This is a genomic window from Lentibacillus kapialis, from assembly GCF_014646635.1.
GTDB classification, from domain to species: domain Bacteria; phylum Bacillota; class Bacilli; order Bacillales; family Amphibacillaceae; genus Lentibacillus; species Lentibacillus kapialis.
On the sequence record NZ_BMNQ01000025.1, the window covers coordinates 1 to 44,405 of the forward strand.

Annotated in this window: 34 protein-coding genes and 1 pseudogene; 27 read left to right on the plus strand and 8 right to left on the minus strand. The window is 44.2% G+C overall.

Translation table 11 applies throughout. The annotated features are described in order from the left end of the window. A partial coding sequence (locus tag IEW67_RS09820; RefSeq protein ID WP_188632894.1) for a transposase occupies positions 1-306 on the plus strand: 306 nt, incomplete at its 5' end. Positions 307-593: 287 nt separating this feature from the next. On the opposite strand, the gene IEW67_RS09825 is transcribed toward IEW67_RS09820, so the two are convergent. The 3 genes from IEW67_RS09825 to IEW67_RS09835 all read right to left on the minus strand — a co-directional run bounded on the left by IEW67_RS09825 (position 594) and on the right by IEW67_RS09835 (position 4,180). Beyond that, positions 594-863, minus strand: a complete 270-nt coding sequence (locus tag IEW67_RS09825; RefSeq protein ID WP_188632895.1) for a hypothetical protein — start codon at positions 861-863, stop codon at positions 594-596. Between the two features lie 326 nt (positions 864-1,189). Beyond that, on the minus strand, positions 1,190-2,143 hold the full coding sequence (locus IEW67_RS09830; RefSeq protein ID WP_188632896.1) for a hypothetical protein: 954 nt from the start codon (positions 2,141-2,143) through the stop codon (positions 1,190-1,192). A gap of 18 nt (positions 2,144-2,161) precedes the next feature. Then, the gene (locus tag IEW67_RS09835) at positions 2,162-4,180 is read right to left on the minus strand and encodes a DEAD/DEAH box helicase (RefSeq protein ID WP_188632897.1); all 2,019 of its coding nucleotides are present in this window, start codon (positions 4,178-4,180) and stop codon (positions 2,162-2,164) included. Positions 4,181-4,937: 757 nt separating this feature from the next. Here IEW67_RS09835 and IEW67_RS09840 point away from each other — a divergent pair. From IEW67_RS09840 to IEW67_RS09875, 8 genes are all read left to right on the plus strand, one after another. Beyond that, positions 4,938-5,804, plus strand: coding sequence for a MurR/RpiR family transcriptional regulator (locus IEW67_RS09840; protein WP_188632898.1), 867 nt, complete (start codon positions 4,938-4,940; stop codon positions 5,802-5,804). Between the two features lie 80 nt (positions 5,805-5,884). Beyond that, positions 5,885-7,024, plus strand: coding sequence for an amidohydrolase (locus IEW67_RS09845; protein WP_188632899.1), 1,140 nt, complete (start codon positions 5,885-5,887; stop codon positions 7,022-7,024). Beyond that, a complete protein-coding gene (locus tag IEW67_RS09850) occupies positions 7,021-7,809 on the plus strand; it encodes a GNAT family N-acetyltransferase (RefSeq protein WP_188632900.1) in 789 nt (262 codons plus the stop codon). Before IEW67_RS09845 ends, IEW67_RS09850 begins: the two co-directional genes overlap by 4 nt. A 21-nt stretch (positions 7,810-7,830) precedes the next feature. After that, complete coding sequence (gene menC / locus IEW67_RS09855; RefSeq protein ID WP_188632901.1) at positions 7,831-8,943, plus strand: o-succinylbenzoate synthase; 1,113 nt, start codon at positions 7,831-7,833, stop codon at positions 8,941-8,943. Positions 8,944-9,323: 380 nt separating this feature from the next. Further along, on the plus strand, positions 9,324-10,403 hold the full coding sequence (locus IEW67_RS09860; RefSeq protein ID WP_188632902.1) for a YkvI family membrane protein: 1,080 nt from the start codon (positions 9,324-9,326) through the stop codon (positions 10,401-10,403). Positions 10,404-11,122: 719 nt separating this feature from the next. Beyond that, complete coding sequence (locus IEW67_RS09865; protein WP_188632903.1) at positions 11,123-11,521, plus strand: MerR family transcriptional regulator; 399 nt, start codon at positions 11,123-11,125, stop codon at positions 11,519-11,521. Then, a complete protein-coding gene (locus tag IEW67_RS09870; RefSeq protein ID WP_188632904.1) occupies positions 11,518-13,038 on the plus strand; it encodes a class I adenylate-forming enzyme family protein in 1,521 nt (506 codons plus the stop codon). Before IEW67_RS09865 ends, IEW67_RS09870 begins: the two co-directional genes overlap by 4 nt. A 14-nt stretch (positions 13,039-13,052) precedes the next feature. Then, positions 13,053-14,735 (plus strand): acyl-CoA dehydrogenase family protein, encoded by a 1,683-nt coding sequence (locus IEW67_RS09875; protein WP_444543266.1) that lies wholly within the window; start codon positions 13,053-13,055, stop codon positions 14,733-14,735. A 366-nt stretch (positions 14,736-15,101) separates the two neighbouring features. Here IEW67_RS09875 and IEW67_RS09880 read toward each other — a convergent pair whose 3' ends face one another. Then, positions 15,102-16,553, minus strand: a complete 1,452-nt coding sequence (locus tag IEW67_RS09880; RefSeq protein WP_188632906.1) for an NADP-dependent glyceraldehyde-3-phosphate dehydrogenase — start codon at positions 16,551-16,553, stop codon at positions 15,102-15,104. 589 nt (positions 16,554-17,142) lie between these two features. On the opposite strand from IEW67_RS09880, the gene IEW67_RS09885 reads away from it, so the two are divergent. From IEW67_RS09885 to IEW67_RS09905, 5 genes and pseudogenes are all read left to right on the plus strand, one after another. Beyond that, positions 17,143-17,778, plus strand: coding sequence for a sigma-70 family RNA polymerase sigma factor (locus tag IEW67_RS09885; RefSeq protein ID WP_188632907.1), 636 nt, complete (start codon positions 17,143-17,145; stop codon positions 17,776-17,778). Further along, the gene (locus tag IEW67_RS09890; protein WP_188632908.1) at positions 17,765-17,914 is read left to right on the plus strand and encodes a YvrJ family protein; all 150 of its coding nucleotides are present in this window, start codon (positions 17,765-17,767) and stop codon (positions 17,912-17,914) included. The genes IEW67_RS09885 and IEW67_RS09890 overlap by 14 nt, the downstream gene beginning before the upstream one ends. 5 nt (positions 17,915-17,919) lie before the next feature. After that, complete coding sequence (locus IEW67_RS09895; RefSeq protein ID WP_188632909.1) at positions 17,920-18,168, plus strand: helix-turn-helix domain-containing protein; 249 nt, start codon at positions 17,920-17,922, stop codon at positions 18,166-18,168. A gap of 744 nt (positions 18,169-18,912) precedes the next feature. Next, a pseudogene (locus IEW67_RS18465) lies at positions 18,913-20,703 on the plus strand (M28 family peptidase). Between the two features lie 542 nt (positions 20,704-21,245). Then, positions 21,246-22,220: a P1 family peptidase gene (locus IEW67_RS09905; protein ID WP_188632910.1), complete on the plus strand. Its 975-nt coding sequence runs from the start codon at positions 21,246-21,248 to the stop codon at positions 22,218-22,220. 302 nt (positions 22,221-22,522) lie between these two features. Here the strand turns inward: IEW67_RS09905 and IEW67_RS09910 are convergent, their stop codons facing one another. After that, positions 22,523-23,272, minus strand: a complete 750-nt coding sequence (locus IEW67_RS09910; RefSeq protein ID WP_188632911.1) for a hypothetical protein — start codon at positions 23,270-23,272, stop codon at positions 22,523-22,525. 353 nt (positions 23,273-23,625) lie between these two features. Between IEW67_RS09910 and IEW67_RS09915 the strand changes: the two genes are divergently transcribed. From IEW67_RS09915 to IEW67_RS09935, 5 genes are all read left to right on the plus strand, one after another. Beyond that, the gene (locus tag IEW67_RS09915) at positions 23,626-25,200 is read left to right on the plus strand and encodes an L-lactate permease (protein WP_188632912.1); all 1,575 of its coding nucleotides are present in this window, start codon (positions 23,626-23,628) and stop codon (positions 25,198-25,200) included. A gap of 172 nt (positions 25,201-25,372) precedes the next feature. Next, on the plus strand, positions 25,373-26,092 hold the full coding sequence (locus IEW67_RS09920; protein ID WP_188632913.1) for a FadR/GntR family transcriptional regulator: 720 nt from the start codon (positions 25,373-25,375) through the stop codon (positions 26,090-26,092). 31 nt (positions 26,093-26,123) lie between these two features. Beyond that, complete coding sequence (locus IEW67_RS09925; RefSeq protein WP_188632914.1) at positions 26,124-26,840, plus strand: (Fe-S)-binding protein; 717 nt, start codon at positions 26,124-26,126, stop codon at positions 26,838-26,840. A gap of 17 nt (positions 26,841-26,857) precedes the next feature. Then, positions 26,858-28,297: a LutB/LldF family L-lactate oxidation iron-sulfur protein gene (locus IEW67_RS09930; protein WP_188632915.1), complete on the plus strand. Its 1,440-nt coding sequence runs from the start codon at positions 26,858-26,860 to the stop codon at positions 28,295-28,297. Continuing rightward, positions 28,290-28,991 carry a LutC/YkgG family protein gene (locus IEW67_RS09935; RefSeq protein ID WP_188632916.1) on the plus strand — a complete coding sequence of 234 codons (702 nt, stop codon included), beginning with the start codon at positions 28,290-28,292 and terminating at the stop codon, positions 28,989-28,991. The genes IEW67_RS09930 and IEW67_RS09935 overlap by 8 nt, the downstream gene beginning before the upstream one ends. Positions 28,992-29,596: 605 nt before the next feature. Here the strand turns inward: IEW67_RS09935 and IEW67_RS09940 are convergent. The 3 genes from IEW67_RS09940 to IEW67_RS09950 all read right to left on the minus strand — a co-directional run bounded on the left by IEW67_RS09940 (position 29,597) and on the right by IEW67_RS09950 (position 33,025). Further along, positions 29,597-31,198 carry a M20/M25/M40 family metallo-hydrolase gene (locus IEW67_RS09940; protein ID WP_188632917.1) on the minus strand — a complete coding sequence of 534 codons (1,602 nt, stop codon included), beginning with the start codon at positions 31,196-31,198 and terminating at the stop codon, positions 29,597-29,599. A 97-nt stretch (positions 31,199-31,295) separates the two neighbouring features. Next, complete coding sequence (locus tag IEW67_RS09945; RefSeq protein WP_188632918.1) at positions 31,296-32,066, minus strand: dimethylarginine dimethylaminohydrolase family protein; 771 nt, start codon at positions 32,064-32,066, stop codon at positions 31,296-31,298. Positions 32,067-32,170: 104 nt separating this feature from the next. Then, positions 32,171-33,025 (minus strand): dimethylarginine dimethylaminohydrolase family protein, encoded by an 855-nt coding sequence (locus tag IEW67_RS09950; protein ID WP_188632919.1) that lies wholly within the window; start codon positions 33,023-33,025, stop codon positions 32,171-32,173. Between the two features lie 145 nt (positions 33,026-33,170). Between IEW67_RS09950 and IEW67_RS09955 the strand changes: the two genes are divergently transcribed. The 8 genes from IEW67_RS09955 to gmuD all read left to right on the plus strand — a co-directional run bounded on the left by IEW67_RS09955 (position 33,171) and on the right by gmuD (position 44,026). Further along, a complete protein-coding gene (locus IEW67_RS09955; RefSeq protein WP_188632920.1) occupies positions 33,171-33,914 on the plus strand; it encodes an IclR family transcriptional regulator in 744 nt (247 codons plus the stop codon). A 306-nt stretch (positions 33,915-34,220) separates the two neighbouring features. Continuing rightward, on the plus strand, positions 34,221-35,693 hold the full coding sequence (locus tag IEW67_RS09960) for an alanine/glycine:cation symporter family protein (RefSeq protein WP_229671734.1): 1,473 nt from the start codon (positions 34,221-34,223) through the stop codon (positions 35,691-35,693). Between the two features lie 490 nt (positions 35,694-36,183). Continuing rightward, positions 36,184-37,650, plus strand: coding sequence for a PTS fructose transporter subunit IIC (locus IEW67_RS09965; protein ID WP_188632922.1), 1,467 nt, complete (start codon positions 36,184-36,186; stop codon positions 37,648-37,650). 12 nt (positions 37,651-37,662) lie between these two features. Further along, entirely contained in the window at positions 37,663-38,115 is a 453-nt protein-coding gene (locus tag IEW67_RS09970; protein WP_229671735.1) for a PTS sugar transporter subunit IIA, read from the plus strand. Positions 38,116-38,135: 20 nt separating this feature from the next. Then, complete coding sequence (locus IEW67_RS09975) at positions 38,136-40,784, plus strand: glycoside hydrolase family 38 N-terminal domain-containing protein (protein WP_188632924.1); 2,649 nt, start codon at positions 38,136-38,138, stop codon at positions 40,782-40,784. A 53-nt stretch (positions 40,785-40,837) separates the two neighbouring features. Next, positions 40,838-41,653, plus strand: coding sequence for a MurR/RpiR family transcriptional regulator (locus tag IEW67_RS09980; protein ID WP_188632925.1), 816 nt, complete (start codon positions 40,838-40,840; stop codon positions 41,651-41,653). Positions 41,654-41,713: 60 nt separating this feature from the next. Continuing rightward, complete coding sequence (locus IEW67_RS09985; protein WP_188632926.1) at positions 41,714-42,613, plus strand: ROK family protein; 900 nt, start codon at positions 41,714-41,716, stop codon at positions 42,611-42,613. A gap of 12 nt (positions 42,614-42,625) precedes the next feature. Beyond that, on the plus strand, positions 42,626-44,026 hold the full coding sequence (gmuD, locus tag IEW67_RS09990; RefSeq protein ID WP_188632927.1) for a 6-phospho-beta-glucosidase GmuD: 1,401 nt from the start codon (positions 42,626-42,628) through the stop codon (positions 44,024-44,026). The last annotated feature ends 379 nt before the right edge of the window (positions 44,027-44,405 follow it).

Consider the following 44,405-nt stretch of genomic DNA (forward strand, 5'->3'; position numbering starts at 1 on the left):
GCAAAGGCTATTAACGGCCGTGTTCGTCGTCATCATCGCGATATGCTGAGATATCACTGGGATCATATGATTTATTTAGAAAAAACCATTAAGCAATTGGAAGAACAAATTGATCAGTGCCTATCTTCATACCGTGAGGAAGTTGAACTGTTGGACACAATCCCTGGTGTCAATAAATCCGGTGCAGCCACTTTTATTGAGGAAATCGGTGTTGATATGTCGGTGTTTCAATCAGCCAAATACCTTGCTTCCTGGGCAGGTGTAAGTCCAGGAAATAATGAAAGTGCCGGTAAAAAAAGACAGTAAATCAACTAAAGGAAACAAGGCATTAAAGACAATGGCAGTAGAGTGCACGCTTTCCTCACTTAAGCAAGAGAATCGAATTTCGGCACACCAAAAGAGGATTATGAAACGACAAGGGAAAAAAAGAAGGGATATGAAGTAACGTCATCAGAAGGGGAAACAGCTTAGACAGAAATCATTTAATAGCATTTATTTTAATTTGAAGCTCTTCAAAAAATTGAAATATGAAGGGCATAGTTTGGTATTGTCTTTTTTAAGGGTTATTTTCATACAAAAAGCTACGGCATTCGCTATAATACAAGGCGAATGCCGAGTTTTTCTAATGGGATATTAATTGTGATTTCAATCTGGTGGATTCCTTTCCTGTCGATGTTCGCGCTCTTCTGCTGATGTCCGCACTCTTCTGCTGATGTTCGCGCTCTTCTGCTGATATCTGCGCCCTTCTGTCGATGTCCGCACTCTTCTGCTGATATCTGCGCCCTTCTGTCGATGTCCGCACTCTTCTGCTGATGTCCGCTACTCTTCTGCCGATGTTCGCGCTCTTGTGCTGATGTCTGCACTCTTCTGCTGATGTTCGCGCTCTTCTGCTGATATCTGCGCCCTTCTGTCGATGTCCGCGCTCTTCTGCTTAGTTTTCGTGCCTGTCACTTCCCGGGTTTTGTTGAATTATGTCGAATCGGGAAAGTTGGGTGGCGATTCTCCCACCATCGACAAGAAAAGGTGTCGTGAGCAGCTGATGACATGACACTTTTTTCTATGTGGAGGTCGCTAATCGTTAAAGGGTGATTAATTTGCTTTTTGTTTAAATGATAACATTATGGACCGGCTTCACGTACGGAAGCGCTAGTAGAAGCTAAAGCAAGAGCGGGAACAAACGGTAAGGAAATTATGCTATGCGAAAAAAATCTTTGGTGATCGGATTATAAAAGAGTTTTTCCTGGTCCTGATCCCTTTTGCGTTGGCGCTTAAAAGTGTATTCGAGAAGCGGTACGAAATATATAATGGCATTTTCAAGATTGATTTTGATCTCTCCATTTGCTTTGTTATAGATTTCTTGCAGCTGTTTGTCCCGTTCCAGTTCGATTGTCTCAGTTTTGGCGTTGATTTCATGCTGTTTTGCTTCACTCAGTCCTTTACGGTTTGCCCGTTTGTTATTTTCCGCTATCAGGGCGTCGTAATAATGATTGATTCGGCTGATATCTTTGCTGATCTGGTGCTGGTCGATTTGTTCGTTTTTCTGTTGCTCACTTTTTTCCTTAACATGTGTGGTTGCTTGTTGAAGTGCTGTTTCCATATCTGGTTGAACAGGGATTGGATAAACGTAAGGTACCTGTTCCTGATACATAATGTGATCCTGTTTCTGTTGCATTACGGGATCCACTTCATTTGTCAGCATATTAACCCAGACTTGGTGTTTCGTTTCTGTTACTTCATCTGCCGCCAGCGCAATATGGTATTGAAAAACAGTCCAGAGACCAAACACGGCTCTTTCTGACCCAATGGCTATTTTGCTTTGTTCGTCCTGTAAAAACATTTCGATTTTTTTCTGTGGATTACCGAGTTTCAGCCGATCAAGGTCGGCATAACGTAATGTCGTTTGTGCCTTCTCATGAACAAGGGTCAATAATTGTTCCAGCACATAGCTTCCAAAGGTGACAAATTCAGAGTCCGGGTTTTCCTCGGCGACTTCGAAGTCAAAGGAGAGCTTCAATTCTGTTTTATTTTGGAAATAGGAGGCGTAGTTTTCAGGGATCAGGACATGGCACAGACCATATTCCACGGGTATGACCATTCCGCCGAGTGTTTCCACTGTTTCGGTTACAAATTGCTGTAGCTTCATATGCTACCATTCCTTTGATTAAAATAAAGTGTCATCAAGATTTCGCCGCTTGATTAATTTTTGTTTGTTCTGCAGCATCGTTTCACCGATTTCATTCAGCTCTGCTTCCACATCCCCGGTGTCTTCAGCTTCAACCCAAGCCTTCATGATCATCTCGGAGAAGTCTTCTTTTTCTTCCATATCGCCCAGAATGGCATCAACCTCGCCAACAACCAGCTCGAACATATTTATCTTTCGGTCCAGGAGATCAAGAATATAGTATTCAATGGTTTCCTCAGCCACCAGATTGTAGACGAAAACATCGCGCTCCTGCCCGATTCTGTGAATACGGCCTATGCGCTGTTCAATCGCCATGGGGTTCCAAGGCAGGTCATAGTTGATCATGCCATTGCAAAATTGCAAGTTCCGTCCTTCACCGCCGACCTCGGTGCTGACCAAAACATCAGCTTCTTCTCGAAAGTAAGTGACTTGTTCTTCCTTTTCCTTGCGACGTAGACTGCCATGAAATTCAGCTACCTTAAAACCGCAGTTCTTCAGGAAATTACTTAAGTATTGTTGCGTAGCGGAAAATTTCGTGAAAACGATCATTTTACCGTCAAACTCCTGTAAAATAGACGCCACTTCTTTTGCTTTCTTATGACCTGCTGTATTATCTGATGCAATTGAGCGTGCTTCATCCAGAAACCGCTGCATTGCCTTCCGGTCAAATGCCGATAATTTTTCGTTTGTTGCCAGCCCCTCAAGTGAGGGGATGATGGTGTTAATATTGCTTCCGATTTGCTCCTGCATGTTCTTCAATCGAAAGCGATTCAGTATATTGCCCTGTCGTTCGTAGTTGTTGCTTATAAACGTGCTTAAGTTGTCATATAATGTTCTTTCGGGTTGTGAAACGGTTACCGTCCTGGTGTAGGCTGTTCTGTTTGTGAACGTCACATCCACATTGCTGCGCTTATTGCGTATCATCACATCAGCCAGCAGGCTTTTTAGCTTGTCAACGTTTTTGGCTTCGATACCTTCTTTACCTTCAACAAAATGTTTGCGAAAGTAACTGTATGTGTTAAGCTGGCCTGGTTTCAACAGTGTGATAAGATTATACAGCTCCTCGAGATGATTTTGTACTGGTGTTGCCGTCAAAAGAAAAATATATTTCTTATTAATAGCATTTACAAATTGCCACTTTTGTGTCCGTCTGTTTTTTATATGATGTGCCTCGTCAACGATCACTAAATCGTAGTACTCTTGACTGATAGGGGAGCGGTGATTTTTTCGTTTGGCGGTATCGATTGAGGCAATGACTTTTTGGTAATGGCCCCATGCAGCGTCGCCCATTTTTTTAAATGCCGGATCGTCGGCTCTGATGAAATCCTGATTAAATTTTCGCTTCATTTCCTGTTCCCATTGCTGCACGAGGGATGGCGGTACAAGAATTAAAATTTTTCGTGCAAGTCCGCGCATGATATATTCGAGCATGGCCATGCCGGCTTCAACTGTTTTACCAAGACCAACCTCATCACTGAACATGACGCGGCCTTTAAAGCGGCTAAGGACAGATTTAACCGTTTTAATTTGATAATCAAACGTTTCCATTTCACGTAAATACGGGAGGCAAAGCAGTTGATTGTCATTTGGATTCAACTGGAATTTCTCTGCGGATTTATAGAGTTGAAACCATGCGTTGTCATGATTGTTAAAATGCGCCAGATTTTGCAGAACCGTCTGTGCATGATTCTGGTTATGTAATTCGTCAATCGTTGCAATATCCTCCTGTGCGCTCACCATTATTCGATGATCTGCCGTCAGACTGATCCATAAATAGGCTGAATTGTAACTGGCAAAAAAGCCTTTGATTCCTCTTCCCTGAAGCAGCTGCTCATCCCAGTTGATGGAAAATTTGCGCTTCACTCCATAATCATTTTCCATTTCAAATTTATCTTCAGCTATATTCATTTGCTGAAAGAACGTACACAGTGCATCGTCCATTTCCATAGCTTGCAGATCAAGTAATTCTTTGTCTATTTTAAACAGATATCGTTCCATAAATCACACCTGCGCTTTATCCTTAGTACGTGAACTGAGACTATACTATGATTCTATCACAGGTGTATGAAAGAAGGAAGAAATGACAGGTGTAATTGCGATTGAGTTAGTCCTCCATTAAATCTTCACACCGATGCCTGCATTGCTGTCGTATTCATGAGACAGCATTTTATTTAATAAATTCCATGATAGAGGTTGTTCAAAAAGTCCGGTAAAAATGACACTTCGAATTTCTTCGTTGGCTTGTTTCTCCGCTGCTTGGAAAAGAACACCACTTTTCCTACGTGCGATGCAGATTCATGGAAGCATTACTTATGCTCATGTATCTAAAAGCTTACATTCCGCTGCTCGAAACTGCGCCGCCTCGAACTTCTTGGTCCTTTTATCCTCCTTTTTGAACACGCACTTATAGTGAAATCGTGCGGTATTCTTTGAATTTTGCGCGAGAACAGCAAGAAATAAGGCAAATTCATCAGATGAAGTAGACTACTTGGATGAAGTGTCTATTTGTATGCTTCGCAATTATTGGGATTTTTCATTCAATAAAAAATGTTGTCAAACGTTAATATCTATGATAGATTTAATTCATTATAAAGGTTTTGCTTTTTTTATAACGTCAGAACGTATAAATTATGGATGACCTTATTAAGAAAAGCTTCGGCATTCGCTATAAGACGAGGCGAATGCCGAGTTTTTCTAAACATTTAATATGAAGGATATGCTTCATTACCTTCTGCTTCATCAAGGAGGTTTTTCTATGGAAGAAATATATCAGAAAATTTCGTCTAAACAGCATGCGTTCTCAAAACAACTGTTAAAGATTGCTTCGTATATACATGATGATCCAAAATTATTTGCGATGAATTCGGCTGAGGAAGTCGGCAAAAAAATGGGGGTCAGCGAGTCAACGGTGATTCGTTTCTGTCAGAAGTTGGGTTACAGTGGTTATCGAGCGCTGCAAGCAGATATTCAGCATCAGCTTTTTGAACGGAGTACATTAACAGAATTTATCGGGCAAAAATCCGAGACGTACGGTGGACAGGCGTCTAATTCTGTAAAAGCTTTGATGGCGAATGATCTTCAAGCGATTCAGCAAACCATGGACCGATTATCTGAAGCCAAACTTGAAACGGCGGTTGCAACATTAGCTTCTTCTGATCAAACGTTGGTTGCGGGTGTTCGTTCTTCGCATGCATTGGCAAGCTGGTTTGCGTTTGCACTTGATTTGATTCTGGGGAAAACACGGGTTTATCAGCCACATGTGGACGATGTGTTACTACGAATCAGTGAGCTTACCACAAAAAGTGTTGTGGTCGTTTTTTCATTTCATCGCTATGCGAAAGACACGATTCATCTTGCTAAACTGGCTAAACAGCAAGGGGCATTTGTCATGGCATTTACCGATTCGCCTGCAGCACCGGTTACCAAGTATGCCAGTCTTACACTGCCAGTACAGCTACAGGCTAAGTCCACTCTCGATGTGGCACCAACCGTGATGTCTATCACCAATAGTATTATATCAGCCATTTCGTTGGAAAATGCGGACCAGTTTCAAAAGCGTGCCGCACGATTTGATGCTATAGACGGACAAGATTTTTTTGCAACGTCAAAAAATATAAATTGATGACCTTATGAAAAAAGCTTCGGCACTCGCTATAAGTGGGCTAGACCTGAGTTTTTCTAACATAATGGAGGCAGAACTATATGGAAATGAACCAATATAAGCTAGCAGATGAGCTCGACCGAATCTTTGATTATTTGCATAAGCATCCGGAAGTCAGCTGGGAAGAAACCGGGACAAGTACCTATATTCAATCATTGGTCTCCCGGTTTGATTGTAAGGTCAAGACATATGATGATTGTGCTGGCATCGTGGTTGACATCGGTAAGGGTGCTCCGGTGGTTGCTTTACGGGCAGACATGGATGCGTTGTGGCAGGAGGTTCATGGCACATTCCAAGCTAATCACTCCTGCGGGCATGACGCGCATATGACGATTGCCCTTGGTGTTTTTCTGACTATGATGGAAAACGGTATATCAGAAACGGGAACCTTCCGTTTTATATTTCAGCCGGCCGAGGAGAAAGGGACCGGTGCTCTGAAAATGGTCGAGAAGGGTGTCGTGGATGATGTCGACTTTCTGTACGGTATGCATTTGCGCCCGGCGGAGGAACTGGCGAATGGCCAATTTGCTCCAGCCATTCAACACGGGGCTGCAAGGTTTATCAAAGGCACTATTCAAGGAGAAGATGCGCATGGGGCACGCCCGCATTTAAACGCGAATGCGATACAAGTGGGCAGTGAGTTTTTTCAACATTTGAATAACATCCAGGTTGATCCGCGAATCCCCTATTCCGTTAAGATGACTGCGTTTGAGGCTGGTGGAAATAGCTCCAATATCATTCCCGGCAGTGCTACCTTTTCGTTGGATCTCCGTGCTCAAAATAATGACGTGATGCAACAGGTGAATGATAGAGTAGACAAAATTGCGTCGATGCTCGGGGATTATCATCAGGTTGCCATTCACTTGGAAACGAACGCTGATGTGGCTGCTGCCGTGCTCGATGATGATGCTCGTGGCATGATGGAAGAGGCGATTATGCAACAGGCAGGTGAAGCTGGCACAGCACCGATGATTACAACGACAGGCGGTGACGATTTTCATTTTTATACGCTCAAGCGGCCGTCTTTAAAAGCAACGATGCTGGCAATTGGCTGTGATTTAAGGCCTGGCTTGCACCATCCGGAGATGACGTTTGATCGACGTATGATACCGGCTGCTGTATCAATCCTAACCGATGTTTTAACGCGAACAGCCAAGATGTACAACAGGGGGGAAGAATGATGACGGAATTAACAGTCAAACCTCTGTCAACGATGGCGGAACTGCACCAGGTGCAAAAGATTGAATCGGCGGTATGGCATATGGATCCCATTCCTGTCCACCAAACATTCACTGCGCTTAACAATGGGGGTATTTTGCTGGGAGCTTATGACGGAGCGCTTATGGTAGGCTATCTCTATAGCTTTGCCGGCTTTAAAGATGGTATTTCTTATTTGTGTTCCCACATGATGGGTATTTTACCGGCATATCAAACGAGTGGTCTCGGCGTCCGTCTCAAGTTGAAGCAGGCGGAGATTGCCAGCAGGATGGGGTACCGTATGATTACGTGGACCTTTGACCCGCTCGAAAGTCAAAATGCTTACTTGAATTTGAATAAACTGGAAGCGGTCGGTTCATGGTACAAGGCGAATTATTACGGTTCCATGCAAGATGATTTAAATCAAGGACTCCCCTCAGATCGGATTCATATGACATGGGATATAATCCGTTCGACTTCAAAGCCTGCTGTCCACTTTCAGGAAGAGTATGTCCTGCTTGATGGTGATCGATATGGTGCACCGGTAATCAAGACGGCTTTTTATACGGCTGATTTTTTAATCGATAACGCCTATTTTGTAGCGATTCCAAGGAATTTTCAAAAAGTCAAACAAACCAACTTTGAACTTGCTAAAGAATGGCGGATGAAAACGCGGAACGTATTTCAGCAATTGTTTGAACGGGGTTTTCAAGCAGTGGATCTGTTGCGGAGTGATGAAGGTTATAGTTACTACGTGTTTACCAAATGAATAGAGAGGGAGTGGATCGTCATGAACCCAATTAAACAGATAAAGTTAAGAAAATTAAACATGCACTTGAAGCATTCATTTACGACAAGTTTTGGCACGATGCAGGATAAAGATTTTTTTATCGCAGAAGCAATCGATGGTGAGGGAAACCGCGGATTCGGAGAGTCAGTAGCCTTTTCCTATCCGTGGTACAGTGAAGAAACGGTCGGAACTAACTGGCATGTCATGAGGGATTTCCTGATTCCGGTTTTGCAGGACAATGCGATTTCCCACCCTGACGATGTGTCTGCTCTCTTTGAGCCAATCAAGCGGAATAATATGGCGAAATCAACGTTGGAAGGCGCCGTATGGGATCTTTATGCGAAACAAAATAATCAGACGCTCGCGAGTGCATTAGGCGGCGAAAAGGAAGCAATCGATGTGGGCATCAGCATTGGGATTCAACCGTCTGTTGAGGCGCTTCTGGATAAAGTGGCTTATTTCGTAAATGACGGATATAAGCGGATTAAAATCAAAATCAAACCGGGTTGGGATGTCGATGTGCTGCAAAGTGTTCGACAGCATTTTCCGAAGATACCAATAATGGCGGATGCCAATTCTGCGTATACATTACATGACATGGAACATTTGAAGCAACTTGATGCTTTAAATTTGATGATGATTGAACAGCCACTTGCGCATGATGACATCATTGATCATGCGACATTGCAGGCTAATATGCAGACGCCGATCTGCCTGGATGAAAGCATTCATTCGCTTGAAGATACACGAAAAGCAGTGGAACTGGGAAGCTGCAAGATCATCAACATTAAAATTGGACGTGTTGGCGGACTTTCGGAAGCCAAGCGGATTCATGATTATTGCCGGAACAATGGCATCGATGTATGGTGTGGAGGTATGCTGGAAGCTGGGGTTGGACGAGCGCATAACATTGCGCTGACGACTTTGCCGGGCTTTACATTGCCGGGAGATACGGCCGGATCGTTGCTATACTGGGAAAAAGATATTATTACACCAGTAGTGAATGTGGAAGACGGCATGATTCGGGTGCCGGATCAGCCTGGCATCGGTTATGCGATCGATGAAGAAGCGTTGGAGCAGTTTACGGTGGATGTCCATACGTTTCATGTCTAAGCGAGGGCAATGAAAAAGTGGCGATTCACATGCGTGATTCTACCAATGTCGTTATTCGGCGGAAAAACATCACCTGCGAACCGTCCTTGCTAAGGGGGGGGAGGTGATTTTCTTTTCAGTTAATTATCTAAATATTGTTATAATAGTGCGTGTTCAAAAAGGAGAATAAAAAGGACCAAGAAGTTCGAGGCGGCGCAGTTTCGAGCAGCGAAAGGGTATGCCTTTAGATACATGAGTACAAGTAATGCTGCCCTGAATCCGCTTCGCACACAGGAAAAGTGTTTTTCTTTTCCAAGGAGCGGAGAAACAAGCCAACGAAGAAATTCGAAGTGTCATGTTTACCGGACTTTTTGAACAACCTCTAATAAGGAGTTTATTACATGAAAAAAAGTTTGCAAATTGCGGGCGCTTATATTGGGTTGTTAGTCGGAGCAGGCTTTGCGTCGGGTCAAGAGATCATGCAGTTTTTCACGAGCTTTGGCTGGATGAGTTTAATTGGGACCGGCGTTGCTACTGTATTATTTGCATTTTTGGGAATGCAGATTACGCAGATTGGCTCACGGCTGCAAACCACTTCTCATAAAGAAGTCATTTATCACATTTGCGGTAAGTACGTTGGAACAATCATTGATTATCTGGTTACGTTTTTCCTGTTTGGCGTGGCATCCGTTATGATTGCAGGAAGCGGGTCTATTTTTCAGCAACAAATTGGTATTTCTCCAATGATTGGTGCATTCATCCTAACATTATTGGTAATACTCACACTTTGTCTGAATGTAAAAAAGGTGATTTCGATTATTAGTATGATTACGCCGCTGCTACTCCTGTTGATTTTTGTAATCGCCATTTATTCTATTATAACGAATCAAACCGGACTGGCTAAACTTGACAGTACCATCTCGCAACATCCATCCGCTGCGCCTAATTGGCTGATCGGCGGTATGTTGTATGTCTCGTATAATATTGCTGCAGGTATATCCATGCTTGCGATCATAGGCGGCACGGTGAAAAATAAAAAGGTGGCGAGCTTCGGTGGTTTATTAGGCGGCTTGGGACTGGGACTTCTACTCTTTTTAATTAATTTGGGGCTATTTATGAATGCTGGTGTCATTGAAGGAGCTGAAATGCCGACATTGCTTCTGGCTTCCAATTTATCACCCGTGCTAGGTTTCTTGATGACAATTGCTCTGTTGGGAATGGTTTACAATACGGCAGTTGGCATGTTATATGCTTTCACAGCTCGTTTTGTCCAGCCGGGAACCCCACGTTTTAAGGGAAGTGTTATCGTGGTCAGCGTTCTGTCATTCTGTGCCAGTTTTGTTGGCTTTACTGAACTGGTTGGTTCGGTTTATCCGATTACAGGCTATTTAGGTTTTATACTGATTGTAGCTATATTTATTGCCTGGCTTTGGGGACGTAAGAAAGATAGCAAGAATGCAGTTACGATCTCGAAAATTTAAGGATTCTTAGTGTTCAGTTGCAGGAACGACTCGAAATTTTCTTGAATGTTGATTGGTGAAGAGAGTTAAAAAGTGCAGTACTGTACACCACCCTATTTTATAGGGTGGTGTACTTGTGGCCTCTTTGTACTTCAAGGTTAGGAAAACTCGGCAGGGTACGGCCCAGCCCTTTTCTTTCTAGCCATGTTAGGGAAAGTCCGACAATTTATAGCCCTGTCCATGTATGTTTGTAATATGCCGCACTTTGCACAGTTGAATCTTGTCCTGGGAGCGCCCCAGCCCAGGTCCACGTTTCCAAGAAGTAAACGGAAGAAAGGATCCGCTTAACCTAAGTTATTTATACCTAACGGATCCTCATTCCGCTAAATGGGCATAAATCACTCTTTTTAGTGCTGCAATGAATCCTCATTCCGCTATTTGGGTGAAAACAGGGCAAAACTAAGACGAAAAGAGGAAATAGCGGAATGAGGATCCGCTGATATGGTGAAAAAGCTCTAATCGATACAAATAACGGAATGAGGATCCGTCGATGTTGGAATTCCGGACAGAACGGCTCCCCGCCCTGCTATTCGAGTGAAACGTGAGCGAAAAAAGAGAATAACGGAATCAGAATCTTTAATAGAACTGCACATTACTTTGGCCATACATATCTCCCAGTTGAACTTTACGTTAACGTCAATGATAATATAATTATTAGAAAATTAAATAAGGTGATTTTTATGGATGAACATGTGGTGTATACCATTTCAGAGCTTGCCACACAATTTGGGATTACGACGAGAACCATTCGGTACTACGAAGAGATTGGTTTGCTTCAGCCGGAGCGCAGTGAAGGGGATCAGCGTCTGTTTTCAAAAAAAGAATGCGTTCGTTTGCGTTTGATTCGTCGTGGAAAAAAGTATGGATTTAACCTGACTGAAATCCGGGAAATGATTCAACTGTTTGATCACGATCCATCCGGTACGTCCCAACTGAAGAAGACGATGGCTTATGGTGAGGGTAAAATAAAGGAGGTGACAGCTCAAATCAATGATTTAATACTGCTTCGTTCGGAAATGGAGGACTTGATGAAAGATTTTCAAAAGAAATTAAACGCATTGGAGCGTGATAAAGAGTGAATATATCCAGGCTGCTTGCTCACCAAGCAAGTAAAAATCCGAATCACGAGGGGATTGTAACAGATTCTGACCGGATTACGTATGCACAATGGAATCGTTTTGTTAATCAACTGGCAGACAGTTTTCAGAAACGCGGTGTTAGAAAAGGCGATAAGGTCGTTCTGCATATGCCAAACACAAAGGAATTTTTATATACGTATTTTGCTGTTCACCGGTTGGGTGCGATTATTGTTCCGATTAACGCAAAACTTGTGCAACGGGAAATCATGTATATATTGAAACAATGTGATGCGAAAGTGTTCGTGACCCACGATGCAGTATTTGAACAGGTGAGAAATCTGCCGCAGGAGGCGCATCTGGTTTATATAAAAACAGGAAAGGAGCAGGAAGATTGGTATTCGTTTGAAACGTTGCTTGAGGAGGGGTCGCCTGATGACATACCATGTAATTTAACGGAAGGGGACGAAGCTTCGATATTATATACGTCCGGTACAACAGGCAATCCGAAAGGGGTTGTGTTTACGAACCGGAATATTTTGACGGTCGCTACGATGATCTGCATCGAAATGACGATGAAGCCAGAAAGCAGGATTCTTCATATGATGCCGTTAAGTCATTCGGCGCCATTGCATTTATTTCTGATTGCAGGCACTTATGTCGGAGCCACGCATGTTCTTGCATCGACGTTTTCTACGGAAGGATTGCTTGAAAAAGTGGATAAAGAAAAAACAACGCATTTTTTCGGTGCGCCTGTAGCCTATCTGACCACAGCTAAACATCCCGATATTGCGCAGTATGATTTAACATCGATGGCCTATTGGGTTTATGGTGGGGCTCCTTTATCACAGCATGATGTTCGTTTTGTGAAAGATGCATTTGCCACCGACCGGTTAATGTGTGTATATGGACCAACTGAAGCCGGACCGAATGGGACGTTGTTAACGTTTGATGCACAAGATACAAAAGCCGGGAGCATAGGGAAACGCAGTGCCCTTCAATGTGAAATCAAGGTAGTAGATGAGTCTGGTTCAGAAGTTAAAACGGGGGAAGTTGGCGAAATTATTTTACGCGGTGAAGGCAATATGAAGGGCTATTATAAAGAAGAAGAGAAGACAAAAGCGGTGCTTAAGAATAATTGGTTTTATACAGGTGATATGGCACAGCGGGATGAGGACGGTTACTATTGGATGATAGACCGGAAAAAAGATATGATCATATCCGGCGGTGTCAATATTTATCCAAAAGAAATCGAAAATGTATTAAGCGCCCACCCTAAAATTGCTGAAGTGGCCGTCGTCGGTGTTCCACATCCTGATTGGGGAGAAACAGTCAAAGCATTTGTTGTTCTTGAAGAGGACACAGATAATGTGGAGGCCATGTGCCGTGATTTTTTGGAAGGCAAGATAGCTCATTATAAAGTGCCGAAGTTATACGAAAAAATGGAAGCGCTACCAAGGAATGTGACAGGGAAATTGTTAAAGAATCAGTTGCGTGAACATAGGTCTGAAACACGCTAATGGAGGGTGACATGATGGATAACTTTTACACGGAAGACCAAAACCTGCAAAGAATAATCGAAGAACGTCTATCTCCGGAATTTTTCAAGTGGGCAGATAAGGAACTGAGCGATTTTGGGGCATTGTGTGCTGGTGACATCGACAGGCGGGCCGTTCATACAGACCGCGAAGGCCAGCCTCAACTGATTCGCTATGACAAAATGGGCAATGACGTGTCGCACGTATGGCTTAATGAAGGCTACCAGAAAACCGTACAGGAAACCTATAATACCGGCATCGTGGGTTATGTTCATAAAAATATTCCAGAGCTTGGGCATAAGGGCAATTACGTTTATTCATATGCACAAAATTACTTGTTGGCGCATGCGGAGCCAGGGTTTGATTGTCCGGTTGCACTCACGATGGCCACGGCCTATTTGATTGATCATTATGCTTCTGAATCATTAAAGGAAACATTTCTGCCGCATGTTCTGGCAACAGGCGATGTCGACCTATATGAAGGCGCAACTTTTTTAACTGAACGCCAGGGAGGTTCTGACGTTGGCGCTAATGACGTAGAGGCGGTAAATGAAGGGGAATACTACCGGATTTACGGTGAGAAATATTTTGCCAGTAATGCAGGTGCCTGTGGTGTTGCGATGGTATTGGCACGTTTGGATGGTGCGCCGGAAGGGACAAAGGGTTTGAGCTTATTTCTTGTTCCATGGGAAGAAAACAGGGCTGACAACCGGCTTCGGATCCGTCGGTTAAAGGATAAATTAGGTGTCCGGGCGGTTCCCTCAGCGGAAATTGAATTGACAGGGGCGAAAGGCTATTTAGTCGGGGAAGAAAATCAAGGCTTTTATTATATGATCGAAGCTTTGAATCTGTCACGTGTTTCCAATGCTATCTCTTCTTTGGGGATTATGCGTCGTGCTTATGTAGAGGCTAGGGATTATGCAAAATCCCGTGAATCATTTGGCAATACGTTAATCCATTATCCAATGATTCAGGAAACATTAAGCATTCTCGCAGCCAAACAAGAAATTGAAATGAATGCCGTATTTGACATGATAACGTTAATGGATAAAGTCATGGGGACCGGTTTAAAGGCAGAAGCATCCGACAAAGAACGCATTTTATTCCGGCTTTATGTTGCAATATTAAAAGTGGAAACAGCTAAACAAGCCATTCATTTTTCGCATGAAGCCATTGAGATGCATGGCGGGAATGGGTATATCGAGGATTTCGTCACACCGCGGTTATTACGGGATGCACAGGTATTAACCGTTTGGGAAGGAACCGAAAATATACTCGCCCTGGAAGTATTGCGGCTGATTAAAAAGCATAAAGTCGAACAAATTTTTGCAGAGGAAATGAGAGGCCGATTGTCAGCAGTACAAGCGCAAGCAGGGGGTGAAAAAGAAAGTTCTGCGAATGTGACGTCATGGGCAGAATTTATGGAATCTAGAATAAGCGATTTAATCGAAAGAATAGAAGCTGTCAGAACATTGTCTGAGGATAAACAAACCTATTATGGCAAAAAGATAGCTAAGCAATTCACAGATATATTAGAGAGTGTCACCGCAGTCGAAGCCTTTACTAAGAACAATAAGCGGCAACAGGCGATCTCAGACGTATTTCTTCATCATCTATGGAACGAAGATGAATTTCAGGAGAATCCAGTGGTGTTAAAACACTTTGATATCATAGTCTAGGTTTTTCGGGACAAAAGTGGCTATATTAAGGAATTAGTTAGAACATATAACCTGCTAAGGAAATATACTTCGCTAATCTTAGCATTGTTCGTCTTTCGAGCTGATCATTTTAGTTATATCCAAGACGACTAGGTGGCTGTCCTTCGCATATTTAACATGATACAGGCAATGTGGTTTGCTCGGGAGATCGCAACATGGATAAATGAGTCCCTCATCCGGTCATGTATGACCGTGATGAGGGACTGGTTTTTTTAACTTTGACGGGATGTATTTTACTCATCCGGGACAATTTCGTCCCACTTCGTCAAATAAAACGTGCTATCTTGTTTCAGATAACATCAATGGCGTCAACTTTATTATTATTATTTATCCTTGGGTCATGTTCAACACGGTGACTTTTTCACGAGTCATCGATTCAATGCCCTTGCGAATGCCTTGTACCCCAACCCCTGAACTTTTGACGCCGAGGAAAGGAAAATGATCAGGACCGCGCTCGGTTTTACCGTTAACTTGAACGGATCCGACTTCCAATTCATGACCGATCTGGATCGCCTGTTCCATATTTTTTGTAAAAATGCTTGCCTGAAGACCGTATTCCGATTCGTTGGCAATGCTGATCGCCTCATCAACGTTCTTCACGCGAAGCACCGGAATCACTGGTCCGAACGGTTCCTCCCAGGCAATCTTCATATCCGTGGTGACGCCATCAAGCAGTGTCGGATAGATTAAGTTGCCTTCACGGTGATTTCCGCTTACAACGTTGGCTCCTTTTTCAATCGCATTGTCAATTAATCCCGTTACATAATCGGCAGCTTTACTGCTGATCAGTGGCGTGACATCGGCATTATCTTCAGGCGCACCGATTTTTAAGCTATCCATCTTGTCTTTAATGTTTGCAACAAGCGCGTCTGCCTTTTCATCCTGGACAAGGACACGTTTAATCGCTGTGCAGCGTTGACCGGAGTACGAGTATCCACCGCTGACGATATCGGCCGCTGCTTTATCCAGGTCAGCGTCTTCAAGCACAATGGCCGGGTCTTTGCCACCCAGTTCAAGAATGACGGGAACCATTGCTGCCTTTTGAGAAATGGACTTGCCGGTTTCTGAACCGCCTGTAAAATTAATCAGATCGATCTGAGGGTGTGTGATTAAGTGGTCACCGATTTCCGATCCTTTTCCTGTCACAAGATTGACAAGCCCAGATGGAAGTCCCGCCATGTCGAGGGCTTTAATCATGAGTGTGCCGCTGAGGGCTCCTTGTGTCGCAGGCTTGAAAACGACCGCATTTCCGCCGATCAAAGCCGGGGCAATTTTCGCTGCCGCCAAATTGACTGGATAATTAAACGGCGAAATGGCGAGAACGACGCCGACAGGGTTCCGGTTCACCAGTGCAAACTTATTGGCACTCCCTGAGTTGAAGCTGCCGCCGTTAATCAATTCACCGTGCAGTCTTTTCCCTTCTTCAGCTGTATATGTGATAAAATCGGCTGTTCGGACGACTTCTTTTTCTGCTGAAGCAAATCCTTTTCCGACTTCCTTCATAATCGTCTCTGCGATCTCATCCTTCATCAGGAGCAGTTCATCCGCCCAGGCATAAAGCAGTTGCGCACGTTCAGCGAAGGATTTCCGGGCCCAATTCTTTTGGGCGTCTTTCGCCCCTGTCACAGCAGCATTCACTTCACTTTCGGTCATCGCCTGCACGCCCGGGGTTTCAGCGCCGGATGGCGATTCAATCTCAATCGTCCTTTCCGACGTGCTGTCTTTCCACTCTCCGTTTAACAAAAATGGGTATGCATTGATGACTTCTACCTTGTTCATCGCACCAATCCTTTCCAATTTATTTTAACCTAAAAGGTATGTCTATTAGCATACGTTAGAAAGCGCTACCAAATCAACAGAAAAATTAAAAATAAATGAATTTTTTAAAAATGGGGATTCTGGTGCCTGTCACTTCCCGGATTTTGTCACATTATGTCGAATGACTTTTTATTGAGACATTGATAAAAAACCCCCTTTAAAAAGTAATTTGAGGGGGTTAAGCCTTAACGGATTGAATAACAACTATTTATTTTTTCTTTTATGAACATAAGATAGTATAGCCACGATTAAAGAAATGATTGAGATTGACACCATCAGGATGTGGTAAGTTGTCATGTCAATTACCTCCCCGCTATTTTGGATAATCCTTATCTTATACATAAATACGAAAAGCACATACGGAAATACAATTTTCTGTCATATTTAAGCCAATAAATTGTGGTACGTGATAAAAGTCCTCATTTTCAGATAGGCCTTATGGCTCCTTTTTTATTTCAAGGCAGTTTTGTTATACTAAACAGAACAAATGTTCCCTAAAAGGTTGTACTTTTTCTGTGAAAACCCTTTTTGTATAGAAAGGAGGGAAAAAATGGATTTTAATTCACTGACGAGGCATGTTGATTCAGATGCACAAACAACATTTAAGACATTTACTTCGCAGCATAGTTGGGCTTTGTCCAATTATGTTGTGCAACGTTTTCTTAGCCAGGAGTCTCATTATCAGTTATTTACGACAGCTATTTGTTTTCCCACAGAGGACAATTGGCGAAAACTGGATCAAGCATTCAGGCAATTTTATATGGAAATCCGCTTCATCAATTACATTGCGAAGGTTTTATGGCGTTATGCAAAGGATTTTCGAATCAAAAAACATCGTAACGCGACGCATTATTTACCGATTCTTGATCAGCCGATTCAAATAAAAGAAGAATCTTCAACGATAACCTACAAGGATCAACTGCTGGATCATAATGGCGATGATACGTCTGAGGCAGAAGGTCTTTTGGCTCAGGTTGAAGACTTACAATTGCAAAAAGCTTTGACCCAACTAACTGACAAGCAATTGAAAGTCTTGGATAGCTATTATGTGCACAATATGACCCAAAAGGAAATAGCACGTAACTTAGGGGTGTCACAACAATCCATTTCAAAAATTTTGAAGACTTCCTTAGATAATTTAAAAGAATGTTATCAGAAGGGGGAAAAGAGACATGTCTTTCGTTGATTGGGTTAAGTTGGTTCAAGATGTGGGCTTTCCTATATTCATTGTTCTATATCTCATGTTTCGTTTAAATAAAAGATTTGGTCGTCCTGATCAGGTTGTACGTCATCTTATTAAAAAAATTCGTGAAAAAGGGTGAAAAATATGCGTAGATTGTATTACCTTGTTCAACACGCTAAAACAAATGATTCGGAATCCACCAAAGAAATCATACACCGCTTTGATCCGAAAATTAAACAAACCAGTCGCTTTACCGGAAATTTTGAACGCGAAGATCTTGAGCAAGAGTTAAGGATTCGAATCGTCAAGGCCGTTGATAAATTTAAAACGGATGACACACCTGGATTCAGAGAATTCATTAGCGACTTGTCAGAAAAAAATAGCAATCAGTGAAGAATCTAGCATTTTTGGGTCAACACCAAAATCTATGATTGAATTGTGAATATAGTAGTAAAACTAGCTAGCGGAGGAAAAACACGGAGACTCTTGTGGGAATGCGCCGTGTGAAGACCCCGCAGAAAAAGCGACTTTCTGTTTCGAGGAGGCTGAGGACAAGCCCACGGAAAGCGACGAGCGAAACATCCACCGAATGAGCTACGAGTTGCGAGGAGTGCTGCTTCACCGAAAAACTTGCAACACGACGAGCACACTAGTGTTTTTCCGAGGCGACTGCTTCCGTCAAAATGACATCTGATTTGTCAACCATAGATTTTGGTGAACAGCCATCATTTTTTATAACGTCAGAAAGTATAAATGATGGATGACCTTATAAGCTTCGGCACTCACAAGACGAATGCCGAGTTTTTCTAATCACAAAAAAGTTAAAGCTATGTTGTATTTTTTGATGACTTTTCCCTTATTAACAAATAGACTTCCGGAAGTTCACTAAATGACAAGGAGGAATTTAGAATGAACCGCATGATGGGTTTTTCTGAACAAAGCGCAAAACAGGAGCGTCAGTATGAACAGGTATTTTCGAAACATGTAAGCAACGATTCAATTGCCGAGTATTCCAGACATTTGGCAAGCCGGCCTTCCCGTGTTGGAACGTACGGGAATGAAGTGGCGCTTCATTATAGTCTTGAAGAGCTTCAAAAAGCGGGACTTGATGCTTACATTGAGTCGTATGATGTGTATATGTCGGTTCCGAAGCACATTTCGGTTAAACAGACCGAACCGGAAGAACGGGACCTGGATGTTATAGAGGATGTGGCTCCCGGGACGCCGTTTTCTGATGAAATTGTTCCCGGCTACAACGCATACTCACCGTCCGGTACAGTGGAAGGCGAGTTGGTTTATGCCAACTACGGAAGGCCTGAAGACTTTGAGGAACTCGAACGAAAAGGGATTTCTGTCAAAGGAAAGATCGTGATCACCCGTTATGGCAAAACCTATCGCGGAATCAAACCGAAACAAGCTGCCAAACACGGTGCCATCGGAATGTTAATCTATTCCGATCCTATTGACGATGGCTATGTGCAAGGCAAAGTGTACCCGGATGGACCTTGGCGCCCGGAAGACAGTATTCAGCGCGGAAGTATTGTCCAGCTTGCTGAATACCCGGGAGACCCGTTAACACCTGGTGAGCCGTCGAAAGAAGGTGTTCAGCGTCTGGACCCGGATGAAGCCGAGTCTTTGCCGACGATTCCTACTACTCCTTTGTCATATGGACAAGCAAGACATCTTCTAAATGCATTAGAGGGGGAAAAGGCTCCAGAGTCGTGGCAAGGTGGCTTACCATTTCATTATAATCTTGGACCAGGCGATACCAAGGTACGGCTATCACTGGACATTGACTATGAACGACGCGGTGTCAATAATGTCATCGCGCAGATACCAGGCTCGACATATCCTGAACAAAAAGTCGTCGTTGGCGCCCATCGCGATGCATGGGTATATGGTGCAGAAGATAATATATCGGGATGGGTAACGGCAATGGAAATGGCTCGTGTTCTTGGAGAATTATATCAAAAAGGGTGGCAGCCTGAGCGCTCTATTATCATCGCCGGATGGGACGGTGAATAGTATGGTCTGTTGGGCTCCACCGAATGGGCAGAAGATCAGGCTCAGGATCTTATACAAAATGCCGTTGCTTACTTTAATATGGATGGGACAGCGGGGCAATTTTTTGGGGCTTCTGCCGTTCCTTCCATTGAGGATATTATGTTCGAGGTAACAAAAGAAATTGTTGAACCAAGATCCGGCCAAGTTGCTACATCCATCTATGATGATTGGTATATCAGGTCTGACAACAATACACCGGCCATAGGGTATCTGGGCAGCGGATCGGACTACACCCCTTTTATTCAGCATCTCGGTATAGCATCGGCAGACATTGGGTTCGGCTATCCGACCGGTTTGTATCACAGTGCCTATGCCAATTTGGATTCCTTAAAGTTTGTCGATCCGGGATACGAACACCAGGGAGCTGCAGCTAAAATGGTTGGGTTGATGGCTTTGCGTTTTGCAAATGCCGACGTATTGCCGTTCCGCTACTCCAAGTATGCGGATCGCGTCATTCAATTGCTTAGGGATTTCAATGAGACATATACATTTGGCGTTGATCTTTCTGAAGTTATTGACCAAGCTCAAGCATGGAAATTAGCACTGACATCGCTGGAGAATCAAGTCGACAATTTGATCTCAGATGAGGTTCATCTCTCTGAATGTGAAGACCTTCAAAAAATAAATGAAGCACTTCTTCAACAGGAACGCAATTTAACGCGGTCTCAAGGGCTTCCGGGGCGAACCTGGTATAAACATCAAATTTGGGCGCCGGGTCGTGATACGGGGTATGCCGCACAACCTCTGCCAGCACTGAAACAAGCCTTGGAAGACGACAGTAAGGAAGATTTTAAAAAGGCTATTGAAGTGTTGAAACAAGCTCTAAAGGACGCAACTCAGACTGCTAATCAGGCTGTTGAATGATATATGTATTGGAAAGGTAAGGGGGCAGGTGGAGTGAACGCTTTAAACTGTCAAGGCCATTCGCTTCACCTCACTCCAGTCAAAATTTGCTTTATGGCTATGTAACAGAAGAAGATGAGATTTTCATTGACCTTATGAGCTTTTTCCGGAGGGGGGAAACTTAAAGTCCGGAAATAGATGTGCTGTTTAAACTTATTCCCCTGTATCAAGTGAGTGTCTTGATATAGGGGACCTTTTCGGAAAGTTCATTTTATGGCATTCAAAACGAGAAATTTACTCATATCGTGATTCATTGATTAATAGTATCCAGAACAAAAGGCGCACTCATGTTGATGTTATGCTGGTAAAATCGCATGGCAAGAGATATTGCTCATTGGTTTGTGGGAGGTATGTGCTTTGGGGTGATTTCATTTTGGGTCATCTAATAACTATATCCACATAGATCAGTTATATCACGGTCTAGTTGCAATGTGAATCTTATCGTACATTATGTCGGCAATATTCGTCTTTGGTTAAAAACGATTATGAATGGAGGAATCCTAATGTTACAAAGAAAGCTGACTGATATAGAAGGCATAAAAGTTGGTCATGAACAGGATTATAAAGGGGCTACGGGGTGTACTGTTGTTTTATGTGAAGAAGGAGCTATAGCGGGTGTTGATGTAGAAGGCGGGTCACCGGGAACGCGTGAAACGGACCTTCTTTCGCCACTAAATAGGGTTGATAAGGCACATGGGATCTTATTATCCGGTGGAAGTGCTTTTGGATTAGATGCTGCCTCAGGCATGATGGCGTATTTGGAAAGTCACGAGGCGGGGTTTGATGTTGGAATGACTAATGTTCCAATCGTACCAGGTGCCATACTATTTGATTTGGGTATAGGGGATCATGAAAAGAGACCTGATAAAAAAATGGGTTTGCAAGCTTGCGAAAATGCTTCCGGATCGGATTGTAAAGAGGGGACTATCGGCGCAGGGACAGGCGCAACAGTTGGAAAAGTCCTGGGGATGGACCGGGCCATGAAAGGTGGCCTTGGTACATATTGTCTTCAGGCAGGCGAATTAATGGTCGGTGCTATGGTTGCTGTGAATTGTTTTGGAGATGTCGTTAACCCGGAAACAGGACAGATTATCGCTGGGGCACTCTCTGATTCCGACCATTTCATAAATACTGAGGAATTTATGATTAAACAATTTGAGAATCAAAAAAATAAAAGTCAGGAAAATACCACAATTGGCGTCATTGCGTCCAATGCAAAATTAAATAAAGCAGAAGCCAATAAACTGGCTGCTATGGCTCACGATGGCTTTGCCAGAACGATGCGCCCATCCCATACTATGGTGGACGGGGATACCATTTTTACATTGGCTACAGATAAAGTTGAATGTGATTTGGACTTAGTTGGACTTTTAGCTGCAGAGGTAATGGGGGAAGCTGTCATAAGGGCAGTGAAAATGGCAACCACGTTACATGGTGTTACCAGTTACTCTGATTTACACAGAACTGAAAAGGCGTAAAATTGCTTAACTTGATTCGTATCCCCCGCTCACTTTATCAGCGGGGGTTTTAATTTGCTAATGTGGCCTATTATATCCGTTTAGCTAGGAGTCTTGGACAAAAGTAGTTTTATTAAGGAAAAATCCGAACCAGTTAGAGCGTATACACCGCTCCGGAAATATACTTCGCTTTCCGCGGGCGGCTGGTGAGCTTATTCGTGCTGAAGCACTGCGGGGTCTCACCTATGCCTATCCTCCCGCAGGAGTCTGCGTATATTTCCTCCGCTCAAGCGGAATATCGTTCGTCTTTAGCATTGTACATCTTAGTTATGTCCTAGGTTCCTAGATAAAGAATGGGAGTGTGGAAGAGGCGTACAGAATAGATTAGTCTGAATGGATGGCGCTGGGTGATTTAATATAGAAGGCGGGATAGATTGAAAGACAATACGTATCTCGTTCCGGCGTGTGAACTCGTGCGAGAGCGGAGTCAACTTGAGCGCGAACCGAGTGAACTCGTGCGGGAGGTCGCCGAACTTGAGCGAGAACCGCTCCAACTCGTGCGAGAAGCGGCCGAACTTGAGCGAGAACAGCCTCAACTCGTGCGAGAAGCGGCCGAACTTGAGCGGGAAGCGGCCGAACTTGAGCGAGAACAGCCTCAACTCGTGCGAGAAGCGGCCGAACTTGAGCGGGAAGCGGCCGAACTTGAGCGAGAACAGCCTCAACTCGTGCGAGAACCGCTCCAACTCGTGCGAGAAGCGGCCGAACTTGAGCGAGAACCGCTCCAACTCGTGCGAGAAGCGGCCAAACTTGAGCGAGAACAGCCTCAACTCGTGCGAGAAGCGGCCGAACTTGAGCGAGAACCGCTCCAACTCGTGCGAGAAGCGGCCGAACTTGAGCGAGAACCGCTCCAACTCGTGCGAGAAGCGGCCGAACTTGAGCGAGAACAGCCTCAACTCGTGCGAGAACCGACCGAACTTGAGCGAGAACAGCCTCAACTCGTGCGAGAGCAGCCTCAACTCGTGCGAGAACCCGCTGAACTCGTGCGGGAGCAAAATGTCTGGGTGCTGATTCACAGCATTGACCATTATCTGAACAAGGCAGACAGTTCAGCTTATGTCTGACAAAGAAGTTGATAAGTGCATGATATGATATGCAGAACTGAAGCAGGAAGGCGCCGCACCTTCCTGCTTCAGCACTTTTTTGTAACGTCATAAAGTATAAATTATGGATGACCTTATAAGAAAAGCTTCGGCATTCGCTATAAGACAAGGCGAATGCCCTAACGATGAATTCTATGAATGTATTGAAACTTCTTGAAAATTATAGTATTTTAGAATTTAGTCATCTGATGACCTTATCACTGCATCATTTTGTAAGCGGTTTATTTGTGTGGCTAAAGGTTGAAAATGGGAGGAGGACTTATAAGATGTATTTACTTATTGCTTTAAGCGCCATTATTTTTCCATTCCTTTTTTTGGTTATTCTAAGAATGCCGGCAGCTAAAGGGATGAGCGTGAGTGCTGTGATTCTTATCGTATTAGGCTTCACCGTTTGGGGGATGGAGGCGAATGTCATTGCTTCTTCATCATTACAAGGCATCCATAAAGCATTAACCATACTATGGATATTGTTTGGTGCATTGGTCTTATTGAATACTCTTCGTAATACTGGCGCAGTCGATCGAATTAATCAAGGATTCCAGAGTATTTCCGGTGATATGCGTGTACAAGTTATTATTGTCGCATTTTTGTTTGGATCCCTGATTGAGGGGGCTGCGGGTTTTGGTGCGCCTGCTATGGTAACGGGGCCACTCTTATTTGCATTAGGATTTAGTCCACTGGCAGCAGCGACCATTGCACTGATCGCTGATAGTACAGCTGTTGCTTTTGGGGCGGTTGGTACACCAATTGCGATTGGCTTGAGTAATAATCCAAAGGCGGGTGAAGGGTTTTTTCAGGACATTGCCGTTTCTGTTACATCGATGGATTTATTGGCAGGGACGTTTATTCCATTTATTTTAATCGTTATATTGACCAGTTTCTTTGGTAAGGGGATAAAGGATGCATTTGTTCTTCTGCCTTGGACCTTATTGATAGGACTCGTATATACGGGATCGGCTTTATTATATGCGTCATTGTTCGGTTATGAATTTGTATCGATTTTAGCTTCACTGACCGGTCTGATTGTTGCTGCATATACCGCTAACAAAGGTTTGTTATTGCCAAAAACAGAATGGAAGACAGCTTTACGGGATGACTTTCAGGTGGTCGATAAAGAATCCGATTTAGGGATTATAACGGCTTGGTCGCCATACATAATTGTTGTTGTTCTGCTTCTGCTTACACGCATTGTACCATGGCTTCAAACGTTCACCACCTCAGCAATTGACTTTTCGTGGTCCAATATTTTAGGAGTGGAAGGTATTACGTCTGATTGGCAGTTTTTGTATTCACCTGGTACCGTCCTGGTTCTTGCGGCTATAAGTGCGATTGCCATTCAGCGTAAAACATTTCGACCGTTCACAAATGCCTCACAGGAATCATTAGCAACAATGAAAATGACAACGATTTCCTTGATGGCAACATTGATTATGGTCCAAGTATTTGTTAACTCAGGCATGAACATGAATGATTTGGTCAGTATGCCGCAGCATATAGCTGAATCATTAGCAAATTCTTTAGGTCCTGTTTGGATTTTTGTTGCGCCATTTTTAGGTGAACTGGGTGCTTTCATTACAGGGAGCGCCACCGTTTCAACATTAACGTTCAGTCCCATACAGTACAATGTGGCAACACAGGCAGGGTTTGGCGTTAACACGGTTTTGGCGGCGCAGTTAATCGGTGCGGGTGCAGGTAATATGATTTGTGTTCATAATGTCGTTGCAGCAAGTGGTGCAGTGGGGTTATCCGGCAAGGAAGGAGACATTATTCGAAAAACGCTGATTCCAGCTATTTTGTATGGTTTACTGGCCGGTTTTTCCGGATTTATTATAACGTTATAGGTTATAAATTATGGATGACCTTTTAAGAAAAACTTCGGTACACACTAGGAGGAGAATGCCGAGTTTTTCTAATTATACAAATTAGTTGGTTCAATACCCTGGCAATGAGCGCTATTCTAAATTCATGAATTCCAGTAAAATGGAGCCAAATGATAAGGAGTTGAGGCAGGATATGGCGTATCAAAAGATACAAACCAAAAAAATTTACGAGGAAGTCGCCGAATCGATTATTGATAAAATAAGGAACACACAATTAAAACCAGGTGAAAAGCTGCCGTCTGTAGAGCAATTGGCAGCTAACTTTGATGTTGGTAAATCGGCAATACGGGAAGCGTTAAGCGGTTTACGTTCCATGGGTCTTCTTGAAATGAAACAAGGTGAGGGGACGTATGTGAAGTCGTTCGATCCTTCAAAATTCTCGCTGCCTGTAACGATTGCTTTTTTGATGAAGAAAAATGATGTGAAGGAACTGTATGAACTTCGAAAGATTTTAGAAGTGGGCACGGCCAGTCTTGCTGCTAAGGTTCACAATGAAGAAGACTTAATACCGATCGAAAAGGCTCTGATTGTGATGGGAAATGCCAAGGGAGATGAAGATTTGGCTGCGAGTGCTGATATGGATTTTCATATTGCTATCGCGCATGCAGCGCACAATCAGTTACTTTTAAATCTCATAAGCAGTGTGTCAGGGCTTATTTCTGAAACGATTCGTGAAACACGAAAAGTGCTGCTGTATTCTGAAAATCGTTCTGAGACATTATATATGGAACATGAGCGGATTTTTAATGCTATTAAGAACCGGAAACCGGAAGAAGCGCATGAACACATGTATACACATTTGGATGAGGTCAATAGGGAATTGGTTCAGTATATCGACGAAACATTGGAGTAATGCTCGCATGAGTTGAATAGGGGAGGATATTATGAAAATATCATTGTTTGTCACGTGCCTTGGAGAGCTGTTCTATCAGGAGGCTGCGAAAGATATGGTTGAAGTGCTTGAGCGTCTCGGCTGTGAAATAGACTTTCCGCGGGGACAGATTTGCTGCGGTCAGCCGGCCTATAACAGTGGTTATAGAAAAGATGCACAAAAAGCGGCGAAACAGATGATTTCCGCGTTTGAGTCATCGGACTATATTGTCACACCTTCCGGATCATGTGCCGGTATGTTCAAGGAATATCCCGGTCTTTTCCGGGAGGATGCTGTTTGGCAGGAAAGGGCTCAAAAAGTGGCCGATAACACATATGAATTTACCCAGTTCATTGTCAATGTTCTGGGAATTGAAGATCTTGGGGCCGTTTATCATGCGAAAGCGACCTACCACACGTCATGCCATATGATGCGGTTGCTCAAGGAAACGGAATCCCCGTTCAAATTGCTCCATAATGTAGAGGGCTTGGAGCTGTTGCCATTGGAAAATAATTATGACTGTTGTGGCTTTGGCGGGACATTTGCTGTAAAAATGGTGCCGATTTCCGAGCAGATGGTTGATGAAAAAGTCCGTCACGTGGAAGAGACAGGTGCAGATGTTTTGATCACGGCTGATGGTGGATGTTTGATGAACATAAAAGGACGGATTGACCGTGAAGGGAAACCGATAACTGTTAAACATATTGCACAGATTTTAAATTCGCGTTAGGAAAGGGGACGATAGATGTGGCGATGAAGATTGGTGAAAAGCCCTTTTTTGATCGGGTTGATGATGCATTGGATGATACATTCATGCGTCAATCGATGGCCAACGCCCAGGATGGTTTAAGAGGCAAAAAGATTGCTGCAACAGAAGGCGACGAGGCGATTGGTGACTGGGAAAATTGGCGCAGTGCCGGTGAGGAAATACGCCGGCATACATTGGAAAATCTTGATTATTATCTCGAACAACTCAGTGAAAATGTTGCCAAACGCGGCGGGAATGTGTTTTTTGCGGAAACGGCAGAGGAAGCGAACGACTATATACAGCAGGTTGTTAAAGCGAAGAATGCTAAAAACGCTACGAAGGCCAAATCAATGGTGACAGAAGAAATCGGGTTGAATGAAGCCTTGTCAGAAGTTGGCTGTCAGGTTCATGAGACCGACTTGGCGGAATATATTTTGCAGGCTGAAGAAGACGATCGTCCTTCTCATATCGTGGTGCCGTCACTGCATAAAAACAAATCGCAAATCCGTGATACATTGACGGAGAAGGCCGGCTACACCGGGACTGATCAGCCGGAGGAACTGACGGCATTTGCGCGCAGTCAGTTGCGGGATGTATTTATGAATGCTGATATTGGCATTACCGGGTGCAATTTTGGTGTGGCTGAATCGGGGTCGGTTTCCCTGGTGACGAATGAAGGCAATGCCAACATGGTAACCAGTTATCCGGAAACGCAAATCAGCGTCATGGGTATGGAGCGGCTGGTGCCAACGTGGGAGGATTTGGACGTAATGGTGAACCTGCTGAGCAGAAGTGCCGTTGGTCAAAAAATCACCACATATGTAACGAACGTGACACCGGATGTTGGTCCGGAGAGTGTTGACGGGCCGAAAGACTTTCATCTTGTCATTGTGGACGGGGGCCGCTCCAAAGCACTTGGAACCGAATTCCAGTCAGCCCTTCACTGTATCCGCTGTGCCGCTTGTGTGAACGTTTGCCCGGTGTATCGGCACATCGGCGGCCATGCTTACGGTTCCATTTATCAGGGGCCAATTGGCGCTGTGCTTTCACCGATATTGGGCGGTTATGAAGAATACGGCGAACTGCCTTATGCATCCAGTCTTTGTGCTGCGTGTACCGAAGCCTGTCCGGTGAAAATTCCATTGCATGAGCAACTCATCAGGCATCGCGAAATTTATGTTGAAGAGAACTATGCGGAAAAAAGCGAAAAAGCAGCCATGACAGCCTTTGGCATTGGCGCGAGTACACCGTCATTGTTCAAAATAGCGACAAAAGGCGCCCCGACATTTGCAAAGCCTTTTGTTCATGACGGTTCTATATCAAATGGCCCCGGTCCGATGAAGCTCTGGACCAAAATAAGGGAATTCCCAGCGCCGGGTAATGAGAATTTCAGAAAATGGTTCCAGGAACATAAGAAAGGAGACAGCCGCAATGCATAAAGGCACCATTCATAATCGGGATAAATTTTTAGGGAATATTGCTGATAAGCTTGGGCGGGAACGCAAAACGAACGTGTCGCGTCCTGATTGGGAGCATCAGCCGCAGTGGGCGGTCTACCAGGACCACACACGTGATGAACTGTGTGCGCTTTTTCATAAAAATAGTGAGGAGAAAGGCACACATGTCCTGGAGACGACAATGGATCAACTTGAACAAACCATTGTGTATGTCATGGAAACCTATGGCGGCGCACCAATGGTTGCAACAGATGATGAGCGTTTTAAGGCATTTGGCCTGAATGCTGTTATGGCCACAAATGATGTGCATATATGGGATGCCGGATCAGGTTCAGCGAGCATTGAACAGGCGAAGCAAGCGAATATCGGTTTTCTGTTCAGTGACGCCAGCCTTGCCGAATCAGGGACGATCACACAATTTAACGGCCGGAATATCGCTCGGTCCGTCAGCTTGCTGCCAACTACCTATGCAGCTATTGTTCCGAAGTCAACCATCGTGCCGCGGATGACTCAAGCGACTGCCACGATTCATAAACATGTTGACGATGGAGAAGACATTTCCCCCTATATTAACTTCATCACCGGCCCAAGCAATAGCGCCGACATCGAAATGAACATGGTTGTCGGCGTTCATGGCCCGGTGAAAGCTGTTCATATTGTGGTGTTGGATGCTTAGTGTTTGGTAAGGAGTGGTTGATACACTGGAGATGTGCGAGAGCGCCTCGAACTCGTGCGAGAGCGCCCCGAACTCGTGCGAGAGCGCGCTGAACTCGTGCGAGAGGCGCCGCAACTCGTGCGAGAATCGCCGCAACTCGTGCGAGAGCGCCCCGAACTCGTGCGAGAAGCGCCGCAACTCGTGCGAGAGCGCCCCGAACTCGTGCGAGAGGCGCCGCAACTCGTGCGAGAGTGTGCTAAACTCGTGCGAGAGCGCCTTGAACTCGTGCGAGAGCGCCCCGAACTCGTGCGAGAGCGCCTCGAACTCGTGCGAGAGCGCGCTGAACTCGTGCGAGAGGCGCCGCAACTCGTGCGAGAGCGCGCTGAACTCGTGCGAGAATCGCCGCAACTCGTGCGAGAGCCGCCCGAACTCGTGCGAGAGCGCCCCGAACTCGTGCGAGAGCGCCCCGAACTCGTGCGAGAGCACCCCGAACTCGTGCGAGAGCGCGCTGAACTCGTGCGAGAGCACCCCGAACTCGTGCGAGAGCACCCTGAACTCGTGCGAGAGCGCGCTGAACTTGGGCGGTGGGGGCTTGCTGCCGTGCGTTTTTGTCCAGTGATATCCGATCAGCAGAATAGCCGTTTGATCAGGCTTTCGAGCATGGCAGGTGTGTGGTGGAATGCGCTTTGTTTGTGCAGGCGTTCGGTCATTTGATGCGGATCTTTGCCGAATGGGCCGACGTTGAGTACAGGAGCTTGTAGGTTTTGCATAATGTCGAATGGGATGTGGTAGTCCTTTCCCCAGACCGGTAAATTTTTTTCGTAGTTTACCCAGCCGTCATCTGCACCCTGATAGCTGACATAGCTGAGGTCGCAGATGCCGTTGAAATAATGGATTGGCACTAATTCAATACCATATTGTTTGCCCGTCTCTTCCAGCAGCGGGATTGCTTTATTGGTCAGAGTTTCTTCCGAAGTATTCACGGGCGGGTAAAATGGCGGCGCAAACAAGAGCACGATTGCTGGGGCGAGCTCCTGACAGGCGATCATGAGCTGGTCGGCGATTTGGAATGATTTGTCGCGTTCATCCAGTTCACTATCCGCACTGACCTCGGCTTGGATGTTTTTGACGTAGGCATCACCGTATTGCTGGCGCGCATAGGATTCGAGCTGGTCGTATCGCAGGACGCGCACATTTCCGATGCCGTCTGTTTGTTCGCGTTCGCAAACTTTTTGATAAGCAGCATTACAAGCCTCGGCGGCATCATTGGCCGTTTGTTCGAACAAATCCATGATATCGCCGGCAGATCGCTGCAGCAGGAAGATGTTATATAAGGCTTGGGCGCGTGCTGGCGTCTGTGTTGAGTAATGTTGTTTTAAATCGCGCTGCTGCAGGGAAACAGGAAGTGGTGTCAGCTCGCCGAGATGCTCTTCTTGAAAGCGCGGGTTCCATTCCATACGCTGGGTGAAAAAGGATGCAATATAGTTGGCTGTTATGCCTTTCAGCGGTTCGCCGACATGAGATTCCTTACCATAAAACAAGGTGGCGGGCATGATTTTGCCCATCGTGCCGGAATAAATATAATGATTCGTATCGCTGGGCTTTTGTGTGAATGATGGCTCACTGTTCAAAAATAGCTCGTAATCAAGGTTATATGTATCCTGTAAATCAGCCATGGTACTAACAGCTCTGCGCATGCCGGATGAGTTGACTTCCTCATCAGGCACGGTCACTAGCAACAGGTTGATTGGCCATTGTTCGGTACTTGCTTTTTCTAAAAGCGCCATGTGTATTGCGAGTCCCATTTTCATATCCATTGTGCCGCGCCCGAACAAATAGTCACCGGATTCCAGATCGTGGACGGCGTCCGGATCAAGAATCACCTTGTAAGCCTGCAGTGCTTTCGTCAATTTTTCCGGGTTACAGGCAAGTGGCTGGAGATCACCGTACTCTTCAGTCTGTACGGTGTCAAAATGACTGATTAGGACGATGGTTTGCTGTATGTTGCCGTGTTTATACAGGGCAGTTAAATACGAACGCCCAAGATCAGCTTGGTGCAGGCTGATCCGGTCTGGATGTTCCTGAAAATGGGCAAGGACGCTCAATTTGTCGTGCGCTTTTACCGGAAAGCTTTTTTCCCCATCTGAAAATGTCTCACTATTCCAGCTCACCAGCTGACAAAGCAGGTTTTCCAGGTCTTTCGGGTCACTCCAATTCCTCTTTTCCATCAGAATTCTCCTCTCGGCATCAGCCTTTTTCCACTGATTCGTTTTATTATAATGAAATCTATAAAAAGAACGTTTCCGGGTTGTAAACGGTGATTCATCAGACTTTAAATCGTAAAGACAGGCAACTCAGTCCACCATCCTGTTTTTTGAATTCGGACATGTCGAGTGCGATGGTCGGGTATCCGGCGGCTTCAATTTTGTCTCTGGCTTCCGGGTAGCCGTCCGGTATGATGACGTTATCGTTGATTCGGATGCAGTTGGCAGCATATTCCTCTTCATCACTTATGATTAGCTTATCATAGGATGCAAAGTCCGGATGGTCGATGAATTCCCCGGCGACGACCATTTGATTATCTCCTAGGTAGGCGACTCCTGTTTTTAGATGAAAAAATGCTTTTAACGGGATAATAGTTGCCTGATAGTCGAATTGCTCAACGATGGTTTTGAACTGTCGGGCACCTGCATTATTTGTCCGATCGGAAATACCGATGTAAACTTGGTCTTCTGCTTGCAGTACGTCACCGCCATCGAGCGTTCCGGGTGATTTGATATAATGAATGGTTTGGTAAAAGTTGCGGATGTCGGGTTCCATCAAAACTTTTTCCCTGTTGCGGGAAGTGGCGCCGGGATTCGTGATAACCGCAAATTCTTCTGTTAAAACGGCTGTATCTTCCACAAAAGTAGAATCGGGAAAATCCTCGCTTGCCGGAAGTTTTGTCACCTCGACGCCGCACTGCTGCAGTGCATCCACATACGCGGCATGCTGCTTGAGCGTTTTTTTATAATCCGGTATGCCAAGGCTGGATGTCGACAGTCCTTGTGTATAACTTTTGCCAGGTGTTTTGACAATAACATTGGAAAAGTTCATTCATATTTCCCCCTCGTAATATGGTAGAAAAAGATTGACTCAAAATAACTGAGTCAAACAATCACTTCACAGTTAGCTTGCTCTGTCTGTATTGCTGTGTTTTTTCAGTATCTAATAACCGGGCAGGTCAGACATGTCGGGCCGCCGGTACCTTTATAGGAGATTTCGTTTCCTTTATATTCGTAAACAGTTGCCCCAGTATGTTCGAGTTTCTGTTTGGTCTTTTCATTTCCTGCCGGCAGCACGCAGACGCGCGGTGCGAGGGCAAGGACATTGCAGCCGAGCGTTTCGTATTCAGCGACGGGCACTTCAATAAGTGTAAATCCTTGTTCGAGCAGATACTGACGGAAAAAGATCGGCATCAGTGGTGAATAGACCACGGCCAGGTCATGGTCGACGATGCTTATAATTGACATGAGATGTAAGCATTCATCTTCGCCCCGGTCATGTGGCAGCGGCACTTCGATAAAATGATTGACGAATGGTTCGGTTATCTTTTTTAACTGCCGAATGGCTTCACGGTTGGTGCGATATCCAAGACCGACGGCTAATGTGTGATTATCCACCCAGACGATGTCACCGCCATCACTGACCGCATCCCCGGTAAGTTCACCGATGATCGGAATGCCTTGTTTTTCTAAATGCGTTTTCATTTCTGCTGCTTCTGATTGCCGGATGGTTTTGCCCGATTTTAGGATGATGGCACCGTCGTGGGTGAATTTGACCGGATCATGTGTGTAAATTGAATCAAGCCCGGTCTGATTGGAGGCCGGCAAATAATCGATTTGATCCACGTGTGTATTCAGCATGCGGATAAATTCACGGTACTCTTCCAGCGCCTCGGCGTAGTCGGGAACATCAATATAATTAAATGTCTGCCACTGGTCCACCAGATTTGACTGGCTAATAAACGCTTGTTCCGGGTGCTTTACAATGACGCATTTTAGTTGATCATACATTGATGTGCAGTAAATAAGATCCCTCCTTTATTCCGTATAATGAAAAAGTTTTTCATTTATTGAAAATTAGTAATTTCATTATAGAGGTGTCTTTGCTATAATGTCAATATGAAACGCTATCATTAGATGAGAGAGTTGGTTTAGGATGCAGTCGATTGATAGGGCGATGACGATTATAAGTATTCTGCTGCAAAATTCACCGGAAAATAAATTGACAATTTCGGAACTGGCTGAGGATACGGGGCTTCCGGTGAGCACGCTACACCGTATTTTGAAAGCGATGATCAGGCATCGGATGGTCGAACAAGATGAGCGGACAAAGCAATATGGAATCGGCAGTATCTGGCTGGAATATGGTCTATTAATCTATGACACGATTGATTATGTCAGTCAGATGCGGCCGGTGCTGGAGCATTTGATGAAGCAGCTGCAGGAAAGTGTGTATTTATATAAACCGATGAACGATGAGTCGATGATTATTGAACGGATTGATGATACTTCGAGTGCCATTCGTGTTTATGACAAAATTGGGCTTCGCATCCCGATGGATACCGGCGCTGCCAATCATGTGATGCTGGCGTTCAAGGCGCCGCCCGAGCGGAATGCGTGTATTCGCCGGCTGTTCCCGAAAAATGATCAGGTTGCTTTCCAGAATTATTTGGAAGAAGTCCGGGAAAAAGGGTATGCCGAGAGTGATAATGAGCGAATCGAAGGCACGACATCCATTGCGGCGCCCATTACCCATTTGAACGGTGATGTGCACGGCGCGGTTGGCATTCGCGTTATTAATTTTAATTTGACTGCAGAACGCAGGGAATATTTAGCCGATAAGGTTAGAGCTGCTGCCGGGAAAATCACTGGCACGTTTGGCCGCCAACAGTTGAACTGAATGGGGAAACGATCATGTGAATATAGGCCGTAAAAGAGACGCTTGGCAGAGAATGCTGAGCGCCTTTTTATTTGGATTGGAAAATGGTAGATGGCTTCATGACTTTACTTATATGTGTTATCGCCTGCTTGGATAAATTTGCTGGTTTGTCTTATCAATTCTGCATTTTGAGTTTTAAATGAAATCAGAAAATTTCATTGATTCCAATTACATTATCCATTATAATAAGACCACCGATTTCATTAGTCAGAATATTTTTCCGTTATTCGGAAAATGTAAGCGATGACATATAAAGGGGAGATTACTGTGAACTGGGTCGAGTTTATCGTACAGGACGTTTTATGGGGGATGCCGCTCATCATTATTATTTTGACAGCAGGGGTTTTTCTGACGTTGAAAACACGCTTTTTTCAAATTCACCGTTTGCCGCTCATTTTCAGGCAAAGTTTCCGGGATATCAAAGGGTCAAAGGGCAAACAGGAAAAAGGAGGCGTATTGTCGCCTTTTGAAGCGGTCAGCCTTTCCATCGGTGCTACTGTTGGTGTCGGTAATATTGGTGGCGTGGCAGCGGCGATTGCGCTTGGTGGTCCCGGTGCTGTTTTTTGGATGTGGATAGCCGGTCTGGTTGGAAAACTGATTAAAATGACCGAAGTTTCTCTTTCTGTACATTATCGTTCCAGGGATAAAAACGGTGAAGCATATGGCGGTCCAACTTATTATATTCGAAAAGGTTTGTATGAGGAACGAAATCATAAAGTGCTTTATAAAGTATTAAATTTCATTTTTATCTTTGGCTTTGGAACCGGATTTGTATTGACTGTACAGAATTATACCGTTTCCGAAGCAGTTGCTACGACGTTTTCGATGAATCACGTTTGGGTCAGTTTTATTTATACGGTGCTCCTGTACGTCATGATCAGCGGCGGTCTTTCAGGATTGGGGAAAATTGCAGTCAAAGTTGTACCCTTCATGATTGTTTTTTATATCTTAGGGGGATTATATATTCTTGCCATTAATATTAATGTACTGCCTGAGGCGTTTGCACTGATTGTGAACAGTGCATTTAATGGTACGAGCGCGGCAGGTGGTTTTGCCGGGGCAGCCGTTGCTGTAGCAATTAAGACCGGCATGTCCAGAGCCGTCTTCACGAATGAGGCGGGATGGGGATCATCTGCTATGATTCACGCGACAGCAAAAACTGACCATCCTATCCGTCAGGGTATGCTTGGTGCTTTTGAGGTGTTTGTCGATACGTTCGTGATTTGTAGCATTACGTCACTTGTTATCATCGTAACAGGTGCTTGGACGACAGGCTTGGATGGAGCGGAATTGACATTAGCTGCTTTCGAGAGGGGTGTGGGCACTATTGGACGGATGATAATTGCTATCGGCGTTCTGCTGTTTGGACTGACGACATCATCCGGTATCTATGCTCAAATCGAAGTGATTTTGCGGTATCTATTAGGTGAATCCAGGTGGAAAAAACGTATCTTGTCGGTTTACAAGTGGACTTATCCAATTCCGGGTTTTATCCTGGTGCTTATTGCTGTTTCCATTGGCATGCCAGGAACGATGGTCTGGCTATTCGCTGACATGACAACAGCTTTGCCCATTTTTGCCAATGTCATCACTATCCTGATATTGAGTCCAAAGTTCTTTGCGCTGCTAAAAGACTATAAAGCGAGACATTTGCACAAGGGAGCGCTCGATCCGAATTTTAAAGTATTTTATGATGATGAGGAAAATAGAGCAGTAACGGAGAAGAAGAAGCAAGCGTAATTATGCCATTGCATTTGGCATCTGTCTTTATTAAAAGGCGGATGCCAATTTTTGTGTGCAGGGCTTGTATCGGCTTCGAGTTCGGGTGATTGTCCTTGTGCCAACACGATTCAGAGATGACATTGTGGGTAGCAGCTTGTACGCGATAGACAAACCGGCTGTGGTCATTTCCCAGCGGGGGATTGAAAGTAATTTCAAAAAATGCATGAAAAAAGATACTTTAAACAACATTTATTGAAAGTGTTTTCAGGGTCAACTCTTCGTTATACACTGACAATAACTAGTCAAATATGAATCTCTGAATAATAGGTGGTGAAGGAGGACAAAAAAGCGCACAGCGTCAATTAATTTATGCTGAAAGGTTTTTAATAACGTCAGAAAGTATAAATGATGGATGACCTTATAAGAAAAGCTTCGGGCATCGCTATAAGACGAGGCGAATGCCGAGTTTTTCTAAAGACAATACATTATCAGAAAGGTAGGTTGTCAAATGTCTCAAAAGAAGATTGTTGCGGTTACTGCTTGTTCCGCTGGTGTTGCTCATACATATATGGCTGCTGAGTCGCTGGAAAAAGCCGGTGAGGACCAGGGCTATGATATTAAGGTTGAGACACAAGGCTCAATTGGTGTCGAGAATGGTTTGACTCAGCAAGAGATTGAAGATGCAGACGTTGTTATTCTAGCTGTGGAAATCAATATTGATATGACGCGTTTTACGGGGAAACGCGTGAAGCGGGTTAAGGCATCAGAAGCAATAAGGAATCCTCAGGAAGTGCTTGAAACCGCTCTAGAGAGTGCTGAAGTTTATGGCGAAAAAGGCACAAAAGCTGGGGTTGCTAAGATGGGGAAAACGGAAGAGGGCGGTTTTTTCCAGCATATCATGGCAGGTATTTCTTACATGATCCCGATGGTCATTGCCTCAGGGCTGATCTTAGCCATAGCAAATGTGTCAGCATTTCAGCGTGATGAGGCAGGCCGGATTGTTGATTGGGGTTTTAATGAATCAACCGTGATGGGTGAATTGATGTCAAATTTATTCGATATTGGCCAGGTTGGTTTCCTGTTAATGATTCCGCTGTTTGCAGGATTTGTAGCAAATTCCATCGCTGGTAAGCCAGCCATTGCTGCAGCTATGATCGGTACCTATATTGCAAATGATGCCGAAATGTTGGGCGCCGATGCTGGCGGCGGTTTTTTAGGAGCGATACTGGTTGCTTTTACAACCGGTTATTTTGTGAAATTGCTGAAGAAGATTCCGTATCCAAAACTGATTCAGCCAATTGTTCCGATTATGCTGATTCCATTTGTCAGCACCCTGTTAATTTCATTATTTGTCCTATATGTGATTGGGAATCCAATGGCATCTATGATGGACTTTCTATATGATGGGTTGACGACATTAAACGAAAATTACAGCTCAGCTCCCGTGATTGTAGGGGTTATTATTGGCGCGATGGTTGGTTTTGATTTAGGCGGGCCATTTAATAAAACGGCGCTTGTGTTCGGTACGGCTGTTTTCACAGATACCATAGCTAAATACGGCGTGGAAGGCGCTAATTTTGTTCCGCAAACCGCAACACAGGCAGCTATTTCTGTTGCCCCATTAGGTATTTGGCTGGCATCTATTCTTTTTAAGAAGAAATTTTCTCCAACCGAAAAAGTTTCAGCGAACAGTGCCTTTGGTATGGGGATTGTAGGTGTCACGGAAGGCGCTATTCCATTCGCTGCGCAGGATCCGGTCCGTATGATTCCGGCGTTTGTGGCAGGATCAGCTGTTGCAGGCGGACTGGCAGCAGGTTTGGGCATTAAATTCTTTGGAGGTATCGGGTCGCCGCTTGGGACGTTTGTTGGTTATATCGAGCAGCCCGTTCCGTTCGTTACATGGATATTCAGCGTGTTGGCAGGTGTGCTTGTCACGGCGTTAATTATTGGATTTACAAAAAAGAGGGTGGATTAATTGGTGCATGACATGTTTCATATCAATCATATTGTTTTCGATTCCTCGGTGAAAACAAAGGATGAGGCGCTGAACTATATTGCCGTTTTTGCTGAGAAGCAGGGGGTTGTGACATCCTCAAAATCCTATTACAAAGGCTTGAAAAAACGTGAAAAAGAGGTGACGACCGGTTTTAAAGATGGGGTGGCCATACCGCACTGCAAGCATAAAACCGTCATTAATCCATCTTTAATGCTGATCAAATTTTCTAATCCTATTGAATGGGAGTCGATGGATGGAAAAGGCGTGCATGTGGCATTTGCCTTGGCCATTCCGGATGGGAAAAACAATGACCATTTGAAAGTGCTCAGCACTCTATCACGGGCATTAATTGATGAACAGTTCACACAGTCGATCTTAACAGCTGATACAGAAAAAGATCTATATCACATTATCCAGAATAAATTGGAAGAACTTAGCAATTAATAGAAAGCCAGGGTGTTAAAATGAAAAATACAATTCACGTTATTGCACACACACATTGGGATTATGAGTGGTACTTTACAAGTAATGAATCTTTCATACAATTATGCTATCACGTGGACGAGGTCATAACGGCACTGGAAGAAGGCATTTTGGATTATTACATGCTTGATGGTCAGACGAGTATTGTTGAGGATTATTTAGAGGCAAACCCTGATAAGCAAGCGCGGTTTATGAAGCTTGTTGAGAACGGTAAGCTAAAAATTGGACCCTGGTATACACAGTCTGATCAAATGATCGTACGCGGGGAGTCATTGGTTAGAAATTTACAGATTGGAATGGAGCTAGGGAATACGTTCGGGGGGACCGATTTACTCGGTTACATTCCCGATGCCTTTGGTCAATCAATTGATATGCCGAAAATATGTCACCAGATGGGGATTGATAAAGCTGTTTTTTGGCGTGGATTATCGTCGGACACCATGAAACAAAGAGAATTTTTCTGGGAGTCCGAAGATGGCAGCCGTGTTATGGCTTATAATATCAAAGATGGTTATTTTGTAGGGGTCCAACTTATTGAAAATGACAACGTTCATGCTTTAATGGAACAAATCAAAACAGACACGGTGTCCTCTCATGTGGCACTGCCGATTGGCGGGGATCAGCGTTATGTTGACATGAATTTAAAAGACAGAATGCATCATTTCAATGAGAACTTGGAAGACGATGAACTGATTGAAAGTCATTATGATAAGTTGTTTGAAGGCATCATGGAGGAAAAATCGGATTTGCCTTCCGTTCAAGGTGAATTGCTGAATGCGCAAGTATCCAAGATTCATCGATCCATTTATTCAACCAGGTATGATCATAAGTATTTGAATGATAAGGTGGAGCGCCGGTTAATTTATCAGGTAGAGCCTTTAATGGCGATTGCGGATCATATCGGGATTCCCTACAAACAGGACTTACTGGATAAGGTGTGGAAACTGACATTACGAAATCATGCGCATGATAGCGCCGGGGGCTGTAATAGTGATAAAACCAATCGATCTATTTTACAGCGTTTAACCGAAGCGGATGAGCTATCCTATTCACTGATCGATTATCTCACCAGGAAAATCAGCGAATCCCGGGAAAATATTAAGCCTAACCAAATGACTGTTTTTAATACACTGCCTGTACGAAAAGAGAAACGACTGAATTTAAAGGTTTCATTGGTCAATTCTGATTTTGCGATTTATCATAAAGGTGAGAAGATTCCCTATCAACTCGTGAACATGACGGAATGCTCGAATGATCCGATTCGCAGGGATGTAAAGCCTGCGTCTGAATCGTTATATCACGAAATGGAAATTCTGGTCCCTGTCACATTGGAGCCATTAGGATATGATGTCCTGGATATTGTGGAGGGGGAACAGGGAGAAATTGCCTCTCCGGAGCAAAACGACATGATAGGTAGCGAACCAGTGTCTATCGAAAATGACTATTATAAGATTATGTGCGAAGATGGAAGGGTAGACGTTTTTGATAAAGTGACTGACATATGGTACCGAGATTTTCTATTCCTTGAAGATAGCGGAGATGATGGCGATAACTATGATTATTCTCCGCCTATGCATGACAACGTATTGAAACTGGACTTTTCCAATGCTAATGCGCAAGCCGAACAAGGGAAAATAGAGCGTTCTATCACCTTATCAGGTTATTTTAATGTGCCACTGAATCTGACGGAACGGGTTGAAGGTCAATTTAATAGCCAAATACCTTATGAATGTACTATTTCCACTAGAACGGATGATCAATCGATCAATGTCCGGCTTGACATGGAAAATAAGGCTTTTGATCATCGGATGCGTTTAGTGGTTAATGGAGATGTTAAAACAGATGAAAGCATTGCCGACACTCCTTTTGGTACCATATCCCGGCCTGTTCGAGATCCTAACTTGGAAAATTGGCGCGAAAAAGGCTGGAAAGAGGAACCGTCTGGCATTTATCCGATGCTGAATTTCGTCAATGTGCATGATAGCGGGAAAAGTATTACCGCGTTTTCAAAAGGCATGAAGGAATATGAAATCGTAGGGTCAGATGGGAAAGGAATTGCCCTGACATTATTTCGGGCTGTCGGCTATCTTGGAAAACCGGATCTGATCAGACGGCCGGGTGTTGCATCAGGCAATCAATTCCGGTACATTGAGACACCTGACAGTCAAATGCAGCAACATATGACATTTAAATGGTCATTGGTTGTTGGCCGGAATTTTAATGCGGCTGATGCATTCGATCATTATCAGCATTATGCTGTTTCAGTCCCTTATTACCAACATCAATCCTTAAACGCGTTTACGAATACGTTGAAGTACTTTGTCATGCAGCCATTAAGCGAGACAGTACCTGATACATTGTCACTGCTTGATGCCAGTCATAGCAAACATATTGTATTAAGCTCTGTGAAGATGGCGCGTGATAAAACCGGGCTTGTTGTTCGATTTTTTAACCCGGCAGATAAAGATGTTTATGATAGCGGTGAGATGGTTTGCCGGCAGCAAATTGATTATTGGCATGTCATCAATATGGCTGAAAACGAGGAATTAAGCAGCAGATATAGGGATCCAACGATTCAATTGGGCGGTTTTAAACCAAAGGAAATCAAGACCGTTTATATTCGATTTTGATTTCGGACGATATGGCTCCTGTATCTGGTCTGATGAACGGGTGATGAGATGTGATGAATCATGATATCTTTTTAACCATCGAAAGTTCTAAATTAAGGTTTACGGCTGTGGAGGAGCAAATTGCTGCTTATTTTCTAGAGGCCAAGAAACCGTTGAAGCAGTCTGAACTTGCTGAGGAAGTTAATGTATCGACTGCTTCAATCACCAGGTTTTGCAAAAAGGTTGGATTTGATAATTATAAGGCGTTTATTTATTGTTACCGCGAGGCTTTGTTGGATTATTCAAATGATATCCATGACGTGACAAGCAACCTCCAGTTTCAATATAAAGAACTCATTAATTCCATTGATGAAAAAGCCGATATCGAGAAGATAAAAGAAGCAAGCAGATATATTCACAGTCAAAAAATCATTCATGTTTACGGTTTGGGGTTAAGTGCTATTGCGGGAGAAGATTTTAAATTCCGCTTCACACGGGTTGGCAAGTTTGTGGAAGTTGTAAGGGATTACGAATCAATTGAAATGATCTCTTCGCTTTTAAATCAGGATAATCTGGTGATTTATTTTTCATTACGCGGTGAGAATCATCGTGTCATGCAATCACTGAAAAAACTCAAGACCAAGGGTGCTGATTTAATTGTCGTTACCGCAAATGAATCAGGGGATATCGTCAATGATATAGCAGATGTCAGTCTGTTAACGTCCCATATCCATAACCCCAATGAAGCCGGGCAGATATCGGCACAAATTCCTTTGTTGATTATTATCGATTTCATCTACTCGCAATATATTCGGATGTATCGGGAGGATATCAAAAAATGGGTGGGAACTGAATCCGCCTACTTGCAAGGTAATAAATATGACAAATAACGGTGGTGTAACGCAAGATATTGTGGGTTAAACGAGTGATTGAAACAGGGGGTGTCATCTATGAAATACTATCTATCATTTGATTTTGGCGGAACGTTTATCAAATATGCGCTGGTGCGGGAGGATGCAGGCGTTTCTATGGCGGACAAAGTCCCGACACCTGCTTCATTGGAAGGTTTAGTGGACCTTGTACTGGAGGTTAGCGATGATTTTCGGCGTCATAGTGATATAGAGGGTATCGCAGTCAGCTGCCCCGGCACTATTACAGCGAATGGCAAAGTTGAAGGAACAAGCGCGATTTCTTATCTGGATCAATTGGCTTTAAAGGATTTGCTGGAAGAACGGACAGGGGAACAGGTAGCCGTCGAAAATGACGCCAATTGTGCAGCGTTGGCCGAATTGTGGAAAGGCGCTGCCCGCGGCTGCCGGGAAGTGTTAACGCTTGTGATCGGTACCGGTATTGGCGGTGCCGTTATCTCTAATGGTGACTTGTATCGCGGTGCCAACCTTTATGCAGGTGAATTTGGCTATGCCATATTATATGCCGATCCCAAAAACAAGCAGGTGGAGCACTGGAGCCATTTAGGTTCAACAAGTGCCCTCATCCGAAAAGTTGCCAAAGAAAAAGACATGACTGACCGGGACATTTCCGGTGAACATATTTTTGAGTGGGCAGAAGAGGGAGATGACATATGCCGGCAAGCTATTGACGACTTTTATTTTATGCTTGCTGCAGGCATACATAATTTACAGCATATCTATGATCCGGAACGTATCTTGGTGGGGGGAGGTATTAGCCACCGGGACGATTTCATCCCTTCTCTCACTGAAAAGGTGGAGGATGTTCAGGATTTGATGGATTTGGATAGTATAAAACCGATTATTCGAACCTGTCAATTTAAAAGTCAGGCCAATTTAATTGGTGCTGCGTATCATTTTATTAAATCGCATAACAGCTAGGAGGCATTTTATATGGCGACTTATACATTTCCTGAAAATTTTTGGTGGGGCAGTGCTGCTTCAGCAACTCAAACTGAGGGTGCAGCCCATATCGATGGAAAGGGAGACAATATCTGGGATTACTGGTATCAGCAAGAGCCCAATCGATTTTACAATCAAGTTGGTCCTGAACATACCTCGCGCTTTTATGAGCGGTATAAAGACGATATTCAAACGATGAAAAAGCTGGGACATAATTCCTTCCGCCTGTCGATTTCCTGGTCACGTCTCATTCCTGATGGAACGGGCGAGGTTAATCAAAAAGCTGTCCAATTCTATCATGATGTACTGGATGAATTGATCGCTGCGGGAATTGAGCCTTTTGTAAATTTATATCATTTCGATATGCCGCTTGTTTTGCAGGAAATGGGCGGCTGGGAAAACCGGAAAGTAGTGGAAGCATTTGCGGATTATGCCAAGACGTGTTTTAGCTTATTTGGCGGTAAGGTTACGAAATGGTTTACGCAGAATGAGCCGATTGTACCGGTCGAAGCGGGATATTTGTACGATTCGCACTATCCTAATGTGGTGGATTTCAAACGAGCTGTCCAAGTAGGCTATCATTCGGCTGTTGCAAGTGCTATGGCGATTAAGGCCTTTAAAGACGGGGATTATAAAGGGAAAATAGGTATTATTTTAAATGTGACGCCTTCTTATCCGAGAAGCCATCATCCAGCTGATCAAAAAGCAGGCAGGATTGCCGATTTGTTTTTCAACAAATCATTTCTGGATGTGTCCGTGAAAGGTACATTTCCTGACGAACTGGTGCAAATTCTAAGCGATCACAGTATGTTGCCGTCCACAGAACCAATGGATGAAAAGCTTTTACAGGAAAATACGGTGGATATTTTGGGTGTGAACTACTACCAGCCGAGACGGGTCAAAGCAAAAGAGTACATGCCACATCCGGACGCCCCATTGATGCCGGAGCACTTCTTTGATTTTTATGATATGCCCGGGAAAAAGATGAATCCATATAGGGGCTGGGAAATCTATGAAAAAGGCATCTATGATATTCTAATCAATCTGAAAGAAAACTATGGCAATGTTGAATGTTTTATCTCAGAAAACGGAATGGGCGTACAGAATGAAGACCGTTTTAAGGATGAAGATGGCATTATTCAGGATGATTACCGGATTGCATTTTACCAGGAGCATTTGAAATGGGTACATGCGGCGATCCAGCAAGGGTCGAATGTTAAGGGTTATCACGTATGGACGTTTATGGATAATTGGTCGTGGTTAAATGCCTACAAGAATCGTTATGGTCTGGTATCGATAGATTTGGATAATGATGCCAAGCGTCACATTAAAAAGAGCGGGTCGTGGTTTCAGGAACTTGCTTTGAATAATGGCTTTCGGGAAGAGGCGTAGTGGTCCAGGTCTCATATAAGTTACGGCCATCCAGTGTGAGGTGCGGGAATAGACCGGCGGAGATGACTTATTAAATAACGTCAGAAAGTATAAATAATGGATGACCTTATAAGAAACGCTTCGGCATTCGCTATAAGGCGAGGCGAATGCCGAGTTTTTCTAGAAAGATCAGAAAGTATATAATTTTTAGCCCTATTGATACTTCGTCGAATATTGCCACGTCCGGCTCTAGCACTAATGCTGTAGCGTGACGCCTCGATAAGTCAATAGCGATTCGCTTGCGCTCCTAAAGTGTTTCCTTTATCTCCCGTGGGCCCTGATCGGCTAAAACCGCCGCGATAGTTTTGCCCTGTTTTCACACGAATAGCGGAATGAGGAA

Excerpts from the sequence above, each read along its gene's own strand:
- IEW67_RS09830 (WP_188632896.1), bottom strand. The coding sequence starts at position 2,143 with ATGAAGCTACAGCAATTTGTAACCGAAACAGTGGAAACACTCGGCGGA.
- IEW67_RS09835 (WP_188632897.1), bottom strand. The coding sequence starts at position 4,180 with ATGGAACGATATCTGTTTAAAATAGACAAAGAATTACTTGATCTGCAA.
- IEW67_RS09840 (WP_188632898.1), top strand. The coding sequence starts at position 4,938 with ATGGAAGAAATATATCAGAAAATTTCGTCTAAACAGCATGCGTTCTCA.
- IEW67_RS09845 (WP_188632899.1), top strand. The coding sequence starts at position 5,885 with ATGGAAATGAACCAATATAAGCTAGCAGATGAGCTCGACCGAATCTTT.
- IEW67_RS09850 (WP_188632900.1), top strand. The coding sequence starts at position 7,021 with ATGATGACGGAATTAACAGTCAAACCTCTGTCAACGATGGCGGAACTG.
- menC (WP_188632901.1), top strand. The coding sequence starts at position 7,831 with ATGAACCCAATTAAACAGATAAAGTTAAGAAAATTAAACATGCACTTG.
- IEW67_RS09860 (WP_188632902.1), top strand. The coding sequence starts at position 9,324 with ATGAAAAAAAGTTTGCAAATTGCGGGCGCTTATATTGGGTTGTTAGTC.
- IEW67_RS09865 (WP_188632903.1), top strand. The coding sequence starts at position 11,123 with ATGGATGAACATGTGGTGTATACCATTTCAGAGCTTGCCACACAATTT.
- IEW67_RS09875 (WP_444543266.1), top strand. The coding sequence starts at position 13,053 with ATGGATAACTTTTACACGGAAGACCAAAACCTGCAAAGAATAATCGAA.
- IEW67_RS09880 (WP_188632906.1), bottom strand. The coding sequence starts at position 16,553 with ATGAACAAGGTAGAAGTCATCAATGCATACCCATTTTTGTTAAACGGA.
- IEW67_RS09885 (WP_188632907.1), top strand. The coding sequence starts at position 17,143 with ATGGATTTTAATTCACTGACGAGGCATGTTGATTCAGATGCACAAACA.
- IEW67_RS09890 (WP_188632908.1), top strand. The coding sequence starts at position 17,765 with ATGTCTTTCGTTGATTGGGTTAAGTTGGTTCAAGATGTGGGCTTTCCT.
- IEW67_RS09895 (WP_188632909.1), top strand. The coding sequence starts at position 17,920 with ATGCGTAGATTGTATTACCTTGTTCAACACGCTAAAACAAATGATTCG.
- IEW67_RS09905 (WP_188632910.1), top strand. The coding sequence starts at position 21,246 with ATGTTACAAAGAAAGCTGACTGATATAGAAGGCATAAAAGTTGGTCAT.
- IEW67_RS09915 (WP_188632912.1), top strand. The coding sequence starts at position 23,626 with ATGTATTTACTTATTGCTTTAAGCGCCATTATTTTTCCATTCCTTTTT.
- IEW67_RS09920 (WP_188632913.1), top strand. The coding sequence starts at position 25,373 with ATGGCGTATCAAAAGATACAAACCAAAAAAATTTACGAGGAAGTCGCC.
- IEW67_RS09925 (WP_188632914.1), top strand. The coding sequence starts at position 26,124 with ATGAAAATATCATTGTTTGTCACGTGCCTTGGAGAGCTGTTCTATCAG.
- IEW67_RS09935 (WP_188632916.1), top strand. The coding sequence starts at position 28,290 with ATGCATAAAGGCACCATTCATAATCGGGATAAATTTTTAGGGAATATT.
- IEW67_RS09940 (WP_188632917.1), bottom strand. The coding sequence starts at position 31,198 with ATGGAAAAGAGGAATTGGAGTGACCCGAAAGACCTGGAAAACCTGCTT.
- IEW67_RS09945 (WP_188632918.1), bottom strand. The coding sequence starts at position 32,066 with ATGAACTTTTCCAATGTTATTGTCAAAACACCTGGCAAAAGTTATACA.
- IEW67_RS09950 (WP_188632919.1), bottom strand. The coding sequence starts at position 33,025 with ATGTATGATCAACTAAAATGCGTCATTGTAAAGCACCCGGAACAAGCG.
- IEW67_RS09955 (WP_188632920.1), top strand. The coding sequence starts at position 33,171 with ATGCAGTCGATTGATAGGGCGATGACGATTATAAGTATTCTGCTGCAA.
- IEW67_RS09965 (WP_188632922.1), top strand. The coding sequence starts at position 36,184 with ATGTCTCAAAAGAAGATTGTTGCGGTTACTGCTTGTTCCGCTGGTGTT.
- IEW67_RS09970 (WP_229671735.1), top strand. The coding sequence starts at position 37,663 with ATGTTTCATATCAATCATATTGTTTTCGATTCCTCGGTGAAAACAAAG.
- IEW67_RS09975 (WP_188632924.1), top strand. The coding sequence starts at position 38,136 with ATGAAAAATACAATTCACGTTATTGCACACACACATTGGGATTATGAG.
- IEW67_RS09980 (WP_188632925.1), top strand. The coding sequence starts at position 40,838 with ATGAATCATGATATCTTTTTAACCATCGAAAGTTCTAAATTAAGGTTT.
- IEW67_RS09985 (WP_188632926.1), top strand. The coding sequence starts at position 41,714 with ATGAAATACTATCTATCATTTGATTTTGGCGGAACGTTTATCAAATAT.
- gmuD (WP_188632927.1), top strand. The coding sequence starts at position 42,626 with ATGGCGACTTATACATTTCCTGAAAATTTTTGGTGGGGCAGTGCTGCT.